The following is a 53,887-nucleotide window of genomic DNA, read 5'->3' on the forward strand; positions in this document are numbered from 1 at the left end:
CGCCGCACATCCCGAGCTGCTCGGCCACTGCGTCGTCTAAGCGACGACCGTCTCGATCGCCGCCAGCATCCCGGTCTTCGGGTGACAGTCCAGATATTCGAAGAACTGCTCGTCGGCGGCCGCCACCGTGACCTCGTGATAGAGCCGCAGCTTGGCTGACGGCCCGAGCGTCGACAGATATTTCATCGCCGCGCCAAAAATCCTGACATGGGTCGGATGCGACTCCGCCCAGCGTTCGAGCGCCGCCAGGCTCTTCCACCAGCTCTGGCCGTAGGACTTTTCGCTCACGCGGCCGTCGGCCTGGAGCACCTGCATGTAGCGGTTGGCATAGCAGCCGATCGCAAGACCGTCGTCGCGCAGGAAATCCATGCCTTCGCGCAGCACCGGCTCGACATCGTCGAGATAGAGCTTTCGCTCGGATGCCTCGGTATCGCTCCAATCCTGTCCGGATCTGATCAGGCAGAGATTGTCGTGCGCCCTCACGCGTAGCCGCGCGCCGTCCCGGATCAGCTCCGGCGCGCCGCCGGGCGTCATCGCGTCGGTTTGCGACAGCGGGATACGGTCGCGCATGCCGCCCCAATAAGCGTGCTCCTGCACCTCGCCGCTCATACCGCCAGCGATGGCCGCGACACCCTCGGTCCGGTCGGGCGAAGAGAACAGCGTCTCGTGTCGCGCCACAATGGGACGCAGCACCTCGATGAAGGTGCCGACACCCTCGCGCCGCCTCCCGGTCCATGCCGCGCGTGCCGGTTCGAACCAGGCGTCGAAGCGCGCAACGTCGTCCCAATAGGCGACCGAGACGAAGGTCTCGTGCCCGGCCTGGTCGACATAGCGCGCGCGATCCCAATGGGAGGGTCCGCCTTGCGCAGCGAACCGCCCCGCGATTTCGGCAAGCGCCTCCGTTGCGGCCGCCGGCGCCGCGCCGCGATACTGCACGCCGAAGTAAGCCATCACGACGCGGCTCACTGTCGGCTTGTAGCGCGCCACGAAGGACGGATATGGCGGCTGGTAATCATCAGGCACGCGCTTGTGGCGCGTGCGCTGGGTCTCGAGATGCTGAGGAATTGCAGATTCCATGATCGTACCCTCCTCTCGATCTCGGTGATCAGCTCGCTGCCGCGGCAATGTCCGTGGGCTCGACGGTGTCCACCGGCAACGCAAATTGCTCGACGCGTTGGTACCGCTTCTTGTTGAGCAGCAGCCGCGTCACGTCGGGCCGCGAATAATGCCCGGCCGGATCTGCCGCGTTCTTGGCAACACCGATGGCGCCGAGGTCGATCTCGGCGATCAATAGCCCCTCCTGATCCGGCGCCAGCTTGTCGCCGATCTGGCTGCCGTCGGGACCGTAGATCGCGGCAAAGCCGCCACCGGCATGCAGCAGCGCGTGCTTGTCCGGCCGGTCGCAGAGCTCATCGATCATCGCCTGCGAGACCGTCGCGCAAGGCGCGAGCACGAAGCAGGAGCCCTCCACCGCGTAGACACGCGAGGCGGCGTTGTTGACCTCGGCGCCGAGCGCCGGCGCGAAGGGATCGTAGAGCGAGAAGCTCGGCCAGGCCGCGACATGCACCTGCTCGTTCTGGGCGTACATCGCGTATTTGGACAGCGGCTGGAGATGCTCCCAGCAGCACAGCGCGCCGAGACGGCCGATGTCGGCCCGCGCGTGGACGGCGAGATCGCTGCCGTCGCCCTCGCCATAGACGGTGCGCTCGGCATGGGTCGGCCGCAGCTTGCGGCGCTTGGCGATGGTCTCGCCATCGGGCCCGATCAGCCATTGCGCGAGATAAAGGCTGCCGCCGTCGCGTTCGGACAGGCCGATCACGGCGGTGAGCTTGGCCTTGCGCACGGCATCGCGCAAGCGCTCGGCCTGCGGGCTGTCATAGGACAGCGAGTTGTCGAAATAGCGCTGCACGAAGCCGCGGCCGATTGCCCAGGCCGGCGAGTCCATCCAGATATGCCAGGGGTAACCGGGGATAAAGGCCTCGGGAAAGGCGATCAGCCTGGCGCCCTTCTCGGCCGCCTCCCGGATCAGCGCGACCGACTTGTCGATGGAGGCGTCGAGATCGAGCCAGGCCGGCGCCGCCTGCACCACCGCCACCTTGTATTTCGGATGTTCGATGCCCATTGCCGCCTCCATTGCCGGTTGATCGGAAGCCATCTCCGATGCAGTCTATTGGGCCAAAGCGGGCAATCGGACGCTCGACCGCGGCGGAACAAAAACTCGACCGGCCAGGATTTCGGCCCGGTACGGGTTTTGCCTCGGATCGGGCTGGATCTGCGCCAACATGCGATTTCGCTGGGTGTGAAAGGGAGGCCTGCCGATGCCAATCCAGTTCACGACGGACGGCAGCCCCGGCTACCGGCGGCTCGCCCTCTGGCAGGACATCGTCTGCGACGTCTTCGTCGGGCTCGACTGCAAGTCCGATCTCGGCAGCGCCTTTCGCGGCTCGGTGACGCAAATCCCGCTCGGCAAGGCGGTGTGCTCCGAGGTCTGCTCCGACCGCCAGCATGTGTTCCGCACGCCCTCCCGCATCGCGCGCTCGGATCAGGATTTCGTCCTGGTGGCGCTCGGCCATCGCGGCGATGGCGGCGTGGTGCAAGACGGCCGTGAGACCGTGGTTCATCCCGGCGAGTTCGCGCTCTACGACACCACGCGCCCCTATGAGCTGAAGTTCAACGACGCTTTCACGCAGACCATCTTCAAGGTGCCGCGCGAGATGTTGCAGCGGCGGCTCGGCCGCACGGAGACGCTGACGGCGATGTCGTTCGGCACTGAGGCACCGCTCGAGCGGCTCGCCTATGATTTCATCTTCCGGCTTTGCCAGAGCGCCGACCGGCTCGCCCCTGGCAACGCCGCCGTTCTGTCCGAACAGGCGGTCGACCTGCTCGCCATGGCGCTGAGCGAGCGGCTCGGCAAGACGTCGCTGCCATCTTCGACCCACCGCTCTGCACTGATCTACCGGCTCAAGGCGCATGTCCGCGCCCATCTCGCCGACCCCGACCTTTCATTGCCGGAGGCCGCCGCTGCGCTCGGCATCTCGCCGCGCTATGTGAACGACCTTCTCGCCGACGAGGAGACCTCGTTCCAACGTTACGTCCTCGCCGAGCGCCTTGCGCAGTGCCGGCGCGACCTCGCCTCGCCCATGCTCGTCCATCGCCACATCAGCGAGATCGCCTTCGCCTGGGGCTTTAACGACCTCTCGCATTTCGGCCGGGTCTTCCGCGAGCATTTCGGGATGTCGCCGCGCGACTTCAGGCAGAGCCAGTTGCGGCACTGAGCAGCCATCTTCGCAAGCCTTCGTCCTGGACGAAGGCAACGCTCGCCAATTCCAGATTGTCTTGTGTTGCCGCGGGGATCAGGCTGCGACGCATGAGGACTCAGTCCACGATCAGCGGAACGGAACTATTACTGAGCGTCATCGCTCTCCGTCTCGCCGTGCTGGTCGTGGTGGGATGGGGTTTGACTCTCCTGCCGCAGCAGACGCGCAATCGTGAGCTCGGCTGCGTTCCCCTACCCGTGGCAAAGGACGAGGCGAAATTTTCGGCGAAGATTGTCGGCCCGCGCATCGTTGATGCCGCATTCGACGACATGCTTCGGCACGATTAGGGCGTCCAAGCAAGGCCGGTATGTGAGCGCGTGATAGGACAAGGCACCCGCTTGCGCTAACCTCGGTGCAAGGCGGCAACGATCAATCAGCGGCCAGCCGAGGAGCATATCGATGGAATACCGACGCTTGGGCCGGTCAGGCCTCATGGTGCCCGCTTTGAGCCTTGGCACCGGCACGTTCGGCGGCGTCGGCCGCCTTGCCGCGTGGGGCACGACCGACGCGACCGAGGCGCGGCGCCTGCTGGACATCTGTCTCGAAGCCGGCGTGTCGATGTTCGACACTGCGAATGTCTATTCGCTCGGCGAGTCCGAGCGCGTTCTCGGCGAAGCCATCAAGGGTCGCCGCGACAAGGTGCTGGTCTCGACCAAGGCCACGTTTCGCTTCGGCGATGGCCCGAACGACATCGGCTCGTCACGGCAGCATCTGCTCGCAGCCATCGACGGTTCACTGAGCCGGCTCGGCACCGACTACATCGACCTGTTCCAGCTCCACGGCTTCGACGCCTTCACCCCGCCCGAGGAGGTGCTCGCGACCCTCGATACGCTCGTGCGCGCCGGCAAGATCCGCTATGTCGGCGTTTCGAATTTTTCGGGCTGGCACCTGATGAAGTCGCTCTCCGTTGCCGACAAGCACGGCTTTCCGCGCTACGTCGCCAACCAGACCTATTATTCGCTGATCGGGCGCGATTACGAATGGGAGCTGATGCCGCTCGGCCTCGACCAGGGGCTGGGTGCCGTGGTCTGGTCGCCGCTCGGATGGGGACGCCTCACCGGCAAGCTTCGCCGAGGTCAGCCGAAGCCCGAGGTGAGCCGCCTGCCCAAGACCGCCGAGTTCGGCCCGCCCGTGCCGGACGAGCACGTCTATCGTGTCGTCGATGCCATCGACGAGGTCGCGAAGGAAACCGGCAAGAGCGTGTCGCAGATCGCGCTCAACTGGCTGCTGCAGCGCCCGACCGTATCGACGCTGATCATCGGCGCGCGCAACGAGACGCAGCTGCGCGAAAATCTCGGTGCGGTCGGCTGGTCGCTGACCAAGGACCAGATTGCCAAGCTCGACGCCGCGAGCAAGGTGACGCTGCCATACCCCTATTGGCACCAGCGCACGACCTTTATCGACCGCAATCCGCCGGCGGTCTAGCGCAAGAATCTTTGTGTCTGCCGAGCCGTTACGAGTGCTTCCGTTGCGGGAACTGCGGAAAGCCTGACGGGTTGCCGTCAATCCGGCAATTTCCTATTCGGAGATGAAACACGGCTCGAATCAAGCGCGCCTCCATCATGTCGTCCGCCCCCATCGAGCATGCCGACGGCCTGCCGCAGCCGCAGCGCAACCAGGCGGTGCTGACCATTGCGCTCGGCATCATCATGGCGGTGGTCGACAGCGCGATCGCCAATGTCGCGCTGCCAACGATCGCGGCCGACCTCGACGCCAGTCCAGCCTTCTCGATCTGGATCGTCAACGGCTACCAGCTCGCGATCACGATCTCGCTGCTGCCGCTGGCTTCGCTCGGCGAGATCGTCGGCTATCGCCGCGTCTATCTGGTCGGGCTGGTGCTGTTCACGCTGGCGTCCGCCTTCTGCGCGCTGGCGCATACGCTGCCGCTGCTCACGGTCGCGCGCATCATCCAGGGCTTTGGCGCGGCCGGCATCATGAGCGTCAACGCGGCGCTGGTGCGCTTCACCTACCCGCGCAGCCAGCTCGGCCGCGGCATCGGGCTCAACGCGCTCGTCGTCGCCTTCTCGGCCGCCATCGGCCCGACGCTCGCCGCAGGCATCCTGGCGGTCGGAAGCTGGCCGTGGCTGTTCGCCATCAACGTGCCGCTCGGCGCGGTGACGCTGGTGCTGGGCCTGCGCAGCCTGCCGCACACAAAGCCCGCCAGCCATTCGTTCGACTGGCAGAGCGCGGGGCTTTCGGCGATCACCTTCGGCGTCGGGATCGCGGCCGTCGACAGCGTCGGTCATGGCGAGGCCGCCATCACCTGCCTCGTGCAGTTCGCCATCGCCATCGTCGCAGGCGCGCTGCTGATCTGGCGCGAAACCCACATGACCTCGCCGCTGCTGCCGGTCGACCTGTTGCGCATCCCGGTGTTCGCGCTGTCGATCGCGACCTCGATCGCCTCGTTCTGCGGGCAGATGCTGGCCTTCGTCGCGATCCCCTTCTACCTCCAGAGCCGCTTCGGCTATTCGGCGGTCCATATGGGCCTCCTGATCACGCCATGGCCGATCGCCGTGGCGTTCGCAGCGCCCCTCGCCGGCCGCCTGGTCGAGCGTTATCCGGCCGGCCTGCTCGGCGGCATCGGCCTCACGCTGTTCGCCTGCGGCCTTGCCGCGCTCGCCTTCCTGCCCGCAGACCCCGCACCGTTCGACGTGATCTGGCGCATGGCGCTGGCCGGCGCCGGCTTCGGTCTGTTCCAGACGCCCAACAACCGCACCATGATCGCTGCCGCCCCGCGCGAGCGCGCAGGCGGCGCCAGCGGCATGCTGGGCACGGCACGCCTGCTCGGCCAGACCACCGGCGCCGCACTGGTCGCGTTGTTGCTCGGACGGTATCCGGTTGAGGGGACCAGGCTGGCGCTGCTCGTGGGCGTCGGGTTTGCACTCTGCGGCGCGGTGCTGAGCATGCTGCGGCTGTCTCCGGTTGGCGCGCGCGGCGCCGAACACGTCCGCGTGCAGGATGATCAGCGCCTGCGGGGCGACTGACGGAGCCCCACGTCCAGGTACCGGCCATTCCCGTGCACAACCCCTGCGTGGCTTAACTATCCGGACCAATGACCTATTGCCCTCGCGCTCCGGTTGCGCTTGATTGGCGCGGGGAATAAGGGGCACTTCATGCGTTCATTGGGAATTGTGGCGCTCAGCGTCATGCTGGGCGGCTGCGCGTCTGTGACGCGCGGCACGACCGAAAACATCAGCATCTCATCGACACCGTCAGGCGTGGAAGCCATGGTCTCCGGGCTCGAAGTGCCCACCACCTGCACCACACCCTGCGCCATCGTCGCCAAGCGTAACGCCGACATCACGATCACCTTCGAGAAGGAAGGCTATCAATCCCAGACGGTGCAGCTCACCAAGGAGGTTTCAGGCACCGGGGCCACCGGCTTCGCCGGCAACCTCTTGCTCGGCGGCGTCGTCGGCATGGGGGTCGACGCCGCGACGGGGGCGGCCACCGATCACAAGCCAAACCCGGTCATTGTAACGATGCAGCCGTCGGTCCCTGCCCGCGGCGCCCGGCCGGCCGCTCCGAAGAGGCCCCTGCCGCCGCGCGCGCCGGAGGCCGGTACGTAGGCCGTTCTGCGGTACGACATCGCATCAATGAAAAGGCCGGCTTTTCAGCCGGCCTTTTCAATTCTCATGGCGTGCCGATCAAGCCTTGACCAGCGGGCCCTTGGAGGTCGGCCCCTTCGAGCCGCCGGGGCCGCCCGGCTTGGACTTGCCCGGCGGGCGCTTGCGGGTGCCCGGGAGCTTCTCCTGCTTCGGCGTGACCGGCCCCTCGACGAATTCGAAGCCGATCTTGTCCTTGGTCTCGTCAGCCTCGTCCTTGACCAGGATGACGCGGACGTGGCCGCCGCCCTTCAGCTTGCCGAACAGCACCTCGTCAGCCAACGGCTTCTTGATGTGTTCCTGGATCACGCGGGCCATGGGACGTGCGCCCATCTGCTCGTCGTAACCATGCTGGACCAGCCAGGCCTTGGCGGGCTCGGACAGCTCGATGGTGACGTCGCGGTCGCCGAGCTGGGCTTCGAGCTGAAGCACGAACTTCTCGACCACGGTGCCGATCACCTCGACGCTGAGATGGCCGAACGAGACGATGGCATCGAGACGGTTGCGGAATTCCGGCGCGAACTGCCGGTTGATCGCCTCGTGGTCGTCGCCTTCCCGCTTGGAGCGCGTGAAGCCGAACGCCTGCTTGGCGAGATCGGAAGCCCCCGCGTTCGTGGTCATGATCAGGATCACGTTGCGGAAATTGACCTGCTTGCCGTTGTGGTCGGTGAGCCGGCCGTGATCCATGATCTGCAGCAGCACGTTGTAGAGATCGGGATGCGCCTTCTCGATTTCGTCGAGCAGCACCACGCAATGCGGATGCTGGTCGACGCCGTCGGTGAGCAAGCCGCCCTGGTCGAAGCCGACATAGCCGGGAGGCGCACCAATCAGACGCGATACGGTGTGCCGCTCCATGTACTCGGACATATCGAAGCGCAACAGCTCGACGCCGAGGCTTGCCGCCAGCTGCTTTGCAACCTCGGTCTTGCCGACGCCGGTCGGACCCGAGAACAGGTAGCAGCCGATCGGCTTCTCCGGCTCGCGCAGGCCGGCACGCGCCAGCTTGATCGATGCCGCGAGCGACTCGATCGCCTTGTCCTGGCCGAACACGGTGCGCTTCAGCGTCTGCTCGAGATGCTTGAGCACCTCGGCATCGTCCTTCGACACGCTCTTCGGCGGAATCCGCGCCATCGAGGCGATCGTGGTCTCGATCTCCTTGATGCCGATGGTCTTCTTGCGCTTGTTCTCGGCCACCAGCATCTGCGCCGCACCGGACTCGTCGATCACGTCGATCGCCTTGTCCGGCAGCTTGCGGTCGTGGATGTAGCGCGAGGAGAGCTGAACCGCGGCCTCGATCGCCTCGTTGGTGTACTTCAGCCGGTGGTAGTCCTCGAAGTACGGCTTGAGACCCTTGAGGATCGCGATCGCGTCCTCCACTGTCGGCTCGTTGATGTCGATCTTCTGGAAGCGCCGCACCAGCGCGCGGTCCTTCTCGAAGTGCTGACGGTATTCCTTGTAGGTGGTCGAGCCCATGCAGCGGATGGTGCCCGAGGCCAGCGCCGGCTTGAGCAGGTTCGAGGCATCCATCGCCCCGCCCGACGTCGCGCCCGCACCGATCACGGTGTGGATCTCATCGATGAACAGGATGGCGTTGGGATGCGCCTCGAGCTCCTTCAGTACCTGCTTCAGGCGCTCTTCGAAGTCGCCGCGATAGCGCGTACCCGCGAGCAGCGTGCCCATGTCGAGCGAGAACACGGTGGCAGCCGCCAGAACTTCCGGCACCTCGCTGTCGACGATGCGCTTGGCGAGGCCCTCCGCAATCGCGGTCTTGCCGACGCCGGCTTCGCCGACGAACAGCGGGTTGTTCTTCTGCCGGCGGCACAGCACCTGGATCGCACGGTTGATCTCGGAGTTGCGTCCGATCACCGGGTCGATCTTGCCGTCACGCGCCTTCTTGTTGAGGTTGACGCAATAGGTCTCGAGCGCCTCGCCCTTCTTCTTGGCGTCTTCGGCACCCTTGGTCTCGGTCTCCTCGTCGACGCCGCGCACCGGCCGCGCCTCGGAGACGCCAGGCCGCTTGGCAATGCCGTGGCTGATGTAGTTGACCGCGTCATAGCGCGTCATGTCCTGCTCCTGCAGGAAATACGCGGCGTGGCTCTCGCGCTCGGCGAAGATCGCGATCAGCACGTTGGCGCCGGTCACCTCTTCACGGCCGGAGGATTGCACGTGAATCACGGCGCGCTGGATCACGCGCTGGAAGCCGGCGGTCGGCTTGGCGTCGTCGGCGCCATCCGTGACCAGATTCTCGAACTCGGTCTCAAGATAATTAACCAGGCTCGTGCGGAGCTTGTCGAGATCGACACTACAGGCGCGCATGACGGCGGCTGCATCGGAGTCGTCGATCAGGGAGAGCAACAGATGCTCGAGCGTCGCGTATTGGTGATGACGTTCGTTTGCGATCGCCAGTGCACGATGCAGGGATTGTTCAAGGCTTTGGGAAAAAGTCGGCATTCGCGTCCTCTATGGCCCCCACCATCATGGTCGTGATCGCCCGGTCAGGCAACAACAACCTTTGTCACATATAGTTATACAAGACCGCGGCGAAAGACCGGTTCCGCGACTCCGGCAGCGACACACCCGCGGTATTTTCGATGCAAAACCCGTTCCGATTTGGGCAGACTACCCATTTGGGCAGGGTTGACGCCGGCGCCGAAGTTCACCGGATCATGCAGCAGGATGTGCTGCCATCACACGCCACGCGAACAGAACCACTCTAAGGAACGCGACCGGCGACTATTTCTTTTCCATCACGCATTGCAGCGGATGCTGGTGCTTGCGGGCGAAATCCATCACCTGCGTCACCTTGGTCTCGGCGATCTCGTAAGTGAACACGCCGCACTCCCCGATGCCATGATGGTGGACGTGCAGCATGATCTTGGTCGCGGCCTCGATGTCCTTGTTGAAGAACTTCTCCAGCACGTGGACGACGAACTCCATCGGCGTGTAGTCGTCGTTCAGGATCAGCACGCGGTAGAGGTTCGGCCGTTTGGTCTTGGGCTTGACCTTGGTAATGACCGAAGTGTTCGGACCCGAGGGGTTGCCCGAACGGTTCTCGTCATTGCTCATGCGAGGAGCGTAGGCAGCGGCTGGCGCGGACAGGTCAAGTCTGGAAGTCAATTGCGGCATGGCTCAGGCGTTCAAATTCCCCATGGAAGCGAATGGCAGTCGCCGCGCGACCCCGCCCTTCGGAGCCTGGCGCAGGCGCGCCGCCTTGTTGGATCGTCGCTCCCGACAATCCGGTCCAAGCCGGATCGTTCGCCAGCAATATGGGCCTGCCCCCGGCCCGCCGCAAGCGTGCAAAGGTCCGGCCGATGCGGCCACAGCAGTCCCGATTCCCGGTCCGGGCGATCGGGAGCAAGGTTAAACAATCCCGACCGATTTGACAAAAATTTCGCCCCCGCGCGTTTAGAACATGTTGACCAGGAACCCCGGCTGTTAACCCGGCTGCGGCGGTTTCACGCGGGTCGCTCCGGTTTTCTACGGTCCAATTTACCTGCCGTTCAATGGCGTGGCGCGAAATCGGGCAAAACACAGATTTCGGGGATCGTCATGTCTCGCCCGCCCCTCGTCAGCCGCCTTGGTCGACTATTCGCCCGCTTTGCAGCGGCCGAGCAAGGCAATATCGCCGTGATCTTCGCCATCGCGCTGGTCCCGGTGCTGAGCTTCGTCGGTGCCGCGATCGATTATAGCCGCGCCGCCCAGGCCCGCGCCTCCATGCAGTCGGCCCTCGACTCCACCGCGCTGATGCTCTCCAGGGACCTGTCGGCCGGCACGATCACGACGTCGCAGATCAGCAGCAAGGCGCAAACCTATTTCAATGCCCTGTTCACCGACACCACGACCCTGCCATCGGTCACCGTTGGGGCCACTTATACCGCGAGCACCAGCATCGGCTCGACGATCCAGCTCACCGGAACCGGCACCTACACGACCAGCTTCATGAAGATCGCCGGCTTCCCGACACTCGGCATCGACACCACCTCCACCAGCGCCTGGGGCCTGACGCGCATGCGCGTGGCCCTGGTGCTCGACGTCACGGGATCGATGGCCGACGACGGCAAGATGCCGGCCATGCAGACGGCCGCGAAGAACCTGGTCGACCAGCTCAGCACGCTCGCCAAGACCAACGGCGACGTCTACATCTCGGTCGTTCCGTTTTCCAAGGACGTCAACGTCGGCAGCAGCAACTATGACAAGTCCTGGATCGACTGGAGCGACTGGGAAGCGGTGAATGGCAGCTGCAGCGACAATTGGTACAAGCAACAGTCGGGCTGCGTCAGCGCGGGCAAGACGTGGACGCCGAAGAACCACAACAAATGGACGGGATGCGTCACCGACCGCGATCAGGACTACGACACCAAGAATACGACTCCGGTTATCAGCAACTCGTCGACGCTGTTCCCGGCGGATCAGTATTCGTACTGCAATTCCAGCAATTCGGCCTACATCCAACCGATCATGCCGCTGAGCTACGACTGGTCCGCGCTCAAGACGTTGATCGGCAATCTGGTCCCGACCGGCAACACCAACCAGGGCGTCGGCCTCGCCTGGGGCTGGATGACGCTCTCGACCGGCGATCCCATGAACGCGCCGGCCAAGGACACCAACTATACGTATAAGGACGCGATCGTGCTGCTGTCGGACGGTCTCAACACGCAGAACCGCTGGTACAGCAACGCCTCGCAGATCGACGCGCGGCAGAAGATTCTGTGCGACAATGCCAAGGCCCAGCCGTCCAACATCACGATCTATACGGTGCAGGTGAACACCGGCAGCGACCCGACCTCGAGCGTGCTGCAATATTGCGCCAGCGGCAGCGACAAGTTCTACCTGGTCACGTCGGCGAGCCAGACGGTCTCGGTGTTCAAGGACATCGGCACCTCGCTGTCGAAGCTGCGCGTGGCGCGCTGACGGATCGACCGCGTGCAAACAAAAAGCCCGGCTGGTTCAGCCGGGCTTTTCGATTCCAGGACGTCCTGAAAAATTTACTGAGCAGCCGGGGTGAACTTCGACACGATGGTCTCGACCGGCTTGAACGCCTGCTTGGCGAGGTCGCTGTAGAGGCCGGCGATCTTCTGCGATTCCGCAACGAAGGTCTCGTAGGAGGAACGGGCGAAATCGGTCTGCGCTTCCATGGCCTTGTCCAGCGACTTCACGCCGGAAAGCTTCTCGACGAAGGACTTGGTGTCTTCGAACGACTTCTTCGTATAGTCGCCATAGGCGCTGGCGATCGCCTGGAGGCCGTGCTGCACCGAGGTCGCGGAGGCGACGTACTGCTCGAAGTGCTCTTTCCCGTAGTTCTGAAAGTCTTCAACCTTGAACATTTCGGAATCCTTTTCCCTGGCTCTCGTCGGGAAGCCCCGGCTCCCTGACTCTGCCCACAATTAGTGCAACGCACAAAAAAGTCAAGAATCTTTGTGCGACGCACAAATTTGGACTCACTTCGCGGAGATTCCCGGGGTTTCCCGCAAGGGTTCTTTAAGCATTTGGAAACCGCGGGCCCCTACCCTGATTCCCTGGACGTGTTCAACTTCCGCAGACGGTCAAAAGCCGTTTGAGACCATCACCTTAGCCAGAATAGCGGTTCAGGCCCAACGTCCCCCGCGGCGAACACCAGCGGAGGGACAGCCTGAGCAGGTAATGATCCCGGGTCCATTGGGCACAATTTCGCCTCACGAGCCGGTGATCAGTTGAGAAACGGGGACGGGGTTCCATGCTTCGTAAAAACTTGTCTTCCTCGCGCTTGGCGCGGGTTGGCGTTTTCGGGCTTCTTACGGTCACCACTGCGGTCATCTTCACCACCGATGCCGCCGAGGCGCGGCGTCATCGCCGCCATTACGCGCACCACCGGGTGCAGCGCGATGTGTCCGAGAGCTCCAGCCCGAAATTCGCGTCCATCATCGTCGACGGCAATTCCGGCGCGGTGCTTCAGTCGAACGCCCCGGACGGCATCCGTCACCCTGCCTCGCTCACCAAGATCATGACGCTCTATCTGCTGTTCGAGCGTCTCGAGTCCGGCAAGATGAAGCTCGACACCGAGATGCCGGTGTCCCAGCACGCCGCCGATCAGGATCCGACCAAGCTGAATTTGCGTGCCGGCCAGACCATCCGCGTCGAGGACGCGATCAAGGGTCTCGTCACCCGCTCCGCCAACGACGCCGCGGTGGTGATCGCGGAAGCGATCGCCGGCGACGAGGACGACTTCGCCCAGATGATGACGCGCAAGGCGCGCTCGCTCGGCATGTCCAAGACGGTGTACCGCAACGCCAACGGCCTTCCCAACGACGAGCAGGTCACGACCGCGCGCGACCAGGCCACGCTCGGCCGCGCCATCCAGGAGCGCTTCCCGCGCTACTATCGCTATTTCGCGACCGCGACCTTCAACTGGCGCGGACAGTCGATCCGCAACCACAATCACCTGCTCGGCAATGTCGAGGGCGTTGACGGCATCAAGACCGGCTACACCCGCGCCTCCGGCTTCAATCTCGTGACCTCGATGCGCCGCGGCAACCGTCATTTGATCGGTGTCGTGCTCGGCGGCCGCAGCGGCGGCTCGCGCGATGCGATCATGCGCAACCTGCTCGCGGAGAATCTCGAGAAGGGCGCGACCACCCACACCGTCGCCGCGGTCACGGAGCGCAACGGCGCTGACGCCAGCACCGAGGTCGCCGACGCGTCGCCTATCCCGGCCCGCGCTGTTCCTCAGGTTCAGGCCGCCTCTGCCCCTGCTCCTGAAGCCGCTCCGTCGCGTCTGGCCGCACGCCTGTCGACGCTCGCGGCTGCGACTGCCGCGGTGCCGCCGGCCCAGCCCAGGTCCGAGGCCAAGCCTGAAGTTCGGCCGACGGAATCCAGGATCGAGCCGGCGCCGCTCACCAATGGCGTGATCTCGAGCCAGCCGCTCTCGATCATCCCCGGCTCGTCCGAGCCGATGAAGCCGGTTCGGGTCAAGACGGTTCAGGTCAAGGCCGGCGCCGTGAAGGTCGCCTCCGCTGCCCCCGCTCAGGTCGCACCGCCGGTCACCAACGCCATTTCGTCCCGCTCCGACGTCGCGGAAACCTCCACCGCCGTCGTCGCCCGGGCCGATCTCATCAACAAGCCCGAGGTGGTCAGCCAGCCGGAAGCGCCGAAGGCCGAGATCGCCCGCACCGAGCTGCCGCGGCAGCCGGCGGGCTTCGGCACCGGCAACGGCATCCTCGGGGTGCTGCCGGCCGCAACGGCTGCTGCGCCCGCCCCGGCCGCTCCGAAGCTCGCCTCCGCCGATCCGATGCCGGTTCAGATGAGCGCCACCACCAAGCCGGTCGTCACCCACAGCGGCTGGATCGTCCAGGTCGGCGCGCTCGAGAGCGAGAACGAAGCCCAGCAGCGCATCGACGCCGCGCGCAGCTCGGCCCGCGGCCTGCTCAGCAAGGCCGATCCGTTCACCGAGGTCGTCGCCAAGGACAATCGCAAGCTCTATCGCGCCCGCTTCGCCGGGCTCGAGCGCGACCAGGCCGAAGCCGTCTGCCGTACCCTGAAGCGCGCCGACATCTCCTGCATCACCGTCCGCAACTGATCTTTCGCAACGCTCCGATCAAAATGCCCGCGCTGTGCCGCGGGCATTTTTGTTTTTGGCGGGTCTCGATGCCAGTTCCGCGACAACTTCTCGTCAAGGATTTACGGTTAAAACTTTACTCAAGAGATCAACCACGCCGACAATGGCGGGTGTCAGGGCGACGGCAGACAGAGCAAGCGGAGCTCACGCGGTACGGGCGTTTGTAGCGTGGTGCCGGAGTTAGCCGTTATGCGTACGAAGCAGAGTATCCTTGGCCTCGTTTACACGGGCAGCGAGGTAGTTCGACCCCCCCTGGTCGGGATGGAGTTTCTTCATCAGGGTCTTGTGGGCCCGGCTGATGTCGTCACGCCCCGCCCCCGGCTGCAAGCCAAGGATCTGATAGGCCTCCTCCGCCGTCATTTTGCCGCTCGCCGCCGTGCGGCGCTGCCCCCCTGCCGCATCGCTCTGCGCGTTCTGACGCCAGGCGGGAAACCGGCGGTCCAGATAGCTTTCAAGTAAGGCCACGCTCTCGGCGTCGAATGTCGGGACCATGGCCAGCAGGCTAGCGAGATCGAACTCGCCGAGATCGCGCCCGGCGTGAGGCCCGGCGACGATCTGCCCGCCGAGCTGGCCAGAGCCGTGGTCGAGCCGCATATCCAGGAATTGCGAACGCACGCGTGAGGACTGCCCTGACGCGGGCGCAGGACCACCGCCGCCGAACAGCCCGCCGACATTGCCGAAGCCGGCGTTTGCCAGCGGTGTCCAGCCCAGCAGGCCGGCGCCGAAAATCCCGAGCGGGATCGCCACCACCAGTTCGCCCCGCAAGCCCGTGAAGGCTGCGACCGCCAGCGCCACCACGCCGCCACCGAACCTGATGGCCCTCGCCAGCACCGCCGGGTTGGCGGCTCGGAACATCTGGAGCAGCAGATAAAGCGTGATAACAGCGACAGCGCCGGCGATCAGGGTCATGACCGGAATATAGTCGCCCTCGCGGCAAAATGCATGGCATACGCCTCGCCGCGATGCCTGAGCGCTATTTCATCTGGCCGATCAGCCTGGCCGCGCCGCTCGCGGTCTTCGCCAGTTTCAACAGGGCCTCGCGACCGCCGGCGGCATAGGCCGCAGCGGCCCGCAGCAGCTCGCGCAACTGCGCCGCCGCGCCCGGATCGAAGCGGCACCAGGCGCCACCCGTCAGGCGCGCAATCTCGCGAAAGGCCTGCTCGGCGACGGCATCATGACCTTCCTGAAACACGAACACGGGCACTTTGAGCATGCCGAGCTCGCCGGCCTTGGCGCAGAGCTCGTCGACCTTCTCCTCCATGGCATCGCCGACGAAGACGACGGCGCGGACGCCCGATGCGACCGCTTCGCGCCGCGCCTCGGTCAGCACCTTGCCGATCTGGGTGTCGCCGCCGCGGCAATCGATCTTGCTCATCAACGCCGCAAGCCTGGTGCTGTCGGAGATCCACCCCGTGGCGCGGCACTCGTTGAAGCCGCGATAATAGACCAGGCGGATATCGAGACTGCCGAGCGCGGCGGTCTCGCGAAACATGTCGGCCTGCAGCGCGCAGGCCATGTCCCAGGTCGGCTGCCGGCTCATCGTCGCATCCAGCGCGAAGATCAGCCGCCCCTTCGCGCCCGGCGCATGCGGTGACATCGCCTGCGCCTTGGCAACGAAGGCGGCGATGTCTTCCGCAGTCGACGTTCCGGCCTGCGGCACCGCGCGGCCTGCCTGCGCCGAGACGGCATCGCCGCTGCGCGGTTTGATGGGTTCGCCCGACATGCCTTGACCCTGCGTGGCCAGCTAATGTGGTTAGCGCAAGCTGCCCGGTCAATGTGCAAAGCCCCCGCCGGCAGAGGCTGGCGGGGGCTTTGCAGATCGTGACTGACGATGAGGGACCGTCAGGGAGAAGACGTCAGCTCTTGGCAGGCCCCATCAAGGCGACCGGACCGGGCTCCAGGATATTGGGCGGCGAGGATTGCGTGTCGACCGGCGCGATCTCGCTGTCGGTCGCGCTCAGGAATTTGTCGAGCATGCCCTGGATCGAGTTCTTGGCGACGTCCGGACCGGTGTCGCGCATGTCGTTGTGCTGGAATTCGGTCTTCACGACCTGGATACCCGCCTTCTCGCATTCCTCGTCCGTCGGGATCACGCCCGCATCGGCCTTGAACTGCGGATCGGTGGAGCGGAACGACAGGATCTTGAACTTGCCGGCGGTGACGAAGGGCACGCGCAGATTGTCGAGCGTGACGACCTTCTTGACCTCATCCGGATACTGCTTGGCGAAATACATGGTGATGTCGCCGCCCATGGAATGGCCGACCATGGTGACCTTGTCGTAGTCGGCGTTGGGCTGAAGCTTCCTCATTTCCTGCACGGCGAGATGGATGTTGGCGACACCGCGCAGGATCTGCGGCAGCCGGCCGACATAGAGCTCGCCGGGCTTGGTCACCATCGGAGGATCGGTCGGCAAGTCGTGCTGCGGGCTCAGGACCATGTAGCCGCGCGCAGCGAAGATGTTGGCGAGGAAGCCGTACTCGGTGTTCTTGACGGTGTTGCCGTGATTGATCACCGCGACCGGCAGCGTGATCATGCCGGCATTGGCCTGCATTTCCTTGTCGCGACGCACCGCGATGTCGACGGGCACCGGGCGATTGTCGCGCGAGGCGTCGTAGAAGGTAATGGTCTCGTGCTTGATCGCCCACTTGCTCGCCGTGAAATAGGCGATGCCGCAGAGAGCACTGACCGAAACCAGAACGGCAATTCCACGCTTCATTTTCGTCCTCAGCCTCAGGCTCTTGCGGCCTGAATCCCTGTTGAAAATCGTGTTCTTCCGGGGCTCTTCGACCCCTTGTCGCCTATTCGCTAATATATGTCACAGGCGCGTGACAGGAAGGCCAAATATTGTGAACCGGCAGCCCTTTCATTGTGCGCCGCACACGTTTTATGGGCATCCCGTCCTCGCCAGGCTACGTCAGGGTGTACTTCACCATCCGACGCAACCGGTCTCAATTGGGTTCAATTTCACGGTCAACGTAAGGTGAAAACGGCGAAACGCGGACGCAGTTCCCTGGAGAGCCCGGCCCTCAGATCGATCGGATCGATCGGAAGTAGTGGCATACCGCCGGCTCAGGCGCCGAGGATGTCGTGGACCTCGAGCGGCTTGTCGACCTGGTTGAACCACTCGGCCCGGTTGGCGGCGCGGCGGCGGCCGCGCTCGTCCAGCGGCAGCTTGAGCTGGCGGAGCAGGCTCGTCACCTCCTCCCGTGCGGTGAGATGGCCGAGATTGGGGCGCATGCCGAGCGTGGCCTCGTCGATCTCGTCGAGCGCGGTCAGGCCGCGCGGGAAGAATTCGCGATAGACGACGCGTTCGGCGAAGCCGTCGACGTAGCGGAAGCCGAGCCGCAGCGACAGATCCTTCAACCCCTCGGCGACGAGCTGCTTGTTGCGCGAGCCGAGCATCGACAGGCGGTTGCGCACGACGATCCAGTCGGTGGTCGAGCCGTCGAGCTGGCGGCGCTTGCGCCTGACGTCGCGCACCATCTCGGCGTAATGGCTCTCGCCCGTCACCGCGTAGTTGGCGGGATCGACGGTGCCGAGCACGTCGAAATCGAGGAAGCTGTCGTTGATCGGCGTGACCAGGGTGTCGGCCATCGAGTGCGCCAGCCGCATCAGATAGCTGTCGGTGCCCGGCGTATCGATGACGATGAAGTCGAAGCTGCTCTCGACCGCCGAGACCGCCTCCATGAACTGCTGGAACTCGGAATTCTCGTTCTCGGCGATCTGCATGGTCTCGCCGAGCTTGATGCAGCGATGCACCGGCAGTTCGAGGTCGAGCTTGGTGCGGCGCGCCCAGGCAGAGCGGTTGCCGATGTAGCGGGTGAAGCTCTGCTGACGGCAGTCGAGGTCGATGGTAGCGACGCGCTGGCCCGCCTTCAGGAGCGCAACGGCGATGTGCAAGGCGGTGGTCGACTTGCCGGAACCGCCCTTCTCGTTGCCGAGCACGACTACATGCGCCGAGCCGGATTGGCCTTGGCTAGCCTGCACAAGCATGGCGATCCTCAACACCCCTGATGAATATCTTCGAGTTGGCCGCGTCTGCGGTCAAGTGAAATGCGTGACAGGTAATGCAAATCGTATTGCGCCGTTTTTCATGAATCGCGGCGTCGTCTTTCGTCTGTGATCCAGCCACAATGTCGCGACATCGCGCGCGCCTTGCGCGGGATGCTGTGCCGCATCCGGATGCATGGCGTCCACGATCGCCGCTTGTTAAGGTTAGTCGCCCCTGGCGCCAAGGTCATGCCGCGCCGATTCCCAACCCTGTCGAGTCCTGATGTCAGCAAGCCCCTTGATTGCCCGCACGGTCCCAACCTTGCGCCGCGCCGTCGACAATCTCCGCAAGCGAAAAGCCACGATCGCGCTGGTCCCGACCATGGGGGCTCTCCATGACGGGCATGTGTCTCTGGTCCGCCTCGCCAAGCGGCGCGCCAGCCGCGTCATGGTCTCGATCTTCGTCAACCCGACCCAGTTCGCCCCCACCGAGGATTTCGGCGCCTATCCGCGCACCTGGAAGGCCGACATCGCCAAGCTCGCGGCCGAGGATGTCGATATCGTCTGGCACCCCGGCGTCGCGGCGATGTATCCGGAGGGCTTTGCCACCCGCATCATGCCGGAGGGACCGGCGCTCGCCGGCCTCGAGGACCGCTTCCGCCCGCATTTCTTCGGCGGCGTCGCCACCGTGGTCGGCAAACTGTTCACGCAGTGCCGGCCGGACTTTGCGATCTTCGGCGAAAAGGACTTTCAGCAGTTGCGGGTGGTGACGCAGATGGCGCGCGACCTCGACCTCGGCGTCAAGGTCGTCGGCTCCCGCACCGTGCGCGAGCGCGACGGGCTCGCGATGTCCTCGCGCAACGTCTATCTATCGCCCGAGGAGCGGCAGACCGCCCCCATCCTCTACCGTGCCATGAAGGACAGCGCCGGCCGCATCCGTGCCGGCGAAGCCGTTGCGTCGGCCATGAAGCGTGGCGCCGCGACGATCGAGGCGGCCGGCTTTGCGCTCGACTATTACGAAGCGCGCCATGCCGAGACGCTGGCGCCCCTCACCTCGCGCAAGGACGGCCCGTTGCGAATCCTGGTCGCCGCCAAGCTCGGCAACACCCGGCTGATCGACAATATCGCGGTTTAGAGCAGCCCGAGATCGCGCAATTCGCGCCGCATCGGCTCCGGCATCGCCGCGATCGAGCCGGCGGCGGACTTGCCCAGATCGGGCGGCACGGAATCGTCGGCGAGATAGCGCCAGCCCTGGAATGGGCGCATCGGCCGCGGCGAGACCGAGACGACCTTCGGCTGCATCACGATCCGGCAGCGGCCGATACCGTCCTTGTCGCGGAACGGCTCGATGCCGATGATCTTTTCCCGCGCGGCGATCTCGCCCTTGATCACCCAATAGAGCGACCCGCCGGTGAGGATCTCGGCATCGCGCTTGGGAACCATGCGGGTGATGTGGATGTGACGTTGCGGCAGACCCTTCTTCTTGGCGGTCTGCATCCGTTCGGCGATCCACTCCTTCAATTCCTTGACGGAGTCGCAACCGACGGCGAGCTTGATCAGATGTAGCGGCATGCCCAAGCATTAGCCGGGCAGCACCGCATTTGGAATGCCGATCTATTCGTTATCCGCAGCCGCGGGCGCGGCCGCCGAGGCTGGCGGCGGAGCGAGCGGAACCGGTGCTGCCGCGGGAGCACGCGCAGCCTTCGGGGCCGGCGGCTTCTTCGCGGCCGGTGGTGCGGCGGCCTGTGCCGACGTCGCGGCGGGCGCGCGCGGTGCCGGCGCTGCGTTCGCGGCGGCGGGCGCCGCCTGACGCGTCGTCGCCGTGGGCTCCGGATTCATGATGCTGACCGGCGGCGTCGACGAGGCGCTCGGGAACTCAGCGCTGGTCGGCTTGCCCGTCGGCATCGCGGGCGGCAGCCCGGCAAGCGCGGCCGTGGCCGGCATCCCCTGCGCCGTTGCAGGCGCGTTCCAGGTTGGCGCGTAGCGCGCGACCAGCATGTCGTAGAGATGGGCGTCCATGTTGGCGGCAACCCGCTGCTGGTCGGTCAGCGAGCGGAACGCGGCGCAGTCGAACTGCGTGCAGCCGTCGCGCACGACCAGCACCTGCGCGACGAGGCCGTAGCGATCGTGCTCCAGCGCCTTGCGCAGCACCTTCATGTCCGTCGTGAGGCTCTTCTCGGCGGTCGCGGCATCACCGAGCGCGGTCAGCCGGTCGATTCGGGCCGCGGTGTAGGAGACGGCGGCAGCCGCGGCATCCGGCGAGCCGAACAGCGCCTTCTCGCAGCCAATGGCGACCGCATCGCCGGCGAGATCGTCGAGACAGGACAGTGCCGGCAGGCTTGCGATGACAGCACCTTGCGCGCGCACTTCGGTCGGAGCGTCCTGCCCCGCCGGTCCATAGACGCGCACGGTGGCAGCTCCTGCGATCGCGATGGACAGCAGCGTGATCACGGTCAGCGCGCCGTTGGCGACCGACCTGTCGGCGCGCAGCAGCGTGATCAGCAGGATCAATCCGAAGAATCCGGCAGCCGCCAGCGTCATCCACATCGGAAAGGCCGGCGAGCGCCAGATTTGGTCGAGCGAAGTGGCCCATGCCCAGTTCATGCGCGACGTCCCCTCACGCGAGCAGAGAACGAATGGTCAAGCGAGCACCGCGAGTCGGCAACTGCCCCCCAGGCCCACCTTGCGAAGGTGAAGCGGGCCTTTTGACGGCGGCAGAACACAATTCCGCAGAGGGCGCGAATGCGCGGGGAGCGTCGGTCTTCAGGAGAGCGCGAGCTGGCTTTCCTTGGCGACGCGTTCGAAAGCTTCGGTCGAGCTCTTGATCCGGTACTGGCAGTCGTCGCCGTCGGTCGGCAGCAGGCGGATGACCTCGTACGAGCCGCTGGCAGCAGGGCGCGCGACGTTGCTGGCCGTGAACAATACGCGCGTTCCAATCGGGAATTTGTGCTTCAACACCCTCTCCATCACTCAAACAACGCCTGCCTCGCCCATGGTCCCACTGCGACGGCCGGCCAGAAACCCAGGCGCTGTATAGCACGCGACCTGCCGTTTTGGCCAGCGCCATGCCACCATGGCAAGCGCGTAAATCCTGCAGTCTTTTCAGAATGATAGGGATGGAACCGGCCGGTCGATGATACCGCCGGGGCCGCATGTTCAGGCGGCATGTCGCAGGGCCGGTCGCAGCCCGAATGGCATATGGCGCCAGTCAATGTCCGGAACGTGAGCGCAGCCGGCCGGCACACAGCCAGCGGCCTCGTTCGGACCGACCGGTCAGGCGTCCTCGAACTTCGCGATGACAAGGGTTTCGGCCAGCCCGTCGCGGGTCCATTCCTGGAACGCCGGCAGCGCCATCATCGTCTCCATGTAGGCCTTGGTGTCCGGCGCGACGTCGATCGCGTAGGTGCGCAGGCGATGCACTACCGGCGCGTACATCGCGTCGGCCGCGCCGAAGCGGCCGAACAGGAACGGACCCTTGGCACCATAGCGCGTGCGGCATTCGCGCCAGATCTCCTCGATGCGCGCGACGTTGCCCTTGGCGTCGGCCGACAGCGTCACGGGGCGGATCGGCCGATGCAGGTTCATGCCGCATTCGTTGCGCAGCGCCACGAAGCCGGAATGCATCTCGGCGCACACCGATCGGGCATGCGCGCGCGCGGCGACGTCGTCGGGCCACAGCTTCACTTCCGGATACCGCTCGGCGATGTATTCGATGATGGCGAGCGAATCCCACACCGTGACGTCGCCGTCGACCAGCACCGGCACCTTGCCGGCGCGACTGAAGGACAGGATCTGCTCCTTGTCCGCGGGATTGTCGGTGTAGAGCGGGATCAGCGTCTCCACGAACGGGATGTCGTTGGCGCGAAGCGCGAGCCATGGCCGCATCGACCATGACGAGTAGTTCTTGTTGCCGATCGCGAGTTTCAGCGCAGCCATGTCATCAGTCCTTCCCGAGACGCTTTGAAGCGAGCCGCTTTTAACGCCATCGCGTGCCGCCAATCAATCGTTGCCGCATCCTGCCATGCGTGGCAATCGTGGCGGCTTGCGAGGAGAGAGAGATGAGCAGGCATTGGGTCGACATCACCGCGGTCGGCTTCTTCATCATCGAATGGCTGGTCTATGCCCTGACGCTGGAGCATTCGGCCTACGGCCGCGACAGCCTGTCGGCGCGCATGAACCGCTATCGTGAGGTCTGGGTGCGCCGGCTGCTCGATCGCGAGACGCGCATGGTCGACATGCAGATCATGGCCTCGCTGCAGAACGGAACCGCTTTCTTCGCCTCGACCAGCCTGATCGCGCTCGGCGGTGCGCTGGCGCTGCTGCACGCCACCAACGACGCCATCACGATTCTGAGCAAGCTGCCGATCGACCTCAGCACGTCGCCGGCGATGTGGGAGCTGAAATGCGTCGGCCTCGTGCTGATCTGCGTCTACGCCTTCTTCAAATTCGCCTGGTCCTATCGCCTGTTCAACTATGTCGCGATCCTGTTCGGCGGCATGCCCCCGGCCGAGCGGCGCGACACGCCGGAGGCGGAAGCCCATGTCATCCGCACCACGCGCCTGTTCGAATCCGCCGGCCGCCATTTCAATCGCGGCCAGCGCGCCTTCTTCTTCGCGCTCGGCTATCTCGGCTGGTTCGTCAGCCCCTGGCTGCTGTTCGTGACCACGGCCGCCGTGGTGGTCGTGACCTGGCGCCGGCAATTCGCATCGAGCGCATGGGCGGCGATGGCACCGGAGGTGGTGGATGGCGCGGAGAGGATGAAGCGCGGTCATTGAGGCACGTGTCCCGGACGAGCTGCAACGCGCAAGCGTTGCGGCGCAGAGCCGGGACCCAGGGCAACACGGCGCGATGCGGATAGATGGCCCGGCTCTGCAGCACACCGTCGAACCGGACGATGCTTCGCATCGCCGGGATAACGCTGCGCTGCGTCCGGGGTACGAGAGCGGAGCGGGCGCACGCTGTCTCCATATGTCATTGCGAGGCTCCAATGCACATCCCAGCGGCGGTGCCGTAGGGTGGGCAAAGGCGCATAGCGCCGTGCCCACGATCTCCGTCCATGAGCGACAAGGCGTGGGCACGCTGCGCTTTGCCCACCCTACGAGATCGAGCTTGTGGTACGCAGCTCAGCTCACGGACACGCCTTCTCGGCCTCGCGGCGCATTTCGCCCGAGCTTTGCTTGGTCTCGCGACCCTCTAAATCCAAGAGGGCGCAGGGAAGGCCGGGTGCTGGCTCGCACCCGCGGTCTGCTGCGCAATAGGCACGCGCAGAAGAACCGCACAGCAGCATACAGGTGGTGCCGATCACTCGGCCTTCCCTGCGCAGTGGCTGAACGGCTTATGCCGTGCTCTCCCGGGAGCCGACCATTCCTTCTGGCCTCCCTCGCCCCGCGAATTTGGATGATGCAGTCTGCCCGGTTGGGCTCGCTCGCATCTCCGCGAAAGGCTTGACCGTAGCAACGACGGCCAGGACCACACGGTTTTGCCGTACGCGTATTCGCTGGTCACCACATTATCTTCCGGCCTTGTCGACGTTGCCGAAAGAATGTGGCGAGACGAACTGAACAGCGCCGCTCGTCCGCACGAAGCCTCGGGCTCACAGGGACTACCCGCCCTGCCCGCGCCTCTCGTGCCGACGCTGCCGCGTCCACCGCAAGCCCGGCTCGCGACAGTGACGACCACATCGTCGCCCCTCTTGGTGAGCCGGGATGGACGACACATACGCCGAAACCGAATTTCGGTAAAGTGGAATATTTTTGGCGAAGCGGATTGACAGCGGGCGACACAGGGCACGGTGCCGTAGCCCGGATGGAGCGCAGTGTAATCCGGGACAGTGCACAATGCCGGGCGAGCGGCCCCGGATTTCGCTACCGCTTCATCCGGGCTACGCGAAGCTACGATCCGAAATCCCGTGGGCTGAACGGCAGGTCCATGATCTTCCATTCCCCGTACAGATTTGCCGGCAGCATCTTGTAAGGTTGGCAATTCTGGAGCGCGCTCATGGCGGACTTCACGAGTGCCACGCCTTTCGCTGACGGCGGAGCCTCGATCAGGATCGGCTCGCGCGCCAGCGTGCCGTCGGTCGCGAACACCGTGCGCAGCTTGATGTGAACGGCGTCGGTGGGGCTGAGTCCGGCCGGCAATTTCGCACAGCTGCGCAAATGGCGACGAAGCGCGGCGATGACTTCAGCCGGCAACTTGGCTGCGATTGAATCCTTGGCATCGCCGCCATCGTCCTTGGGGGTGTCTTTCGGCAGCTCCGGCGGCAATTCCGGGGGCAGGCCCAGCATGACGCCGTACTTGACGGTGACGTCAGGTTGCGGAGCCTGATAGGCCGGCGGCGGTGCGGCCTCCGGCTGTTGCATCGCTTGCGGCGGCGGCTGCATCGGTGGCTGCGGCATCGCCTGGGGCGGCAGTTGTTGCTGCGGTTGCGGCGGCGCCTGTGGCTGTTGAGGCTGCGGCTGCACGTTGGCCTCACGCTGCTTCGGCGCTGGCGAGGGTTGCGGCTGCGGCTGCTTCTGCTGCGGTTCAGGTGGCGTCTGCTGCGACGGTGCCGCGGCCTGCTGCTTGGCCGCGGGCTTGTCCGCCGCTTCGGACTTGTCGGTGAAATCGAGCTTCGGCAGTTTCAGATCGGGCGTCGGCTCCGGCGGCTTCTCCTTGGCCGCCTCCTTCGTCTCCTGCTCCTTGATCTCTTCCTTCAACTGCTCCGGCGTGACGATGTCGACGGTCACGGTCTCCGGCGGCTGGCTGCGAAACGGATGGACCTCGCTGATCACGATGATCAGCGCCACCAGCGTCAGATGCGCGATTGCTGACGCCGCAATGTCCGTCCGTATGATCTTCCGCAGTTCCATCGACCGATCTTGGGTTGCCGTCGCGGTCCTAGCATACCCCGGCCCCCTCTCAATCCCATTTCGGGGCGAAGCCGAAGTCGGTCAGGCGGCCCTTCGGACTGGCGAGTGCGGCGATCCGGCTCATCTCGTCCTCCGACAGCTCGAAATCGAAGATCTCGATGTTTTCAGACAGGCGTTCGATGCGCGAGGTGCGCGGGATCGCAGCGACATTCTGTTGCACCAGCCAGCGCAGGCAGACCTGCGCCGACGACTTGCGGTGGGCGCGTCCGATCTCGGCCAGCCTCTGGTCGGACTTGATGCGTCCCTTGGCGATCGGGCTGTAGGCGACGAGCGCAAGGTCATGCTGGTCGCAGGCCGCCCTCACCTTCGCCTGATCGAGATAAGGGTGGTATTCGACCTGGTTGCAGACCAGCGGCTCCGGCGAGAGCGCGACCGCCTGCTCGATCAGCGCCACCGTGAAATTGGAGACGCCGATGTGACGGGTCAGACCCATGGTCTTCGCATGCGACAGCGCGCCGAGCGTCTCCGCCAGCGGCACGTGCGAATTGGGCCAGTGCAGCAGCAACAGATCGACGCTAGGAAGCCGCAAGCGGGCCAGGCTCTCCTTGACCGAGCGCTCGAGATCGTGGGGCGCGAAATGGTTGGTCCAGACCTTGGTGGTGAGGAAGATGTCGTCGCGCCGCACGCCGGAGGCGCGCACGCCGTCGCCAACCTCGCGTTCGTTCTCGTAGACTTGCGCGGTGTCGATGTGGCGGTAGCCGAGCCGCAGCGCCTGCTCGACCAGGCGCGCGGCAGGTCTTCCGCTCAGCTCCCAGGTCCCGAGCCCGATCGCCGGGATTTTTGCGCCATTGGCCTCGACGAACAGCATGAGGAATCCTCTTCCGTTGCGGCAGCCCCTGACGTCATCAGGTCTCATTATGGACCCGGCCCACGATGCTGCCAACGGAAGGCCGCGGCAGTCCAGCGGGTTATTTGGCGCAAATGCTAACGGGAGGTTCGCGTCAGGGCCCGGCAGCCCTCGGTGTCAGGGCTTTGGCGTCAGGCTTTGGCGAGCGCCTGGAACACGGTATCCGGGGCGTGCGCGATCACCGCGAGCAGCGCACGGGCCGGTCCCCGCGGCGCGCGCTTGCCCTGCTCCCAGTTGCGGATGGTCTCGACGGGAACGCCGAGCTTGGCGGCGAACTCCATCTGGGTCAGGCAGGCGCGGCGGCGCAAATCGCGCACTGCGAGTGGGTTGGCGTCGGCCGGCGCGGCATCGGCCGTGGGCTCGACCGGAGACGGCTGGACCGGAAATTCCTGTCCATCCCGCAACTCAACGACCCGTCCGTCCGCCTTCAGCCGCAACCGCATGCTCATTCCCCCAAGCAAGGGGGATGATGCGGCAGGTCGCTTAAGTTCGGATTAAAGACAGGAGCCCGTAGCCCGGATGGAGCGCAGCGTAATCCGGGACCACTGTCGCTTGGGGCACCCCGGATTGCGCTGCGCTCCATCCGGGCTACGAATTCCCGCTGCCCGCCCCTACCTCAACCCGAACCAGAGCGTCGCAATCCCGAGGAAGGAGAAGAAGCCGACCACGTCCGTCACCGTGGTGACGAAGGTGCCCGACGCCACCGCCGGGTCGGCCCTGACACGCTCCAGCGCCATCGGGATCAGGATGCCGCCGAGCGCGCCGGCGATGAGGTTGCACACCATCGCCAGCCCGATGACGATGCCGAGGCCGGGGATCTTGAACCAGGCCACCGCCGCAATCCCCGTGATCACGGCGAAGGCGAGCCCGTTGACGAGACCGACCAGCGCCTCGCGCATCACCACGCGCCAGGCGTTGGAAGAACCGAGCTCGCGCGTCGCCAGCGCCCGCACCGCCACCGTCATGGTCTGGGTCGCGGCATTGCCGCCCTGGCTCGCCACGATTGGCGCCAGCACGGCGAGCGCGACCATCTTCTCCAGCTGGCCCTCGAACAGGCCGAGCACGGAGGACGCCAGGAAGGCTGTCGCGAGATTGACCAGCAGCCAGTTGAACCGCGCGCGCGCAATCGTCAGGAAGGTGTCCGACAGCTCTTCGTCGCTGGTGACGCCGCCGAGCGCCTTGAGGTCCTCGTCCGCCTCCTCCTCGATGACGTCGACGACGTCGTCGACGGTGATGACGCCGACCAGGCGGTCCTGGGTGTCGAGCACGGGAGCTGCGACGAGATTGTACTTGCCGAACATACGCGCGACCTCTTCCTGGTCCTCCAGGACGGAGACGCGGCGGCGGTCCGCGTCGGTGAGCTCGGTGAGCGGCACCGGCCGGCGCGCGCGCAGCAGCACGTCGAGGGGGACTGCGCCCTGCCAGTGCTGGTCCTTGTCGACGACGTAGATCTCGTAGAAGCGGTCGGGCAGATCCGGCGTCTCGCGCATGTAGTCGATCGCCTGCCCCACGGTGAAATCCTGGGGCACCGCGATGAACTCGGTCTGCATCCGGCGGCCGGCGGAATTCTCGGGGTACAGCAGGCTGCGTTCGAGCGCGACGCGCTCCCTGAGCGGCAGCTTCTCGAGGATCTCCTCCTGCTCGGCCTGGTCGAGGGTCTCCAGCAGCTCGACGGCGTCGTCGGATTCGAGTTCGCGAACGCCCTCGGCGACGGTCTCCGGCGGCAGTTCCTCGAGGATCTCCTCGCGCACGCCCTCGTCGAGCTCGTTCAGCGCGGAGAAGTCGAAGTCGCGTCCCGTCAGCTCGACCAGGCGGACGCGGTCGTCGGGCTCCAGAGCGCCGATGAGATCGCCGAGATCGGCCTCGTGCAGCTCGGCGACGCAGGCGCGCAGCGAGGCGCTGTCGCCGGCCTCGATCGCATGGGCGATTTCCTCGACGAATTCGTGCCTGATATCGCCGTCTTCATTGCGCATCGGCACGTGGTCGAGTACCGAATCCGCGGCGGATCGGGCAACGTCCATATGTTCATCCATGGCGCGCCTCGCCGTTTGACAGGTTGGAACGAATGGTCTGGGCTGACGGTCAGGCAATACCCACAAGGCAAAGCCGAGCGCAATGACAAAGATGCTTCGACAGCGGTGGACCGCGATGTCATCAGGCGCGGCCCTCGCTGCCCTGATCGGCATCGCCTCGACGGAAGCCGCCGAGTGCCCGCGCAAGGACGCGCTCGGCACCTCGCGCGTGCTGAGTGTCGATGCCAGGACCACCCCGCGCGTGGGCCTGAAGAGCTTTCCGCAGACGCTTGCGCTGGCCGATCACGAGGTCGTGCTGACCTTCGATGACGGGCCGAACCCGCCGACGACGTCGAAGGTGCTCGCAGCGCTGGCGCAGGAATGCGTGCGCGCGACCTTCTTCCTGATCGGCCTGCACGCCAGCCAGCATCCCGACATGGTCAAGCGCATCGCCCGCGAGGGCCACACCGTCGGCCACCACACCTTCTCGCATCCGTTCATGGCGCGGATCCCGTTCGACAAGGCCAAGGGCGAGATCGACCGCGGCGTCGCGGCCGTCGAGATGTCGCTGCACGGCAGCTCGACGGCGACGCCTTCGACGCCGTTCTTCCGCTTTCCCTATTTCCAGGGGACGCAAGCGCAGCTCGACCTGCTCCAGTCCCGCGGCATCGTCGTGTTCGGCGCTGACCTCTGGGCCAGCGACTGGAACGAGATGACGCCGGAGCAGGAATTGAAGCTGGTCACGGAGCGGCTTGCCGCTAGCGGCAAGGGCATCGTCCTCTTCCACGACCCCAAGGCGCGCACCGCCGCGATCATGCCGGCCTTCCTGCGGTATCTGAGGGAGAACGGTTTTCGCGTGGTCCACATCGTGCCGGCCGGCCCGCCGCAGAAGAGCGCCGATGCGCGCTGATGCCGGAATGTCACGCCGGCGCAAAATGGGGTGATTTGGGCCCTATTAACACTCTGTTCATGATACCCCCTGCTAATGGACGGGGACTTTGTGACGGGTAAGGCTGTTGGCGCCTGAACCGTTTCCCGATGTCTCCGACCTACTATGGCGGCCATCGCACATGAGGGCAGACGGGGTTCATGATCGGAAGTAGCGTTGTCTTGCGGACGCGATCGTGGATCGTCCTTTGCCTCGGCGGATTCCTTGGATGTTCGACCATCGGATCGCCGGCGGCGCTTGCGGCCGACTGCCCGGGCCATCCCGACGCGCTCGGGACGTCCCGCACCCTAGTGGTCGATCCGCGCGAACATCCGCTGATCGGCACCATGCAGTACCGCGAGACGCTGCCGCTCAGGGATCATGAGGTCGTCCTGACCTTCGACGACGGTCCGCTGCCGAAATATTCCAACCAGGTCCTCAAGATGCTCGACGACGAGTGCATCAAGGCGACCTTCTTCATCATCGGCAGCCAGGCCAAGGCGAATCCCGAAGGCGTGCGCAAGCTGGTGGCGGCGGGCCACACGGTCGGCACCCACAGCATGAACCATCCGCTGACCTTCGACCGGATGCCGATCGAGAAGGCCGAGGCCGAGATCAACGGCGGCATCGAGTGGACCTCGGCCGCGATGACCGACCCGTCCAAGCTGGCGCGGTTCTTCCGCATTCCCGGCCTGATGCGCGCCGAAGGCGTCGAACACCATCTGATCTCGCGCGGAATCCAGGTGTGGAGCGCCGACTTCCCCGCCGACGACTGGCGCCACGTGTCGTCCGACCGCGTCTATCAGCTCGCGATGCAGCGGCTGGAGGCCAAGGGCAAGGGCATTTTGCTGCTGCACGACATCCAGGCCCGCACGGTCGCGGCGCTGCCAAAAATCATCCGCGACCTCAAGGCGCGCGGCTATCGCATCGTGCATGTTGTGCCCGCGACCGCCGACCGGCCGGCGACGCCGACCACGCCGGTGGAATGGCTGCTGCATCCGCCGACCGAGACCGTGCCGATCGCGCGCTGGCCTTCCGTTCCGAGCTTCGTGTTCACGCAGACCAAGACGCTTCCGGCGCCCTCGCTCGCCGACCTCAATGCGCAGACCGAGCATCAGCCGCTGCTGCCGCGCCGAACCAAGGGTCAGATGGACGTCGCATCCGCCCTGCCCGTGCCCGGCCGCGCTCTGTTTGCGATCCCGGAAGGCTCGGTCGAGGTGCTGCTGTCGACGACATTGTCGCGGCGTGCCGCGACCCGGCTGGCAATGGCCGCCGAGACGCCGCATGCGGCCAGGGGCAAGGCCGCAAAGGGCAAGACGGCCAAGTCCCAGGCTCGGCACACCGCGCATGCGGCGCCGGCCGCACCGAAGCATGCCGCGCAGGCCAAGGGCACTACACCGCGCTCGACCCGCATCGCCAGCCTGAAGAAGCGCGCTTAGTCCCTAGCTACTGTCGCATGATGGCGGCGACGCAGAGCAGCACGATCAGCGCCAGGAAGAACAGGTCCATATAGGATTTGAGCTCGCCGTCGCGGCGCAGCCGGGCCACGTCGGCGACGACCTGCTTGCGCGCGTTCGTTCCCCCCGAGCCGTCATTAATCGGGCCCTGAAGCCGCCGCGTCTCGGCTTCCAGCTTCTCGATCTTCTGGAAGAAGTAGAACGCGCGCAGCGTCGAGACCGCGCGCATCGCGGCATAGATCAGCACCAGGATCGCCAGGATCGCCCGGTTCGGATACTTCTCCATGAAGTTCAGGCTGAAATAGACCACCGCCATGAATGCGAAGTTGGTGATGAAGCGGTAGACGAAGCTGAGAAAAACCATGCTGGCTCGAGCCTTGAGGGGTGCGCAGCCGGATCGTGCTGCGAATTCGGGATCGGGACCCAGACCGGGAGCTGGGTTGTGACGGCCCGTCTACGCCAACTTTGTTTCAACAAAGATACTGCAAGTCGCCGCCTTTTAGCCACACGCCGCCATAATGCAAGCCGGATGGCGGTGGCCCTGCCCTGACGCAGCGCGCCCGCTACGGCTCAATGGCGATTTGGCGGAAGTCGCGATAGACTGTGCGCTGCCGCCACATCTGGGATCTGCCGATGCCGAAGAAGGGAATCACCGGCCACGACGACTGGGTTCTGACCGAGGCTCTCGCGACCGCCCTGGTCGCGCTGGAGCAGCTCGAACCGAAGCACCAGCCGAACGCGCATATGGACGACCTCCGCAAGATGCTGGCGAACGGCAAGGAGCCGGCGGCGGTGAGCCTGCACCTCGCCCAGGCCAAATGCCGCCTGTTTCCGGACCTCGATCCGCTGGAGATCTACCGGGAATACGGCATCGGCGAGGAATATGGCTGAAGCGGCCGGCCGCCTGTCTTGACGAGAAGCGCTAGTTTCGTGAGGTCTTGAGCAACGGACATTCGCTGTCGCTCAGCGGCAGAAAGGCGTCCTCGGCAGGTATCTTCTCGACGACGTTGTAATAGTCCCAGGGCGTCTTCACGTCCGAGGGCTTCTTGACCTCGACGAGATAGAAATCATGCACCAGCTTGTTGTCGGCGCGCAGCCGCGCGCCACGCGCGTAGAAATCGTCGACCGGCATCGCGCGCATCTGCTCCAGAACAGCGTTGGTCTCGTCCGTTCCGGCCGCAGACGCGGCCTTCAGATATTGCGACACGGCGGAGTAGACGGCGGCCTGCGGCGCGGTCGGCATGGCGTTGTGAAGCTTGTAGAACCTTTGGGCGAACGCGCGCGTTTCCTCGTTGAGCGCCCAATACCAAGCAGTGACGGTCGTCAGGCCCTTGGCGGTTTCGGCCCCCATCGCGTGCACGTCGGTCAGGAACATCAGCTCGGCGACGGCCTTCTGCGGCCCCGCGTTCATTCCGAACTCGTTCCATTGCTTCATCGAGGTCACGAGCTGCTCGCCGGCATTGGCGAACGCAACCACCTTGGCTTTGGACGCCTGGGCCTGCAGCAGGAAGGAGCCGTAATCGGCATTTCCCAGCGGATGAAAGACCGCGCCGAGCGACTTGGCCCCTGCAGCCGCCAGCACGCGCTGGGACACCTCGACCATATTGCGTCCGAACGCGTAGTCGGACGCGATGAAGAACCAGCTGTCATAGCCTTGCGACACCAGTTTTCGGACCGAGCCGGCGACCAGATTGTAATTGTCGTGCAGCCACATCAGGCCGGTGCGCGCGCATTGCTTGCCGCCGATCTCGGTGGTGCCGACCGCCGAATAGATCACGATCCTGTTCTTGTCGCGCGCGATCGACTGGATGGCGAGCGCCACCGCGGAGTTTCCGACGTCGGCCACCATGTCGACGCCGTCAACGTCGAACCATTTGCGGACGATCTGGGCGCCGATATCCGGCTTGTTCTGATGGTCGGCGACGACGATCTCGGCCTTCAGCCCGGGCGTTGCGCGTTGAAAATCGTCCACGGCCATCCGCGCGGCGACGACGGAGCCGGGCCCGGCCAGATCCGACAACGGTCCGGCCTGGTCATTGATGATGCCGATCCTGATCGCGCCACCGGAGAATTCGGCGGCCGCGCTCCGTTCGGCCAGCGCTGCCGGACTGAGCGCCAGGATGAGGCCGAAGGTCAAACGGCAAAGCCGGCTGCGCGACGATAGCAATTCTCCAACACGACAAGGCGCCATTGCCCCCTCCGCTTCAGCATCGCGACGGCATGTCGGCGATGATCGATATCCGGTCCCGACGGCGCTCGGCCGGTCGAATCTGCTCGCTATCCCTGCCGCTCGACGGCCTTCCTGACGAACTCCAGCCGCCGCGCCTGCGCCGGCGCAACCCGTTCCTTCATGGCAGCGACGATCGCCGCCGGCGCCGTGTCCGGCGAGCCGGCCGCAAAGGGCGGTGCGGGATTGTACTCCATGCGCAGCTGGATCATCTCCGCCGCGGCGCGGCCTCGCAACATCGACACCAGGGTGAGCGCGAAGTCGATGCCGGCGGTGATACCGCCGCCCGTCATGCGATTGCGGTCGACGCAGACCCTCTCCAGCGACAGCTCGGCTCCGAACAACGGCAGCGCATCCCTCGCGGTCCAGTGGGTGGCCGCGCGATATCCCTTCAACAGACCGGCGGCGCCGAGCACGAGCGAGCCGGTGCAGACCGAGGTCACGTATTGCGCGCCGCTCTCCTGCTGTCGCAGAAAAGCGAGAACGTCCTCGTCCAGCATCAGCTCGTCGGTGCCGTAGCCGCCCGGAACGCAGATCACGTCGAGCTGCGGGCAATCGGCGAAGGTGACGGTCGGCGTCAGCGCGATGACGGAATCGCTCGGCACGGGCTCGATGCGTTTCCAGACCAGATGCACGGTCACGTCAGGCAGGCTGGAGAAGACCTGGGCGGGACCGGTGAGATCGAGCTGGGTGACGCGCGGAAAAACCAGAAGACCGATCTGCAACGGGCCCGACATGTCCAACCTCGACAACGTGCTTGACGGTTGCAACCTGCCATGTTGGCCTTGCGGTCGAAATGGCTTAATTCCCTCAATTCTGGACACGCCCATGATCGGCTTCCTGATCTTTCCCGAATTCCAGTTGCTGGATGCGGCCGGTCCAATCTCGGTGTTCGAGATCGCCAGGCGTCACACGCCGAATGCGCCGCGCGTGATCACGGTCGCAACGAAGGCGGGCGCCGTGCGCAGCTCGTCGGGAATCGAGATGCTGGCGCGCAATCTGCGGTCGGCAAGCTCGGTCACGACGCTGTTCGTCGCCGGTGGAGAGGGCGTGGAGGCCGCGGCGCGCTGCAAGACGACCATCGCCTTCATCCAGCGACTGGCGAGCCGCGGCGTGCGCATCGCCAGCGTTTGCAACGGCGCCTATCTTCTGGCGCAGGCGGGACTGCTGGACGGGCGCTGCGCGACCACGCACTGGTCTTGCACCCGCGACTTCATCGGGCGCTACCCGAAGGTGCGGCTCGAGCCGGACCAGATCTTCATCCGCGACGATCGGGTGTGGACGTCGGCCGGCATCACGGCCGGGATCGATCTCGCGCTCGCCATGATCGCGCAGGACCATGGCGAGGCGGTCTCGCAGGCGACCGCGCGGCAGCTGGTGCTCTATCATCGCCGCAGCGGCGGACAATCGCAGTTCTCGAGCTTGCTCGAGCTCAAGACGCCGAACGGCCGCTTCGGCAGCCTGCTGTCATGGGTGCGCGAGAATCTGGATGCGCATCTCACGGTCGAGGCGCTGGCCGAACGCGCCGGATTGAGCGCCCGACATTTCGTCCGCTCCTTCACTGCCGAGACCGGATCCACGCCGACCAAGGCGGTCGAGCGCTTGCGGGTCGAGGTGGCGCGCGAGCGGGTGCAGTCCTCCGGAGAGGCCATCGAGCGCGTCGCCCAATCCACCGGCTTTCGCGACCCGGAGCGGATGCGCAGGGCCTTCATCCGCGCATTCGGTCAGCCGCCGCAGTCGCTGCGACGCGCGGCGCGAAGCGCGTGAGAAGCGGCCGGTCGACCTCAAGGCCCGCCGGCGACTGATCCCGCGATCACCATGACGAGGGCGCCAAGGTCGATCCTGCCGTTGACGGTCAGCTCCTCCGAGCTCTTCACCTCTCCCGCGCCCTGGACCTTGAGCGATTGCGGCCGGTCGGCGGCCTGCCGCTGCAGCTCGCCGATGATGGCGTCCTTGAGCTTCTCTTCCAGCATGGGCTTCGTCCTTCAGGCTGCCATCGCGCGGCAGGATTGTGCACAGGAGCGGCACGCCGAGACGCATTCGTCCATGCCGCCGACCCGTTCGCAATCGGCGGCGCATTCGGTGCAGATCTCGGCGCATTCGCCGCAGGTATGCCGGTGATGCGGCGTGTTGATCAGCATGAAATGCGCAGCCGTCCGGCACATTTCGGCGCAGGCCATCATCAGGCGGAAGTGTTTCGGCTCGACGTGCTTGCCGCCGGTCTCGAGGCAATGGTTCATCGCCGTGCCGAGGCAGGTCTGGTAGCAGCTCATGCAGAGCGAGATGCAGCGGGTCATGTCTTCTGATTGAGCCATCCGGTTCTCTCCGTTGCGCATCGGTATCCCCCGCTCCACCAAGGCAAGGCAACGCCCTTCGTTCCTGGTTCCGGCCGATTGTGACGTCCGCGGAACCGTCCGATGCAGCGCTAGCCGAAGCGCCTCTCGCGCAGCGCGCGGTAGCGGACATTGGTCTGCGGCTTGATGAACAGCGCCTTCACGCCCGGATGCCGCTTGCGGGTCTCCGCCTCGATCGCAATGACACATTGCTCGATGTCGTCCGCGCGCTTGTCATCCGCAAACTCGACGCTCAGGGCGGCGACGATCTCAGCCGGCGACAGCTGTACCGTCAGAAGGCCGTTGGCCCTGAGCACGCCGGGCGAGCGCCGTGCGATATCCAGAACGGACCGCGCCAGCTCCGGATCGGCAGGCTCGCCGATCAGCAGGCTCTTGCTCTCGCGCGCGAGGCCGACGGACGTGATCGCCAGCAATATGCCGATCAGGATCGAGCCGATGCCGTCCCAGACCGGTTGCTCCAGCCATACGGCAGCCGCTGTGGCCGCGGCAGCGATGGCGATGCCGACCAGCGCCGCGCTGTCCTCGAGCAGCACCATGAATGCCGGCGGATCCTTGCTGCGAACGAACGCCTGGTAGTATCCGAAGCGCCGGCCATCGGCGCTGAAGTGCCGCAGGGCGACCAGCCAGGAGCCGCCTTCGAACAGAAACGACAGGCCGAGCACCACGAAGCTGACCATGGGATCTTCGATCGGCTCGGGTGCGGCGACGTGCAGAATGCCCTGATACAGCGAGACACCGGCGCCCAGCGCGAAGATGAGCAATGCAACGATGAAGCTCCAGAAATACAGCTCGCGCCCATAGCCGAGCGGATGGCATTCGTCGGGCGGACGGCTCGCGCGCCGGTAGCCGTAGAGCAGCAGGATCTCGTTGGTGGTGTCGACGAGCGAATGCACGGCCTCGCTCGTCATCGCCGAGCTTCCCGTCCACGCAGCGGCGCCGATCTTGGTGACCGCGACGAGGACATTGCCGAGCAGCGCTGCGTAAACAGAGGTCTTCGTCGAAGATCCGGCCGCGACGTCTTCGATGTCTGGTGGCGCGCTCCTCATGCCAGGCGCCGCGGCAGGCTGTGGTGGATCGTGCAGGCGGCAACCGCGGCGTGGCCGAATGCGACCGAGATCTGGTGCAGGTCGGTGACGACGTCGCCGATGCCGTAAAGGCCGTCAACCGAGGTGCGCTGATGGTCGTCGACCTTGAGATAGCCCTCCCCGGTATGATCGGCGCCCAGCGAGACCGCGAGCTGCGAACGCACCTCGGCCCCCATCGCCGGATAGACCGTGTCGAATTGCATCGTCCGGCCATCGGCGAAAACGGCCTCGAGGCCCCCCACCCTCCGCCGCAAGCGCAGGTCGGGCGCGAACACGATGTCGACGCCGGCCTCGACCAGCTCCGATGTCACGCTCTCCTCGTCGTTCTGTCCGGTCGCGAGCAGCGTCACCTCGCGCGAGTAGCCGCGCAGGAACAGTGCCTTGCCGGTGGCCCGGCCAAGCGGACCGACGACGCCGATGCGGCGGCCGATCACCTCGAAGGCGTCGCAGACGGGACAATAGCGCAACAGCCCCTCCGCGACCGCGGCGCGCCATTGCTCGAACGGCGGATGGCTGTCGACGATGCCGCTGGCGAGGATGACGGTGGTGGCCTCGAGCGCGCCGCCGTTCCAGATCGCCTGAAAGCCGTCGCCGCGCCTCTGCAAGGCGGTAACCTCGGCCTCCACGCGCTCGACGGCGAGCTCGCCCAACTGCGCCGACATGCGCGCGATCAGGTCCGCGCCTGATAGTCCGTGGACGAAGCCGGGAACGTTGTGGCTGCGCGGGATCAGCGCGGCCCGGCTGGCGCCAAGGTCGACGACGCAAACGCTGCGGCGGAAGCGTGCCAGATAGATCGCGGCCATCAGCCCGGCAGGGCCGCCGCCGACGACCAGGCAATCGAACCGCGCGGCGGTCATTTGGGATTTGGATCCGCAAGACCGGCGCCAGGCTCCTGCAGCTGCCCACTCCGCGCCAGCCGGACGGCATTGCCGAGCGCGCGCGCCGCGTTCTGCACCTCCTGCTGGAATTCCCCGTCGTCGTCGAGCTCGCGATGCGAGGTGGCATATGGCTCCATGTAACCGACATAGCCGTCGAGCTCGGCAAAGCGCCCCGCCGAGATCAGCTGCATGTCGGTCAGCCAGTCCGACAAAGCGCGGCGCACGCCCTCGGCACCGACGGCGTCGCCATGAACGACCACGCCGAAATGACGGCCGGCGAGATGGCGCGGATAGGGCCAGCCCTTCAGCTCCATCGCCTTGGCCTCCTCGGCCTTCTTGCCATGCGTCGAGGTCGGATCGGGATTGCCGCCGTCGGCGCAGACCATGCGGTCCATCATCGCCTTCAGCCCGGACGGCACGTGGTACCAATTCACCGGCGTCACGATCAGGATGCCGTGGGCCGCGACCCATAGCGGATAGATCTCGTTCATCCAGTCGCCGGTCTGCCCCAGCGAATAGTTCGGATAGCAGCTGCACGGCCAGTGACAGAGCGGCATGGCCGTGCCGACGCAGGATTTGCAGGGATGAATAGACTTGCCGAACTCCGAGGCGAGGCGCGACAGATCGAGGATGTCCACCGCAAACCCCATCTCGACGAAAACAGGTTCGGCCAACTTGACCAGACGCCAGGTCTTGGACATCTCGCCGGGACAGGTGTGCTCGCTCCGGGCCGAGCCATTAATGATGAGAATGCGCGGCGTCTCCTGCGCATCGTCATGCTGGCGCTGCGCCGCCAGGATCTTCGCGCGCGCGTCGAGCCAGTCGACGGCAATGTCGTAGTCGGGATCGGAGAAACCCGCGCCCGCCTTCCGCGTCAACGGCGCCTTGCGCGAATGGCTATAGGCGTCCCAGGCGGCGCCGACCACGGCATCGAGCTCGCGCTGCAGTGGGGCAAAGGCGGGATCGATGAACTGACGCTTGTAGCGCCGTTCGAACTCCTCGCGCGACAGCTTGACGGGCGGCATCCCCTTGCGAATTTCGGCATCCGTCATGTTGGCTCCCGGCGAAGGCGGTATCATCCGACCAACCCGGGGGGCAGCAACCGGTTCCTTGCCGCTACTGGCGCGCCACGTCCTGCGGCGTATCGAATTTCGCGATACGCTGGTCCAGCCGCCACAGCTCGATGCGATGGGCCAGCACGAGCGAGGCGGCCTCGCGCTTGGCCTGCTCGTCATTATCGCAGACAAGATTGATGCATCCGAACACATGCCCGTCCGGATCGATCTGGAACGCGCGGTAATGCTTGAAGTTGCGCATCGTCATTCTCCTCGTCTCGTGCAGACCGGTGCGCTCAGCCAGTCCGTCAGGTTCGAGGTCACGTCGTTCTGCTTGGCGCGCTGCAGCAGCAGCTCGCGCTCCCTGCCAGGCGGCAGGCTGAGTGCGCGCTCGCGGGCGTTTTCGGCAAATGCGGCCAATCGCTCCTGGAGCGATTGGGTCTGTTTCCTGCGGTTGCGTTTGGCGGTCATTGTTGTTCACGGTGATTTCGGTTGGACGGAAATCGGCGCCGGCGGGGCCGCCGGGGTCGAGGTTCTCTTGTCATTCAGCTTCCGTCGCAACGGCGGGTTCCGGCATTTCAAAAAGTTAAAGCTGCGCGATTTTGCGCGAGGACGGCCGCACGTCATCGTCCCTCGTGCTCGCGTGCCGTTCGTCACGATAATCGACTGCGCCGGAACCGAACTGCTGATTCGCATGTTCAAGAACGACTTGAAGGAGAAACATCATGGCGAAGACAGCATGGAAACGGCCGGGCTCCCCGATCGGCCGCAAGGGGCCACGCAAGGCCAATCCCGCGTACAAGCGCCGCGCGCGTCAGCCGTGGACGCCTGCGGATGTGAGCAAGCTGAAGCAGCTCGCGAAAGGAAACACGCCGACGGGCGTGATGAGCATCAAGCTGCACCGCCCGGTCGCGGCCATTCGCAGCAAGGCGCAGCGCGAAGGGATTTCGCTGCGTCCGGCCAACCGCTCACCCTACAACCGGCGAACCAAAGCCACGAAGCGGCGTTGACGGAAGGCACCGCCGGGTGACAACCGGACACAACGGGGACGATGGACGTGGCGCTCATTTTTCCGGTTTCTGCCCACGACATCAGCGCATCGGTACGCGCCGACATCTAACCCGTTCCCGGCGCGTGCCGCCTGAACTGCTGCACGCTTCGCTCCGTTCACACGCCAGGCCAAGCCGGCGTCAAACCGGCGGCTGCAAGCCCGGCGAGCGCAGCCACTCGCTCATCTGGGACCCGGTCTCCGCCTGGCGCGCCTTGCGCAACATCTCGTCGCGCGCCGCTCCGGGCGGAAGCGACTTGGCTTCTTCGCGCAGCCGCTCCGCTTCGGCGGTCAGACGCATCTCCAACAGATCCGTTTGCTTCACTCGACGCCGCGTCAACATGGGCGTTCTCCCTGATCACTGGGTCGGAGCGCTCCGTTGCGTTCTTACCGATTGAGGTCATCGCGCATAGCGATGGTTCTAGAACGTTCCAGAACCACAGCGGTTGCAGGCCAGGCGCATCCATGGTCGCGGCATAACCTAGGTTAAATTAGTCGGTGACTAAATTTGCTAATCTTGGAACATCGAGTGACCGGCTTGGATTTGTGCAAATGGACGACTATCGCCGACTGCAGAAAACCTGCGAGAGCCAGGCCGCTCTTAGCTCCTCCCCCGCAACGCGGACTGCGCTGCTGGAAATGGCGGAGGAGTATCGCAAGCGAGCCGAATGCACGGCGCTTCGGGGGGGGGGCGAGCCGGCCAATCCCGGACGCACCGAAGATCTCGATTAAGCCAGCTGTCCCGGCCTGATCAATCGCGCCGATAGAGCTGCAGGTAGTTCGGCGAGAACAACGCCGCGTCCTTGAGCGCGTCGAGATCGTTGATGGTCAGCGTGCGGTCGCGCAGCACGATCAGACCGGTCGCACGCAGCTCCTGCACCGTCCGGTTAAGATGCACCACCGACAACCCGGTGGCGTCGGCGAGGTCCATCTGCGTGACCGGCATGACGCAGGAATTGCCGTCGACCATCCCGACGGGACGAAGCCGTTCGAATATCTCGCAGAACAGATGCGCCACGCGCTCCAGGGCGGTGCGGCGACCAAGGTTAATGGCCCATTCGCGCTGGATGGCGTTGTTGACGAGGGTCTCGCACCAGAACGCCTCGGCGAGCGAGCGATCGCTCATCGTCAGACTTTCGAAACGCGCGCGCTTGATCTCGGCGTAGACCACCGGCGTCATTGTCGCGATGGAATGGTCCATCACGGGGAGCAAGAACGCGTGCGCGTCACAGCTCTCACCCGGAAAGATGAAATTGACGATCTGGCGCCGGCCGTCCTCGAGCGTCTTGTAGCGGCAGAGCCAGCCTGATAGCACCACACGGACGCTGTCGACGGGATCGCCCTCCGAGATCAAGTCTTCACTCGCCCCGGCGCGCTCGAGACCTTCGAGCAACGCATATTCAAGCGACGCACGGGCCTCCGACGACAACGGCCGCATCACGTTCAGCCGGCGAATGACCAGCTCCACCAGGCTGCGATCGGAGGTCGACAAGGACATCAGTCAGCCATCGCCGGTGTGTGGAAGGTGCGCTTGCTCAGCGGAATAGCGATCGTGCATTGCAGCCCCGGGGGGTCGAATGCCAGGGAGGTCTGCCCCTTGAACTCGAACGCCAGCGTGCGCTCCAGAAGCTCCGCGCCAAAACCCTTTCGCGGCGGCGGCTTGACCTGTGGCCCGCTGCGCTCGCGCCATTCGAACACCAGCTCCGCGGGCTCCGTGCTTTCGTCGATGCGCCAGCCGATTTCAATACGCCCGCTCGGCTGGCTCAAGGCGCCGTATTTCAGCGCGTTGGTCGCAAGCTCGTGGATCGCGAGCGCAAATGTTTCCGCGGCTTTGGGCTGGAAACGCACCCTGGGGCCGGAGACCCGCATCTGCTCGCCTTCCCTGGCGTTGTAGGCCATGAGCTCCTCGACCACGAGAAATTCGAGGTCGACACCGCCTTCCGGATCGCGTGTCACCAGCGCCTGGGTGCGGGCAAACGCGTTCAGCCGTCCGTCGAGATGGGCGGCGTATTCCTCGACGGTTTTGCTCGATTCCGCCGAGCGGCGGGCGATCGACCGCACCACGCTGAGCGTGTTGCGGACGCGATGCTGGAGCTCGGCCAGCAGCAGGCGCTGCCGCTCCTCGGCGCGGGTGATCGCGGTGACGTCGATGAAAGTGATGACGACGCCGGCGATGAAATTGTCGACGCTGCGGTAAGGCAGGATGCGCACGATATAGCGTGTGCCGCTGTCGGGCGCGCTCAACTCGCGCTCGACGCTCGCGAGTGTGCGCAGCACGCGGCGGACGTCCTCATAGAGCTCTTCGATGGGAACGCGGGCCTTGATGTGAGCAATCGGGCGGCCGGTATCGGTTTCGACCAGATGCAGGATCTGGGTAATCGCCGGGGTGAAGTTCATCACGCGCAGATCGTTGTCGAGGAAGACGGTGGCGATCTGGGTGCTTTCAAGGAAGTTCTTCAGATCGCTGGTGGCTCGCGTCAATTCCTGGACGCGATGGGCCAGCTCGCCGTTGACCGTGGTCAGTTCCTCGTTGACCGACTGCAACTCCTCGCGCGAGGTCTCGAGCTCCTCGTTGGCCGACTGCAGCTCTTCGTTGAGGGACTGATATTCCTCGTTGGAGGATTTCAGCTCTTCGTTGGTGCTCTCGAGCTCCTCGATGGTTGCCTGGAGGCGCTCGCGCGTGGCGCGCAACTCGCTTTCGAGACGCTCGACGTGCTCGGTGCGCACCAAGGCGCCGGGATTGCCCTGGTCGGCCTCGATAGTGCGGACCGGACCGTCCTTGAACAGCACCACGAAGTTGCGATGGCCGCCGGCGCCGTCCTGGATCGGCTCGACGGTGATGTCGACGAGGACTCGGTGGCCGTTGACCCCGAGTTGCACCTGCTCGGCGTGAGCCGGCTCGCTGGCTTCCGCCGCACGGCTGAGCGCGGTGCGCAATTCAAGCCGGAGATCGCGGTGCACGAGCTGAAGCAGGTCGAGCGTGGCCGCGCCTGCCGTCGGCTCGATGTAGCGGCCGGTACGGCCGGAGAAGTGCAGGATCTGGAAATTGTCGTCGGTGATGACATAGGCCGGCGCATAGCGCTCCGCGATGCGCTGGGCGCGGCGTTCCAGGCCGACATCGGGGCCGAACGAGCGCACAGGCTGCAATTCGACCGGCACCCTCCCCGCCGACGTCGTGATCGGAAATTCCGGCGGCAGCCGCGTTCCGGTCTCCAGCTTCCTGAAGATGCGGGCGCGGCGATCGATTGGAACGAACAACTTGGGATGCCGCGTCACATTCTCGGAATTGCCGAGGAAGAGATAGCGCTCGGGCAGCAGCGCGAAATGGAACAGCGGGATCACCCGATTCTGCAGTTCGCCGTTGAGGTAGATCAGCAGATTGCGGCAGGAGACGAGATCGAGCTTGGAGAACGGCGCGTCCTTGATGACGTTGTGCTGCGAGAAGATGCACATTTCGCGCAGCTCCTTGACCACGCAGTAAGTGTCGCCCTCGCGCACGAACCAGCGCGCCAGACGCTCGCTGGTCATGTCGGCCTCGATATTGGTGCGATAGCGGCCGACGCGCGCGGCCGCCAGCGCACGTCCGTCGATGTCGGTGGCGAAGATCTGGACCTGCGGGGCGGAATCCATGCGCGCCATGTGCTCGCGCAGGAGAATGCCGATCGAATAGGCCTCCTCTCCGGTGGCGCAGCCGAGCACCCAGACCCGCACCTGCTGGCCTGCGCTCTTGCCGTCGAATATCTTCGGGATGATCTGGTTTTCCAGCACCTCGAATTCCCGCTTGTCGCGAAAAAACTCGGTGACGCCGATCAGGAGATCGTTGAAGAGATGCTGCGCTTCGTCCTTGTCGTTGCGCAGGAAATCGACATAAGCGGGAATGTCGTCGATCTGAACGACCTGCATGCGCCGCTGCACGCGGCGCAGGAAGGTATTCTGCTTGTAGCCGTGGAAATCGTTACCGGTCTTGGTGCGCAGGATGTCGGCGATGCGTGACAGCGAGGTCGCGGCCGCGGCCAGAACCTCGTCGAAGCCTTGCTTCTCCTCCAGGCGCCTGAGATGGCGGGCGTAGACCTGGATGTGCTCTGGGATCTCCTCCGGGGGCAGCACGTAGTCGGCGATGGATGCGGGCGTATTGCCGTCGATCAGATGCTCGGCTTCTTTCTGGCTCCCAACCCTTTCGGCGATGGCCAGACCACCATGATCCTTCAGCGTCGCGGTGCCGAGCGTGCCGTCGCCGCCGGTGCCGGCGAGCAGAACGCCGATGGATTGCTCGGCGCGTTCCTCCGCGAGCGACACCAGGAAGCTGTCGATCGTGGCGCGCTCACCCGGAGCCTGCTCGGCCTTGCGGATCGCGAACCGGTCGCCCTGAATGGTGGTGATCATCGCCGGCGGGCAGAGATAAATGGTGCCGCCCTCGACCGCATGGCCATCGACAATCTCTGCGATCTTGCCGCCGTTGGAATTTCGCACGGCCTCGTGCAGCCGCGGCCCGTCGAAGGCCTCGTGATGCTGAAGCGCCAGCACGATGGCCTGATCCGCCCCGACGGTCAGCTTGGCGAAGAAGCGCTCAATGCTGTCAAGTGCACCAGGGGAAGCGCCGACGCCGATAATCAGCGGGGCTTTGATCTGGCGCTCTCCATCGACCGGCTGGCCGCCGACTTCATTCATGGCTCTGGTAGCTTTCGTTCACTGGCCGGGACCGACGGGGCCCCGGCCCCTGCAAATAGCAGGAATCGATATTACCCCAACAGGATAAAGGCAGAAATGTCCCAAAACGCCTGTCTTTCCGAACCAGCGTTGTCAGTGCCGGCGAAGACGTCCATACTTGGTCCCGGGAACGGGAACTGGCGATGCAAATATCGGAAGAGCTCGCAGCCCTGATCAGGCGTGCCGAGGACGCCACCGCAACGGCGCACCGGCTGGTTGACGAAAATGAGCGCTGGCGCCGCACGGCAGAGCAGCAGCTCGAATTCCTGTTCGAGCTGAGCGCGGAGTTCCGAAGGTCAATGTCCGGCCGCTCTTCGGTTAGCCCGCCTCAACCTCCTGCTGAAGATACCTTACGCGCTGCTCGATCAGGGTGCGATGGCGCTCCCATTCGATCAGGGTCTGCCTGAGCAGGTCAACGAGCCGCTGCGCCTGGTGCGTATCGTGACCGTCGGCCATCAACTCGCGCACGCGATCTTCCTGATCCCGGATGCGCTGCCAGCCGTCCTCGATGTCCTTGTCGGCCTTCACCAGAAGATGCTGCTCGGCATCGAGCTGCGCAGTGCGTTCGGTCAGGGACATGGTCATGGTGAGTCTTCACGTCTCCCGTTTGCCTACAGGAGGATCGAGCGACTGTAGCACGACGCGCCGGATCATGTCGGCATATTCGCGGTACTCGGCCGCGCGCGCCCCGTACATCTCGGCGACCGCAAGCCGGCCGCTGCGGCGGCCATCGGAGGCCATACGGTGCACCAGTTCCGCCCGCTCCTCGATGATGCGCAGCGCGACCCGCAAGGCCTCATCCACCCGCCCCTCCTGCTCCTTGGCCAGCGCATCGGCCGTATAGGCGTGGCCCACCTGGCAGCGGAAACGCAGCGGGCGCGATTCCTTGATCTCGGACATGACGCCGCCACAGGCCGGGCAAGTCAGCGCAACGGGGTCAGCCATCGCAGAGAGATTATCGCTGCCGATCCGGTCGCCGGCTGCGATCTCGACCTCGAGCCTGATCTCGGGCGGAATCGGCAAAACCGCTCCGGCCTGCTCCCTGACGAGGTCGGACAGGACGTCGCCCATGCCGGCGCCGGGCACGCAGAGATCGACGGTGGTTGCCTCCATCGCGCGCCTGGGCATTTCGTCGGATATGGCGTCCGCGGGGTCCTGGACCACCGCCATTCCGCCGCAGCGTTTGATGGCGTTGAGGCCCGCCGCGCCATCGGACAATAGACCGCTCAGGAGCACGCCGATCACGCGCGGCCCATGATGGAGCGCCGCCGATCGGAACAGGGCGTCGATCGCCGGCCGGGCCATGTTCTCACGCGGCCCGCGCCCGAGGAAGATGCGATCCTCCGCCAACAGCAGATGATGGTCCGGCGCACCCAGATAGACCTGGCCGGGCTCGATCTTCATGCCGTTCTCGGCCTGGCGCACTGGAAGCGGCCCGGCACTGCTGGCGACCGTCGATAGGATGCCGATGCCCTGCGCCGGAATGTGCAGGACGACGAAGACGGCAGCCGGCAAATCCGCGGGAAGATGACCCAGGATCTGCTTCAATGGCGCGGTCGCTCCGGCCGAGCCCCCGATGACGATGATATCGCGGTTGCTCATGGAACCCGCCTTCGGTTGTATCGTTTGCACCAAGGCGCCCTCCGGCCTTATGTTCCAAATATCGAGGAGGGAACGCCGGAGGGATCATGTCCGTGCCGCCCACGTCATCTCGTCAACGCGCGCCACTGAAGGGCCGCCGCATCCTCGTGGTCGAGGATGAATATTTTCTCGCTGATGACATCGGCAACGCGCTGCGCACGCTGGGCGCGGAAATCGCAGGTCCGGTCGGTCATATCGAGGATGCGGTCGAGATGCTGCACGATGGCGGCGTTCTCGATGCCGCGGTGCTCGACGTGAACATCCGCGCCGCGCCGATCTTTCCGATCGCCCGGGAGCTCAGGGCGCGCCATGTGCCCTTCGTGTTCACCACGGGCTATGACAGGATCAGCATCGGGGCGGAATTCCAGGACGTGCCGCTCTGGGAGAAGCCGATCGACATCACGGCCATGGCGGACAACCTTGCAAGCCTCGTCGGTGGTCAACCGGGATGATGCGATGCAGCATCACCACCGCCTCTCGCAAACGAGAGTGACGTTCGATGATCTACGCACCCGATACCAACATCGACAAGCAACTGCTCAGCCATTCGCACGAGCTGGTTCGCGAGGCCATGGCGCTGCTGCGCAGCAGTGACCATCTCGTGAGTGCACTGCGCCTACGCGACGAGCTCGAGCAGGAACGCCGCACCCGCTGCACCCCGCCGGCGGGCGCGACGGCTGATTTGCAGATTCGCAGACAATCAGAACAGATGCGCGAAGGCGAGCCAGGCGGTCACCGCCAGGCACAACACAACGGCGGCGTAAGGTAGCGCGACGCGCAAGACGGCAAGCCTTTCCGCGTCAGCTCATCATCATCCAGGTAAATGCCGCCACCATCACGAGAAAACCCGTGATCGCGGTCGCGACAAAGGCCTGTTCGATGCGATCCATCGCCATCGCAGCCCCCTTTCCAGCCCGGGCAATGTGACCGCTTCGGGGCCGCCGCGCATTAGGCTATGTGAATCGGCTTTCCTCCTTTTGTCAGTCCGCCGGTTCAGCCGGGCTTCGCCGCGGAAGTTGCGACGACATCGCCCTACGACTTCGCCGTTCCCGGCTCGGCCATCTTGCGATGCTGCTTGGCCAGCATCTCGTTCGGCGTGACGTTGGCGACCGTGCTCTGGATCTTGTTCTTCAGCCCGGTGACGACATCGGACTCGCCGCGCAGCATCGCATCGAACCCCGCCTTGGCGACGTCGTAGGCGCCGTCCTTCTGCTCGGTGCCGACCTTGGTGTCCATCATCCCGGCGCGGCGGAAGAACTCGGTATCGGTGGCGCCCGGCATCAGGCAGGTGACGGTGACGCCGCTGTCACGCAATTCCTCGCGCAGCGCGAACGAGAATGAGTCCAGGAACGCCTTGCTGGCGTTATAGGCCGCCTGGAAACTGCCGGGCGTGAAGCCGGCGATCGAGCCCGTGATCAGGATGCGCCCGGACTTGCGCCGCAGCATCTCGTTACCGACGCGATGGATCAGATAGAGCGTGCCGGTGATGTTGGTGTCGACGAGGTGCCTGACCCTGGCAAAATCCTGATCGAGGAACGCCTTGCCGAGCCCGATTCCGGCATTGGCCAGCAGCGCGTCGATCGGCCTGTCGCCGACCGCGGCGCAGAGCTTGTCGACGCCCCCGGTGGTGGCGAGATCGGCCTCGACGGGCTCAACGCTGACGCCGAGCCTGCGCAGATCGACCGCCACCCGCTCGATCATCGGCTCGTCAGCCGCGATGACGAGGTTGAATCCCGCCTGGGCACAGCACCTTGCGAGTTCCAGGCCGATACCGGTGGAAGCACCGGTGACGATTGCGAGTTGATTGGCGGGCATGAGCGTGTCCTCGCTTGACGTTGATCACGCCCAATCAATGTCCCGCGCGCTCGTTCCTATCCGCGTCGCGCTTTGCGCCAGCCAGTGCAGTGCGAAGAATTTGCGCGCGGCGATAGCAACCATCGTTCACCCCTCGACTTAGATGGCCAACTGGTTCAGTCGGGAGGACGGAAGGATGAAGGCGCTGGTTTGGCACGGCAAGGAGGACATCCGCTGCGACACCGTCACCGATCCGGAGATCCAGGACCCGCGCGATGCCATCATCAAGGTCACGAGCTGCGCGATCTGCGGCTCCGACCTGCACCTCTTCCACAATTTCATCCCGGGCATGCTGCCCGGTGACATCATGGGCCACGAGACCATGGGCGAAGTGGTCGAGGTCGGCTCCGGCGTCGACGGCAAGCTGAAGAAGGGCGATCGCATCGTCGTGCCCTTCACGATCATCTGCGGCGAATGCGACCAGTGCAAGCGCGGCAATTTTTCCGTATGCGAGACCACCAACCGCAAACGCCATCTGGCCGACAAGGTGTTCGGACACACGACGGCCGGCCTGTTCGGCTACACCCATCTGACCGGCGGCTATCCAGGCGGCCAGGCCGAATATCTCCGCGTGCCCTATGCCGATGCCACCCACATCAAGGTGCCGCCAGGCATTCCAGACGAGCAGCTGCTGTTCCTCAGCGACATCTTCCCGACCGGCTGGCAGGCCGCCGTGCAATGCGACATCGAGCCCACCGACACCGTCGCGATCTGGGGCTGCGGTCCCGTGGGGCAGATGGCGATCCGCAGCGCCATCCTGCTCGGCGCCAATCAAGTCATCGCGATCGACTGCCTGCCCGAGCGGCTCAGCATGGCGGAAGCCGGCGGCGCCACCATCATCAACTTCGAGACCGAGAGCGTGGTGGAACGGCTGAACGAGCTCACCGACGGCAGGGGACCGGAAAAGTGCATCGACTGCGTCGGCATGGAATCGCATGTGATGGCCTCCCTGCCCGACACGCTGCTCGACCGCGCCAAGCAGATGGTGATGGCGGAAAGCGACCGGCCCCACGTGCTGCGCGAGATGATCTATGTCTGCCGGCCCGGCGGCATCATCTCGGTGCCCGGCGTGTACAGCGGCCTGTCCGACATGCTTCCGATGGGCGCCTTCATGAACAAGGGCCTGACGATGCGGACCGGCCAGACCCACGTCAACCGCTGGACCGACGACCTGCTCCGCCGCATCGAGGAGGGCGAGATCGATCCCTCCTTCGTCATCACCCACACCGTCCCGCTCGAACAAGGACCGGAGATGTACCAGGTGTTTCGCGACAAGCGCGATTCCTGCGTCAAGGTCGTGCTGAGGCCCTGAAGGAGCAAGCCATGTTTCATTTCTCCAACATCGTCCGCACCAAGGGCGATCCGAAAATCGTCGAGGGCGGGCCGAGCCTGAAGCGGCCTGAAGATCAGCTCGCCCGCGCGCTCGGCTGGTTCAGCATCGGCCTTGGCGTCGTCGAATTCTTCGCGCCGAGACGCGTCACGGAAACGCTGGGCATGGAAGGCCATGAGACCATGGTCCGCGCCTTCGGCGTGCGCGAGATCCTGGCCGGGATCATGTCGCTGTCGGTCGACAAGAACGCCGGCCTGTGGGCCCGCGTCGGCGGCGACGGTCTCGATGCCGCCGCGCTGCTGTCGGGGCTGACAGCCGACAATCCCAAGAAGGGCAACATCGCGCTGGCGCTCTTGATGGTCGGCGGCATCGCCATGCTCGACTACCGCGCCGCGCAGGACACTAGGCCGAGGCGGCCGCCGCGCGAGGCACGGCGCAAGCTGTATCCGAACCGCAGCGGCTTCCCCAAGGGCATCGAGAGCGTCAGAACGGCGGCCAGGCAGATCGCAGCGCCCGCCGATAATGAGGTGAAGCAAGGCGATGAGCGTCGAGTCCCGTGATAAAGCTGCGTGGTGGGAATCCGCCGTCGTCTACGAGATCGCACCGATCTCCTTCCAGGACTCCAACGGCGACGGCAAGGGCGATCTCGCCGGCTTGCTGTCGCGCATCGACTACCTGAAATGGCTCGGCGTCGACGCAGTCTGGCTGACGCCGATCTACAAGAGCCCGTTCCGCGACCTCGGCTACGACATCTCCGACTATTGCGCGATCGATCCTGCCTTCGGCAGCCTCGAGGATTTCGACCGGCTGCTCGAAGCCCTGCACGCCGAAGGCATCCGGCTCATCCTCGACCTCGTCCCCAATCACACCGCCGATGATCACGAATGGTTCGTCGAGAGCTCCAGCTCGCCCGCCAGCGCCAAGGCCGACTGGTACATCTGGGCCGATGCGGCCGAGAACGGCGGGCCGCCCAACAACTGGCTGAGCCGCTTCGGCGGCAGCGGCTGGGAATGGTGCGAGGCGCGGCGGCAATATTATTATCATTCCTTCCTGGTCGAGCAGCCCGACCTCAACTGGCGCAATCCGCAGGTGCGCGGCGCGATCGCGGGCGTGATGCGTTTCTGGCTCGACCGCGGCGTCGACGGCTTCCGCGTCGATGCCAGCGCGGTCCTGATCAAGGACGAATTGCTGCGCGACAATCCGCCGAATCCGGCGGCCGGAGGCAAGCCGCCGCCACAGCGGCAGACGCCCGTCTTCACCGACGACCGGCCGGAGACGATGGATTGCATCGAATTCATCCGCGAGGTGATCGACGGCTATCGGGGACGCATGCTCTGCGGCGAAGTCCAGGGCAAGACCGACCGCATCGGCCATTTCTACGGCAACGACAAGCCGCGCCTGCATCTGCCGCTCAATTTCGCCCTGCTCGACTCGCAATGGGACGCTCTCTCGCTGCAGGCAACGATCGATGCGTATTTCAACGCCATCCCCGAGCACGCCTGGCCGGTCTGGGTCATCGGCGGCCACGACAAGCAGCGGGTCGCGAGCAAGATCGGCGAGGCGCAGATGCGCGTGCTGGCGATGCTGCTGATGACGCTGCGGGGAACGCCGTTCCTCTTCATGGGCGACGAGATCGGCCGCAAGCGCGTGCCCATTCCACCCGACCGCGTCCATGATCCTTTCGAGAGGCTGGTGCCGGGATATGGCCTCTGCCGCGATCCCGAGCGCGCACCGATGCGATGGGATGACAGTCCCGACGGCGGCTTCACCACGGGCCGTCCGTGGCTGCCGCTGGAGCCCCCGGATGGCGCGGCCAATGTTGCCGGGCAGCGGCGCGACGAGCATTCGATCCTGGCGCTGTTTCGCGCGCTGATCACGCTGCGGCGCGAGCATGCGGGCCTGCATCACGGCGGACACGAGCCGCTGCGCGCGCAGAACGACGTTCTCGCCTACAAGCGGACCGACGGGCGCAACGAATTTCTGGTCGCGCTCAACATTGCCGCCGAGCCGCGCAAATGGCACTGGCTGGGTCGCGGCCGCCTGCTGATGTCGACGCATCTGGACCGGCCGCCGGAGCCGTTGCCGGACGCGTCCATCCTGCTCCGGGGCAATGAAGGCGTGATCATTGCGCTCGATCCGCGCTGAAAGCCGCGAGGAACCATCCGCGCGTCAGAGAGTCTGATCAACGCCTCCGACGTCCCCCCTGCCGGAGGCAGACTGCACGAAACCGCAACCCCGGCGCTCACCGCCCCTTCAGGCGCCGGGGTTAGCGGCGTGGGTCTGGGAGGCAGGTCACCTTGGGAGACAGCCATTCGGAGACAAGCCATGGGCAAGACAAAGGGACTTCAGCAACGCATCGTCGGCAAGACCATGCAAGCCGTCGGCGAGATCATCGGCGACCAGGATCTGCACGATGACGGCAAGGCCGAGGCCCAGCGCGGCCGTGACGAACAGGACAAGCCGAGCAAGCTCAACCCGCTGAAGAAGCTCAAGCAGCTGACGTGAACGCAGAGCCGCGACCAGCACTTGCCAATGCAGCGCGGCGCACTGACGAAGGCCTGTCGCGGGTCACGGGGAGACGACGACGTTCGCGTTGGATTGCCGCCGCCGAGCTCGGCCTGATCAGCAGCACCTTCTCGACCATCGTCAGCCAGCTGTTCGCCGCGCGGATCGGCCGCGATGCCGCGGTCGACTGGATGACGGTCGCCGCCATTCCCGCGCGCGACTGGGCGATCAGCGCGGAGCCGTCATGGAGTGCGGTCCTGACCGGGATCGCCTTCCATCAATGGGCGGATTTTTCCTGGGCGCTGGTGTTCTTCGGTGTGCTCGGACGCTGGACCGCCGATTTGCGGCCGGCGACCATCCTGCTGCTCGCGCTGCCCTGGGCCGCGTTCTCGTCGGCCACGGAATGGTTAGTGCTGGTGCCGCTGTTTCCGTTCTGGCAGCCGCTGTTCACGCTGCAGCAGCCCTATTGGATCGGCCTGCTCGTTCATGGCACCTCGGCCCTGATGTATCCCCTGTTCGCCCGGTTGCGCTGGAAACGCGGCGCTGCAGCGGAGCGCGACATCCGCTTCACCAATGCCTGGATCACCGGTGCGCTGGCTGTGATGGCCCTGCTCGGCGTGATCGCGCTATTCGGCAGCCACGGCTACGAGCCGCCCTGGATGGGCCGCGACAGGGATGCGGACCAGACCTATATCCGTCACATGACGGCGCATCATGCCCAGGGCATCGAGCTGGCCCGGATCGCCGTGGAGCGCGCCCAGGACCCGCATCTGCGCAAGCTCGCGATGCTGATGGTCGCGAGCCAGGCTGGCGAGAGCCGGATCTTCGAGAACTGGTGGCTGAGCTGGTTCGACACGGAGATGCCCGACTGCAGCACCGAAGAGCGTGCCGCCATGCCGGGCTTCCTGACTCAGGCCGAGATGCGACAGGTCAAGGCCGCGCCGGCAGACCGGTTCGACGCGGTGTTCGTCGAGACCATGAGCAAGCATCACATGGGCGCGGTCAGGATGGCCGACCGGATGTGGCGGAGTAGCGGAGACCCGCGCCTCCGCATCATGGCGCATGCCATTCGCCACGCCCAGCAGGGCGAGATCGCGCTGATGCACGATGCGAGCGGCATTTCGGCCGTCGCCACGGCCGTCCGCAACATGCTCGCCGACAACGTCAATTGAGCGCATCGCCTCCTACTCCCGCCAGAACTCGGCCAGTTCTTCCGTTGTCACCAGGTCAACCTGGCCGTGAAAGCGGGTGCGGTACATCGTCATGAGCGCGTCGTGCCCGACGTCGGACGAGCTGCACAAGGCGTCCTCGACGATGACGACCCTGAAGCCGAGATCGACCGCGCTCAGGACCGTCGAGAGCACGCAGACATCCGTCTCAGCGCCCGAGATCACGACCGTACCGACGTTCTTGTCGATCAGCCGGCCCGCGAGGGCGGGATTGCTGAAAGCCGAATAGGCCGGCTTGTCGATCATGGCAGCCGGCGGAACGAACTTGCTCAGCGCGGGCACGAGCTCGAGCGCGGATGGCGGCAGATGCTTGCGCGTTGCCTGGCTCCAGCGATGAAAATAGCGCTGCCACTGGCCGGGACGGTCTTCCGGATCCTGCGGCGTGATGAAGCGCGTGAAGATGGTTCTGGCCTGGTGGCGCGCGACGATCGAGACGATCGCCGGCAGGACCCGCTCCATCCATGGCGTCGCCCACAGACCGCCGGGGGCGAAAATGTTCTGCATGTCGATGCAGAGGTGAACGGCCTCCCTGACCTCGGCCACTTCCGACGTGCTGTCCCTCATCGTCCTCCACCGTCAAGCATTCGGCGATCCATTGCGAATGCGAAGGCGATGGCTTTGGTTCCGAACCGCCGCGGTGCAGAGGCAGACCTGGAACCCGCGACGCGCGGTTACGCCGGCGTTGCGGTCGGCGCCACGTCGAGGCGAACCGCAATCCCATTCAGCTCCGGGCTTGGCGCCGGGTAGAGCGTCATGACGCGCGGATCATGGCCGGGGACGATGTGGTCCGCGCTGGGCGCCGCGACGCGCAGCTTGTCGAAGCCGACAAGCATGTCGCCGACATGAAACGCCGTCGTGAACGGACGCTCGCTGGTCATGTTCTCGTAGAAATGACTGACGTCGGAAGCGAGCACGACAGGGCCGCGGCGTGTGTTGACGCGGACGAATTGAAGACCGGCAGAATGCCCGCCCGCCGCATGCACCGTCAGCCCGGGCGCAATCTCGGCATCGCCGTCGTAGAACAGCACCCGGCGTGCGTAATTCAGCCGCACGATCCCGCAGACGTCCTCGACCTCGAACGAATGCGACAGCCGCGGATATTGCATATAGCGCCCGGTGGCATAGGCGAGCTCGCGTTCCTGCAGATGAAATCGCGCGTTCGGAAACCGGTCGAAATTACCGACGTGGTCGTAGTGCAGATGCGTGAGGATCACATCCCCGACGTCGGCAGGGTCGATATCGAATGCGGCAAGCGTCTCGACCGGGCAGCGCAGGAAATTCCGCCTGCGCTGCCTGGCCACTTCCGCGTTGAAGC

General features: G+C 65.2%; 58 protein-coding genes (2 of these 58 running past the window's edge). 23 read left to right on the plus strand and 35 right to left on the minus strand.

All coding sequences use genetic code 11. From position 1 onward, the window contains the following. Positions 1–40: the 3' portion of an HAD family hydrolase gene (locus GGD62_RS33350; protein WP_092257682.1), read on the plus strand. The gene continues 599 nt to the left of window position 1, outside the view; only the last 40 of its 639 coding nucleotides appear in the window; its start codon lies beyond the left edge, outside the window; the stop codon is at positions 38–40. On the opposite strand, the gene GGD62_RS33355 is transcribed toward GGD62_RS33350, so the two are convergent. Both GGD62_RS33355 and GGD62_RS33360 read right to left on the minus strand, forming a co-directional pair. Beyond that, positions 37–1,077 (minus strand): phenylacetaldoxime dehydratase family protein, encoded by a 1,041-nt coding sequence (locus tag GGD62_RS33355; protein WP_092257685.1) that lies wholly within the window; start codon positions 1,075–1,077, stop codon positions 37–39. The genes GGD62_RS33350 and GGD62_RS33355 overlap by 4 nt on opposite strands. A 28-nt stretch (positions 1,078–1,105) precedes the next feature. Further along, entirely contained in the window at positions 1,106–2,122 is a 1,017-nt protein-coding gene (locus GGD62_RS33360) for a carbon-nitrogen hydrolase family protein (RefSeq protein WP_183712422.1), read from the minus strand. A gap of 196 nt (positions 2,123–2,318) precedes the next feature. Here GGD62_RS33360 and GGD62_RS33365 point away from each other — a divergent pair, with 196 nt between their 5' ends. The 5 genes from GGD62_RS33365 to GGD62_RS33385 all read left to right on the plus strand — a co-directional run bounded on the left by GGD62_RS33365 (position 2,319) and on the right by GGD62_RS33385 (position 6,886). Then, positions 2,319–3,275, plus strand: coding sequence for a helix-turn-helix domain-containing protein (locus tag GGD62_RS33365; protein WP_183712424.1), 957 nt, complete (start codon positions 2,319–2,321; stop codon positions 3,273–3,275). Between the two features lie 92 nt (positions 3,276–3,367). After that, positions 3,368–3,604, plus strand: coding sequence for a hypothetical protein (locus tag GGD62_RS33370; protein ID WP_183712426.1), 237 nt, complete (start codon positions 3,368–3,370; stop codon positions 3,602–3,604). A gap of 112 nt (positions 3,605–3,716) precedes the next feature. Further along, entirely contained in the window at positions 3,717–4,742 is a 1,026-nt protein-coding gene (locus tag GGD62_RS33375; RefSeq protein WP_183712428.1) for an aldo/keto reductase, read from the plus strand. Positions 4,743–4,879: 137 nt separating this feature from the next. Next, the gene (locus GGD62_RS33380; protein ID WP_183712430.1) at positions 4,880–6,301 is read left to right on the plus strand and encodes an MFS transporter; all 1,422 of its coding nucleotides are present in this window, start codon (positions 4,880–4,882) and stop codon (positions 6,299–6,301) included. A gap of 129 nt (positions 6,302–6,430) precedes the next feature. Further along, the gene (locus GGD62_RS33385) at positions 6,431–6,886 is read left to right on the plus strand and encodes a PEGA domain-containing protein (RefSeq protein ID WP_179738609.1); all 456 of its coding nucleotides are present in this window, start codon (positions 6,431–6,433) and stop codon (positions 6,884–6,886) included. Between the two features lie 78 nt (positions 6,887–6,964). Here GGD62_RS33385 and clpA read toward each other — a convergent pair whose 3' ends face one another. Beyond that, positions 6,965–9,373, minus strand: coding sequence for an ATP-dependent Clp protease ATP-binding subunit ClpA (gene clpA, locus GGD62_RS33390; RefSeq protein ID WP_104462224.1), 2,409 nt, complete (start codon positions 9,371–9,373; stop codon positions 6,965–6,967). Between the two features lie 282 nt (positions 9,374–9,655). After that, positions 9,656–9,988: an ATP-dependent Clp protease adapter ClpS gene (gene clpS, locus GGD62_RS33395; protein WP_026202494.1), complete on the minus strand. Its 333-nt coding sequence runs from the start codon at positions 9,986–9,988 to the stop codon at positions 9,656–9,658. A gap of 483 nt (positions 9,989–10,471) precedes the next feature. Between clpS and GGD62_RS33400 the strand changes: the two genes are divergently transcribed. Next, complete coding sequence (locus GGD62_RS33400; RefSeq protein WP_183712432.1) at positions 10,472–11,833, plus strand: pilus assembly protein; 1,362 nt, start codon at positions 10,472–10,474, stop codon at positions 11,831–11,833. Positions 11,834–11,907: 74 nt separating this feature from the next. Here the strand turns inward: GGD62_RS33400 and GGD62_RS33405 are convergent, their stop codons facing one another. After that, a complete protein-coding gene (locus GGD62_RS33405; protein WP_028143975.1) occupies positions 11,908–12,246 on the minus strand; it encodes a phasin family protein in 339 nt (112 codons plus the stop codon). Between the two features lie 389 nt (positions 12,247–12,635). Between GGD62_RS33405 and GGD62_RS33410 the strand changes: the two genes are divergently transcribed. Further along, the gene (locus tag GGD62_RS33410) at positions 12,636–14,474 is read left to right on the plus strand and encodes a D-alanyl-D-alanine carboxypeptidase (RefSeq protein ID WP_018321150.1); all 1,839 of its coding nucleotides are present in this window, start codon (positions 12,636–12,638) and stop codon (positions 14,472–14,474) included. Between the two features lie 219 nt (positions 14,475–14,693). On the opposite strand, the gene GGD62_RS33415 is transcribed toward GGD62_RS33410, so the two are convergent. From GGD62_RS33415 to GGD62_RS33430, 4 genes are all read right to left on the minus strand, one after another. Beyond that, positions 14,694–15,422, minus strand: a complete 729-nt coding sequence (locus tag GGD62_RS33415; protein ID WP_183712434.1) for a DnaJ domain-containing protein — start codon at positions 15,420–15,422, stop codon at positions 14,694–14,696. Between the two features lie 64 nt (positions 15,423–15,486). Continuing rightward, entirely contained in the window at positions 15,487–16,236 is a 750-nt protein-coding gene (locus GGD62_RS33420; RefSeq protein WP_018321152.1) for a hypothetical protein, read from the minus strand. Positions 16,237–16,369: 133 nt separating this feature from the next. Beyond that, positions 16,370–17,230, minus strand: a complete 861-nt coding sequence (locus GGD62_RS33425) for an alpha/beta fold hydrolase (RefSeq protein WP_018321153.1) — start codon at positions 17,228–17,230, stop codon at positions 16,370–16,372. 353 nt (positions 17,231–17,583) lie between these two features. Then, positions 17,584–18,507: a division plane positioning ATPase MipZ gene (locus GGD62_RS33430; protein ID WP_018321154.1), complete on the minus strand. Its 924-nt coding sequence runs from the start codon at positions 18,505–18,507 to the stop codon at positions 17,584–17,586. Positions 18,508–18,787: 280 nt separating this feature from the next. Between GGD62_RS33430 and panC the strand changes: the two genes are divergently transcribed. Further along, the gene (panC, locus tag GGD62_RS33435) at positions 18,788–19,639 is read left to right on the plus strand and encodes a pantoate--beta-alanine ligase (protein ID WP_018321155.1); all 852 of its coding nucleotides are present in this window, start codon (positions 18,788–18,790) and stop codon (positions 19,637–19,639) included. Here the strand turns inward: panC and GGD62_RS33440 are convergent. The 4 genes from GGD62_RS33440 to GGD62_RS33455 form a co-directional block, all read right to left on the minus strand. Then, positions 19,636–20,076, minus strand: a complete 441-nt coding sequence (locus GGD62_RS33440; protein WP_183234520.1) for a DUF1489 family protein — start codon at positions 20,074–20,076, stop codon at positions 19,636–19,638. The genes panC and GGD62_RS33440 overlap by 4 nt on opposite strands. 42 nt (positions 20,077–20,118) lie before the next feature. After that, positions 20,119–21,108 (minus strand): hypothetical protein, encoded by a 990-nt coding sequence (locus tag GGD62_RS33445; RefSeq protein WP_092257720.1) that lies wholly within the window; start codon positions 21,106–21,108, stop codon positions 20,119–20,121. 159 nt (positions 21,109–21,267) lie between these two features. Beyond that, on the minus strand, positions 21,268–21,471 hold the full coding sequence (locus tag GGD62_RS33450) for a hypothetical protein (RefSeq protein WP_018321158.1): 204 nt from the start codon (positions 21,469–21,471) through the stop codon (positions 21,268–21,270). A gap of 306 nt (positions 21,472–21,777) precedes the next feature. Beyond that, on the minus strand, positions 21,778–22,440 hold the full coding sequence (locus tag GGD62_RS33455; RefSeq protein WP_183712436.1) for a glutathione S-transferase family protein: 663 nt from the start codon (positions 22,438–22,440) through the stop codon (positions 21,778–21,780). 122 nt (positions 22,441–22,562) lie between these two features. Between GGD62_RS33455 and GGD62_RS33460 the strand changes: the two genes are divergently transcribed. Continuing rightward, the gene (locus GGD62_RS33460) at positions 22,563–23,279 is read left to right on the plus strand and encodes a DUF599 domain-containing protein (RefSeq protein WP_018321160.1); all 717 of its coding nucleotides are present in this window, start codon (positions 22,563–22,565) and stop codon (positions 23,277–23,279) included. A gap of 1,116 nt (positions 23,280–24,395) precedes the next feature. Here the strand turns inward: GGD62_RS33460 and GGD62_RS33465 are convergent. From GGD62_RS33465 to mgtE, 4 genes are all read right to left on the minus strand, one after another. After that, complete coding sequence (locus GGD62_RS33465; RefSeq protein ID WP_183712438.1) at positions 24,396–25,355, minus strand: hypothetical protein; 960 nt, start codon at positions 25,353–25,355, stop codon at positions 24,396–24,398. A gap of 49 nt (positions 25,356–25,404) precedes the next feature. Continuing rightward, positions 25,405–26,223 carry an aldo/keto reductase gene (locus GGD62_RS33470; protein ID WP_183712440.1) on the minus strand — a complete coding sequence of 273 codons (819 nt, stop codon included), beginning with the start codon at positions 26,221–26,223 and terminating at the stop codon, positions 25,405–25,407. 170 nt (positions 26,224–26,393) lie between these two features. Next, the gene (locus tag GGD62_RS33475) at positions 26,394–26,711 is read right to left on the minus strand and encodes a DNA-binding transcriptional regulator (RefSeq protein WP_018320587.1); all 318 of its coding nucleotides are present in this window, start codon (positions 26,709–26,711) and stop codon (positions 26,394–26,396) included. A 162-nt stretch (positions 26,712–26,873) separates the two neighbouring features. Beyond that, a complete protein-coding gene (gene mgtE, locus GGD62_RS33480; protein WP_183712442.1) occupies positions 26,874–28,295 on the minus strand; it encodes a magnesium transporter in 1,422 nt (473 codons plus the stop codon). 115 nt (positions 28,296–28,410) lie between these two features. Between mgtE and GGD62_RS33485 the strand changes: the two genes are divergently transcribed. Together GGD62_RS33485 and GGD62_RS33490 are read left to right on the plus strand one after the other, a co-directional pair. After that, a complete protein-coding gene (locus GGD62_RS33485; protein ID WP_026202383.1) occupies positions 28,411–29,184 on the plus strand; it encodes a polysaccharide deacetylase family protein in 774 nt (257 codons plus the stop codon). A 179-nt stretch (positions 29,185–29,363) separates the two neighbouring features. After that, complete coding sequence (locus GGD62_RS33490) at positions 29,364–30,641, plus strand: polysaccharide deacetylase family protein (protein WP_183712444.1); 1,278 nt, start codon at positions 29,364–29,366, stop codon at positions 30,639–30,641. A gap of 7 nt (positions 30,642–30,648) precedes the next feature. On the opposite strand, the gene GGD62_RS33495 is transcribed toward GGD62_RS33490, so the two are convergent. After that, positions 30,649–31,023, minus strand: coding sequence for a hypothetical protein (locus GGD62_RS33495; RefSeq protein ID WP_018320591.1), 375 nt, complete (start codon positions 31,021–31,023; stop codon positions 30,649–30,651). A 269-nt stretch (positions 31,024–31,292) separates the two neighbouring features. Between GGD62_RS33495 and GGD62_RS33500 the strand changes: the two genes are divergently transcribed. Then, a complete protein-coding gene (locus GGD62_RS33500; RefSeq protein ID WP_018320592.1) occupies positions 31,293–31,550 on the plus strand; it encodes a hypothetical protein in 258 nt (85 codons plus the stop codon). 31 nt (positions 31,551–31,581) lie between these two features. Here the strand turns inward: GGD62_RS33500 and GGD62_RS33505 are convergent, their stop codons facing one another. Next, positions 31,582–32,850 (minus strand): ABC transporter substrate-binding protein, encoded by a 1,269-nt coding sequence (locus GGD62_RS33505; RefSeq protein WP_246800375.1) that lies wholly within the window; start codon positions 32,848–32,850, stop codon positions 31,582–31,584. An 86-nt stretch (positions 32,851–32,936) separates the two neighbouring features. Beyond that, on the minus strand, positions 32,937–33,623 hold the full coding sequence (locus GGD62_RS33510) for a DJ-1/PfpI family protein (protein ID WP_183712446.1): 687 nt from the start codon (positions 33,621–33,623) through the stop codon (positions 32,937–32,939). Positions 33,624–33,714: 91 nt separating this feature from the next. Between GGD62_RS33510 and GGD62_RS33515 the strand changes: the two genes are divergently transcribed. After that, a complete protein-coding gene (locus GGD62_RS33515) occupies positions 33,715–34,653 on the plus strand; it encodes a GlxA family transcriptional regulator (RefSeq protein ID WP_183712448.1) in 939 nt (312 codons plus the stop codon). 17 nt (positions 34,654–34,670) lie between these two features. Here GGD62_RS33515 and GGD62_RS33520 read toward each other — a convergent pair whose 3' ends face one another. The 7 genes from GGD62_RS33520 to GGD62_RS33550 all read right to left on the minus strand — a co-directional run bounded on the left by GGD62_RS33520 (position 34,671) and on the right by GGD62_RS33550 (position 38,729). After that, positions 34,671–34,859, minus strand: a complete 189-nt coding sequence (locus GGD62_RS33520; RefSeq protein ID WP_183712450.1) for a hypothetical protein — start codon at positions 34,857–34,859, stop codon at positions 34,671–34,673. A 12-nt stretch (positions 34,860–34,871) separates the two neighbouring features. After that, entirely contained in the window at positions 34,872–35,201 is a 330-nt protein-coding gene (locus tag GGD62_RS33525; protein WP_092260383.1) for a four-helix bundle copper-binding protein, read from the minus strand. Positions 35,202–35,311: 110 nt separating this feature from the next. Continuing rightward, complete coding sequence (locus GGD62_RS33530) at positions 35,312–36,286, minus strand: cation diffusion facilitator family transporter (protein WP_183234526.1); 975 nt, start codon at positions 36,284–36,286, stop codon at positions 35,312–35,314. Then, a complete protein-coding gene (locus GGD62_RS33535; protein WP_183712452.1) occupies positions 36,283–37,182 on the minus strand; it encodes an NAD(P)/FAD-dependent oxidoreductase in 900 nt (299 codons plus the stop codon). The genes GGD62_RS33530 and GGD62_RS33535 overlap by 4 nt, the downstream gene beginning before the upstream one ends. Continuing rightward, complete coding sequence (locus tag GGD62_RS33540) at positions 37,179–38,255, minus strand: flavodoxin family protein (RefSeq protein ID WP_183712454.1); 1,077 nt, start codon at positions 38,253–38,255, stop codon at positions 37,179–37,181. The genes GGD62_RS33535 and GGD62_RS33540 overlap by 4 nt, the downstream gene beginning before the upstream one ends. Before the next feature lie 64 nt (positions 38,256–38,319). After that, on the minus strand, positions 38,320–38,520 hold the full coding sequence (locus tag GGD62_RS33545; RefSeq protein WP_092260010.1) for a hypothetical protein: 201 nt from the start codon (positions 38,518–38,520) through the stop codon (positions 38,320–38,322). A 2-nt stretch (positions 38,521–38,522) separates the two neighbouring features. Beyond that, positions 38,523–38,729, minus strand: coding sequence for a hypothetical protein (locus GGD62_RS33550; RefSeq protein ID WP_018320602.1), 207 nt, complete (start codon positions 38,727–38,729; stop codon positions 38,523–38,525). Between the two features lie 254 nt (positions 38,730–38,983). On the opposite strand from GGD62_RS33550, the gene GGD62_RS33555 reads away from it, so the two are divergent. Then, positions 38,984–39,268 carry a hypothetical protein gene (locus tag GGD62_RS33555; RefSeq protein ID WP_183712456.1) on the plus strand — a complete coding sequence of 95 codons (285 nt, stop codon included), beginning with the start codon at positions 38,984–38,986 and terminating at the stop codon, positions 39,266–39,268. Positions 39,269–39,448: 180 nt separating this feature from the next. On the opposite strand, the gene GGD62_RS33560 is transcribed toward GGD62_RS33555, so the two are convergent. Then, a complete protein-coding gene (locus GGD62_RS33560; RefSeq protein ID WP_018320604.1) occupies positions 39,449–39,649 on the minus strand; it encodes a hypothetical protein in 201 nt (66 codons plus the stop codon). 209 nt (positions 39,650–39,858) lie between these two features. Between GGD62_RS33560 and GGD62_RS33565 the strand changes: the two genes are divergently transcribed. Continuing rightward, the gene (locus GGD62_RS33565) at positions 39,859–40,038 is read left to right on the plus strand and encodes a hypothetical protein (protein ID WP_183712458.1); all 180 of its coding nucleotides are present in this window, start codon (positions 39,859–39,861) and stop codon (positions 40,036–40,038) included. A 19-nt stretch (positions 40,039–40,057) separates the two neighbouring features. Here the strand turns inward: GGD62_RS33565 and GGD62_RS33570 are convergent, their stop codons facing one another. From GGD62_RS33570 to GGD62_RS33585, 4 genes are all read right to left on the minus strand, one after another. Further along, complete coding sequence (locus tag GGD62_RS33570; RefSeq protein ID WP_179738567.1) at positions 40,058–40,804, minus strand: Crp/Fnr family transcriptional regulator; 747 nt, start codon at positions 40,802–40,804, stop codon at positions 40,058–40,060. Next, positions 40,804–43,974, minus strand: a complete 3,171-nt coding sequence (locus GGD62_RS33575) for a CheR family methyltransferase (protein WP_183712460.1) — start codon at positions 43,972–43,974, stop codon at positions 40,804–40,806. The genes GGD62_RS33570 and GGD62_RS33575 overlap by 1 nt, the downstream gene beginning before the upstream one ends. Positions 43,975–44,331: 357 nt before the next feature. Continuing rightward, positions 44,332–44,598 (minus strand): hypothetical protein, encoded by a 267-nt coding sequence (locus GGD62_RS33580; RefSeq protein WP_183712462.1) that lies wholly within the window; start codon positions 44,596–44,598, stop codon positions 44,332–44,334. A gap of 9 nt (positions 44,599–44,607) precedes the next feature. Continuing rightward, entirely contained in the window at positions 44,608–45,615 is a 1,008-nt protein-coding gene (locus GGD62_RS33585) for a chemotaxis protein CheB (protein WP_183712464.1), read from the minus strand. Between the two features lie 86 nt (positions 45,616–45,701). Between GGD62_RS33585 and GGD62_RS33590 the strand changes: the two genes are divergently transcribed. Together GGD62_RS33590 and GGD62_RS33595 are read left to right on the plus strand one after the other, a co-directional pair. After that, entirely contained in the window at positions 45,702–46,106 is a 405-nt protein-coding gene (locus GGD62_RS33590) for a response regulator (RefSeq protein WP_183712466.1), read from the plus strand. A 47-nt stretch (positions 46,107–46,153) separates the two neighbouring features. Then, positions 46,154–46,423 carry a hypothetical protein gene (locus GGD62_RS33595; RefSeq protein WP_183712468.1) on the plus strand — a complete coding sequence of 90 codons (270 nt, stop codon included), beginning with the start codon at positions 46,154–46,156 and terminating at the stop codon, positions 46,421–46,423. 263 nt (positions 46,424–46,686) lie between these two features. On the opposite strand, the gene GGD62_RS33600 is transcribed toward GGD62_RS33595, so the two are convergent. After that, positions 46,687–47,469, minus strand: a complete 783-nt coding sequence (locus tag GGD62_RS33600) for an SDR family oxidoreductase (RefSeq protein ID WP_183712470.1) — start codon at positions 47,467–47,469, stop codon at positions 46,687–46,689. Between the two features lie 175 nt (positions 47,470–47,644). Between GGD62_RS33600 and GGD62_RS33605 the strand changes: the two genes are divergently transcribed. The 5 genes from GGD62_RS33605 to GGD62_RS33625 all read left to right on the plus strand — a co-directional run bounded on the left by GGD62_RS33605 (position 47,645) and on the right by GGD62_RS33625 (position 52,515). Continuing rightward, the gene (locus GGD62_RS33605; protein ID WP_018320611.1) at positions 47,645–48,820 is read left to right on the plus strand and encodes a zinc-dependent alcohol dehydrogenase; all 1,176 of its coding nucleotides are present in this window, start codon (positions 47,645–47,647) and stop codon (positions 48,818–48,820) included. Positions 48,821–48,831: 11 nt separating this feature from the next. Further along, positions 48,832–49,398 carry a hypothetical protein gene (locus GGD62_RS33610; protein ID WP_018320612.1) on the plus strand — a complete coding sequence of 189 codons (567 nt, stop codon included), beginning with the start codon at positions 48,832–48,834 and terminating at the stop codon, positions 49,396–49,398. Further along, positions 49,379–50,983, plus strand: coding sequence for an alpha-amylase family glycosyl hydrolase (locus GGD62_RS33615; RefSeq protein WP_183712472.1), 1,605 nt, complete (start codon positions 49,379–49,381; stop codon positions 50,981–50,983). The genes GGD62_RS33610 and GGD62_RS33615 overlap by 20 nt, the downstream gene beginning before the upstream one ends. Before the next feature lie 180 nt (positions 50,984–51,163). Then, on the plus strand, positions 51,164–51,343 hold the full coding sequence (locus GGD62_RS33620) for a CsbD family protein (RefSeq protein WP_183712474.1): 180 nt from the start codon (positions 51,164–51,166) through the stop codon (positions 51,341–51,343). Next, positions 51,340–52,515: a DUF305 domain-containing protein gene (locus GGD62_RS33625; RefSeq protein WP_183712476.1), complete on the plus strand. Its 1,176-nt coding sequence runs from the start codon at positions 51,340–51,342 to the stop codon at positions 52,513–52,515. Before GGD62_RS33620 ends, GGD62_RS33625 begins: the two co-directional genes overlap by 4 nt. Before the next feature lie 12 nt (positions 52,516–52,527). On the opposite strand, the gene GGD62_RS33630 is transcribed toward GGD62_RS33625, so the two are convergent. Both GGD62_RS33630 and GGD62_RS33635 read right to left on the minus strand, forming a co-directional pair. Next, positions 52,528–53,136, minus strand: a complete 609-nt coding sequence (locus GGD62_RS33630) for a cysteine hydrolase family protein (RefSeq protein ID WP_183712478.1) — start codon at positions 53,134–53,136, stop codon at positions 52,528–52,530. Between the two features lie 107 nt (positions 53,137–53,243). After that, positions 53,244–53,887, minus strand: partial view of an N-acyl homoserine lactonase family protein gene (locus GGD62_RS33635; RefSeq protein ID WP_183712480.1) — the 3' portion only. The gene runs 163 nt beyond the window's last position; the window shows 644 of its 807 coding nt (coding positions 164–807); the start codon falls outside the window, past its right edge; its stop codon occupies positions 53,244–53,246.

Source organism: Bradyrhizobium sp. ERR14 (genome assembly GCF_014198235.1).
Classification (GTDB): Bacteria; Pseudomonadota; Alphaproteobacteria; order Rhizobiales; family Xanthobacteraceae; genus Bradyrhizobium.

What these genes read in the sequence shown, in the direction of transcription:
- GGD62_RS33355 (WP_092257685.1), bottom strand. Translation starts at nt 1,077, where the DNA reads ATGGAATCTGCAATTCCTCAGCATCTCGAGACCCAGCGCACGCGCCAC.
- GGD62_RS33360 (WP_183712422.1), bottom strand. Translation starts at nt 2,122, where the DNA reads ATGGGCATCGAACATCCGAAATACAAGGTGGCGGTGGTGCAGGCGGCG.
- GGD62_RS33365 (WP_183712424.1), top strand. Translation starts at nt 2,319, where the DNA reads ATGCCAATCCAGTTCACGACGGACGGCAGCCCCGGCTACCGGCGGCTC.
- GGD62_RS33370 (WP_183712426.1), top strand. Translation starts at nt 3,368, where the DNA reads ATGAGGACTCAGTCCACGATCAGCGGAACGGAACTATTACTGAGCGTC.
- GGD62_RS33375 (WP_183712428.1), top strand. Translation starts at nt 3,717, where the DNA reads ATGGAATACCGACGCTTGGGCCGGTCAGGCCTCATGGTGCCCGCTTTG.
- GGD62_RS33380 (WP_183712430.1), top strand. Translation starts at nt 4,880, where the DNA reads ATGTCGTCCGCCCCCATCGAGCATGCCGACGGCCTGCCGCAGCCGCAG.
- GGD62_RS33385 (WP_179738609.1), top strand. Translation starts at nt 6,431, where the DNA reads ATGCGTTCATTGGGAATTGTGGCGCTCAGCGTCATGCTGGGCGGCTGC.
- clpA (WP_104462224.1), bottom strand. Translation starts at nt 9,373, where the DNA reads ATGCCGACTTTTTCCCAAAGCCTTGAACAATCCCTGCATCGTGCACTG.
- clpS (WP_026202494.1), bottom strand. Translation starts at nt 9,988, where the DNA reads ATGAGCAATGACGAGAACCGTTCGGGCAACCCCTCGGGTCCGAACACT.
- GGD62_RS33400 (WP_183712432.1), top strand. Translation starts at nt 10,472, where the DNA reads ATGTCTCGCCCGCCCCTCGTCAGCCGCCTTGGTCGACTATTCGCCCGC.
- GGD62_RS33405 (WP_028143975.1), bottom strand. Translation starts at nt 12,246, where the DNA reads ATGTTCAAGGTTGAAGACTTTCAGAACTACGGGAAAGAGCACTTCGAG.
- GGD62_RS33410 (WP_018321150.1), top strand. Translation starts at nt 12,636, where the DNA reads ATGCTTCGTAAAAACTTGTCTTCCTCGCGCTTGGCGCGGGTTGGCGTT.
- GGD62_RS33415 (WP_183712434.1), bottom strand. Translation starts at nt 15,422, where the DNA reads ATGACCCTGATCGCCGGCGCTGTCGCTGTTATCACGCTTTATCTGCTG.
- GGD62_RS33420 (WP_018321152.1), bottom strand. Translation starts at nt 16,236, where the DNA reads ATGTCGGGCGAACCCATCAAACCGCGCAGCGGCGATGCCGTCTCGGCG.
- GGD62_RS33425 (WP_018321153.1), bottom strand. Translation starts at nt 17,230, where the DNA reads ATGAAGCGTGGAATTGCCGTTCTGGTTTCGGTCAGTGCTCTCTGCGGC.
- GGD62_RS33430 (WP_018321154.1), bottom strand. Translation starts at nt 18,507, where the DNA reads ATGCTTGTGCAGGCTAGCCAAGGCCAATCCGGCTCGGCGCATGTAGTC.
- panC (WP_018321155.1), top strand. Translation starts at nt 18,788, where the DNA reads ATGTCAGCAAGCCCCTTGATTGCCCGCACGGTCCCAACCTTGCGCCGC.
- GGD62_RS33440 (WP_183234520.1), bottom strand. Translation starts at nt 20,076, where the DNA reads ATGCCGCTACATCTGATCAAGCTCGCCGTCGGTTGCGACTCCGTCAAG.
- GGD62_RS33445 (WP_092257720.1), bottom strand. Translation starts at nt 21,108, where the DNA reads ATGAACTGGGCATGGGCCACTTCGCTCGACCAAATCTGGCGCTCGCCG.
- GGD62_RS33450 (WP_018321158.1), bottom strand. Translation starts at nt 21,471, where the DNA reads ATGGAGAGGGTGTTGAAGCACAAATTCCCGATTGGAACGCGCGTATTG.
- GGD62_RS33455 (WP_183712436.1), bottom strand. Translation starts at nt 22,440, where the DNA reads ATGGCTGCGCTGAAACTCGCGATCGGCAACAAGAACTACTCGTCATGG.
- GGD62_RS33460 (WP_018321160.1), top strand. Translation starts at nt 22,563, where the DNA reads ATGAGCAGGCATTGGGTCGACATCACCGCGGTCGGCTTCTTCATCATC.
- GGD62_RS33465 (WP_183712438.1), bottom strand. Translation starts at nt 25,355, where the DNA reads ATGGAACTGCGGAAGATCATACGGACGGACATTGCGGCGTCAGCAATC.
- GGD62_RS33470 (WP_183712440.1), bottom strand. Translation starts at nt 26,223, where the DNA reads ATGCTGTTCGTCGAGGCCAATGGCGCAAAAATCCCGGCGATCGGGCTC.
- GGD62_RS33475 (WP_018320587.1), bottom strand. Translation starts at nt 26,711, where the DNA reads ATGAGCATGCGGTTGCGGCTGAAGGCGGACGGACGGGTCGTTGAGTTG.
- mgtE (WP_183712442.1), bottom strand. Translation starts at nt 28,295, where the DNA reads ATGGATGAACATATGGACGTTGCCCGATCCGCCGCGGATTCGGTACTC.
- GGD62_RS33485 (WP_026202383.1), top strand. Translation starts at nt 28,411, where the DNA reads ATGTCATCAGGCGCGGCCCTCGCTGCCCTGATCGGCATCGCCTCGACG.
- GGD62_RS33490 (WP_183712444.1), top strand. Translation starts at nt 29,364, where the DNA reads ATGATCGGAAGTAGCGTTGTCTTGCGGACGCGATCGTGGATCGTCCTT.
- GGD62_RS33495 (WP_018320591.1), bottom strand. Translation starts at nt 31,023, where the DNA reads ATGGTTTTTCTCAGCTTCGTCTACCGCTTCATCACCAACTTCGCATTC.
- GGD62_RS33500 (WP_018320592.1), top strand. Translation starts at nt 31,293, where the DNA reads ATGCCGAAGAAGGGAATCACCGGCCACGACGACTGGGTTCTGACCGAG.
- GGD62_RS33505 (WP_246800375.1), bottom strand. Translation starts at nt 32,850, where the DNA reads ATGGCGCCTTGTCGTGTTGGAGAATTGCTATCGTCGCGCAGCCGGCTT.
- GGD62_RS33510 (WP_183712446.1), bottom strand. Translation starts at nt 33,623, where the DNA reads ATGTCGGGCCCGTTGCAGATCGGTCTTCTGGTTTTTCCGCGCGTCACC.
- GGD62_RS33515 (WP_183712448.1), top strand. Translation starts at nt 33,715, where the DNA reads ATGATCGGCTTCCTGATCTTTCCCGAATTCCAGTTGCTGGATGCGGCC.
- GGD62_RS33520 (WP_183712450.1), bottom strand. Translation starts at nt 34,859, where the DNA reads ATGCTGGAAGAGAAGCTCAAGGACGCCATCATCGGCGAGCTGCAGCGG.
- GGD62_RS33525 (WP_092260383.1), bottom strand. Translation starts at nt 35,201, where the DNA reads ATGGCTCAATCAGAAGACATGACCCGCTGCATCTCGCTCTGCATGAGC.
- GGD62_RS33530 (WP_183234526.1), bottom strand. Translation starts at nt 36,286, where the DNA reads ATGAGGAGCGCGCCACCAGACATCGAAGACGTCGCGGCCGGATCTTCG.
- GGD62_RS33535 (WP_183712452.1), bottom strand. Translation starts at nt 37,182, where the DNA reads ATGACCGCCGCGCGGTTCGATTGCCTGGTCGTCGGCGGCGGCCCTGCC.
- GGD62_RS33540 (WP_183712454.1), bottom strand. Translation starts at nt 38,255, where the DNA reads ATGACGGATGCCGAAATTCGCAAGGGGATGCCGCCCGTCAAGCTGTCG.
- GGD62_RS33545 (WP_092260010.1), bottom strand. Translation starts at nt 38,520, where the DNA reads ATGCGCAACTTCAAGCATTACCGCGCGTTCCAGATCGATCCGGACGGG.
- GGD62_RS33550 (WP_018320602.1), bottom strand. Translation starts at nt 38,729, where the DNA reads ATGACCGCCAAACGCAACCGCAGGAAACAGACCCAATCGCTCCAGGAG.
- GGD62_RS33555 (WP_183712456.1), top strand. Translation starts at nt 38,984, where the DNA reads ATGGCGAAGACAGCATGGAAACGGCCGGGCTCCCCGATCGGCCGCAAG.
- GGD62_RS33560 (WP_018320604.1), bottom strand. Translation starts at nt 39,649, where the DNA reads ATGTTGACGCGGCGTCGAGTGAAGCAAACGGATCTGTTGGAGATGCGT.
- GGD62_RS33565 (WP_183712458.1), top strand. Translation starts at nt 39,859, where the DNA reads ATGGACGACTATCGCCGACTGCAGAAAACCTGCGAGAGCCAGGCCGCT.
- GGD62_RS33570 (WP_179738567.1), bottom strand. Translation starts at nt 40,804, where the DNA reads ATGTCCTTGTCGACCTCCGATCGCAGCCTGGTGGAGCTGGTCATTCGC.
- GGD62_RS33575 (WP_183712460.1), bottom strand. Translation starts at nt 43,974, where the DNA reads ATGAATGAAGTCGGCGGCCAGCCGGTCGATGGAGAGCGCCAGATCAAA.
- GGD62_RS33580 (WP_183712462.1), bottom strand. Translation starts at nt 44,598, where the DNA reads ATGACCATGTCCCTGACCGAACGCACTGCGCAGCTCGATGCCGAGCAG.
- GGD62_RS33585 (WP_183712464.1), bottom strand. Translation starts at nt 45,615, where the DNA reads ATGAGCAACCGCGATATCATCGTCATCGGGGGCTCGGCCGGAGCGACC.
- GGD62_RS33590 (WP_183712466.1), top strand. Translation starts at nt 45,702, where the DNA reads ATGTCCGTGCCGCCCACGTCATCTCGTCAACGCGCGCCACTGAAGGGC.
- GGD62_RS33595 (WP_183712468.1), top strand. Translation starts at nt 46,154, where the DNA reads ATGATCTACGCACCCGATACCAACATCGACAAGCAACTGCTCAGCCAT.
- GGD62_RS33600 (WP_183712470.1), bottom strand. Translation starts at nt 47,469, where the DNA reads ATGCCCGCCAATCAACTCGCAATCGTCACCGGTGCTTCCACCGGTATC.
- GGD62_RS33605 (WP_018320611.1), top strand. Translation starts at nt 47,645, where the DNA reads ATGAAGGCGCTGGTTTGGCACGGCAAGGAGGACATCCGCTGCGACACC.
- GGD62_RS33610 (WP_018320612.1), top strand. Translation starts at nt 48,832, where the DNA reads ATGTTTCATTTCTCCAACATCGTCCGCACCAAGGGCGATCCGAAAATC.
- GGD62_RS33615 (WP_183712472.1), top strand. Translation starts at nt 49,379, where the DNA reads ATGAGCGTCGAGTCCCGTGATAAAGCTGCGTGGTGGGAATCCGCCGTC.
- GGD62_RS33620 (WP_183712474.1), top strand. Translation starts at nt 51,164, where the DNA reads ATGGGCAAGACAAAGGGACTTCAGCAACGCATCGTCGGCAAGACCATG.
- GGD62_RS33630 (WP_183712478.1), bottom strand. Translation starts at nt 53,136, where the DNA reads ATGAGGGACAGCACGTCGGAAGTGGCCGAGGTCAGGGAGGCCGTTCAC.